Source organism: Acinetobacter sp. AM (assembly GCF_003105055.1).
Classification (GTDB): Bacteria; Pseudomonadota; Gammaproteobacteria; order Pseudomonadales; family Moraxellaceae; genus Acinetobacter; species Acinetobacter tibetensis.
This window is the reverse complement of record NZ_QETG01000001.1, coordinates 172,217-229,887: the sequence shown is the minus strand read 5'-3', so window position 1 is coordinate 229,887 and position 57,671 is coordinate 172,217. Positions and strand designations below refer to the sequence as shown.

The following is a 57,671-nucleotide window of genomic DNA, read 5'->3' as shown; positions in this document are numbered from 1 at the left end:
GCAAGTTTGACCCCGACAGCACGTAAAGTGGCAGCGGGTGGTGCCGAAAAAGTTAAATTTATCCAAGTGACCAATTTGGCACGGACTTTAGCGCAAATTAAAGATGAGTTTAACGTGCGTGTGGTGGGGACCATGCTTGATGAGAAAGCACTTCCATTACAACAGTTCGATTTTACTGGAACCGCGGTATGTGTGGTGATGGGTGCTGAAGATACAGGCCTGCGTCCAATTACCCAGTCTCAATGTGATCAAACCGTTTATATTCCGATGGCGGGCAACTTACAAAGTTTGAATGTGAGTGTAGCAACAGGCATGGCACTCTATGAAGCATGTCGCCAACGTCAAAGCGTTTAATTTACTTTTTATTGCTTAGCATATTGTTGTAAAGATGATTTCACACCGCTCCAAAGGCTATTTGTTTGTTGCCATTACCATGTGCATTTGGGGCGGATTTACTTTGGCTTCTCGCTTAAGTGCACAATGGCATATCAGTGCGTGGGATATCACTGCACTGCGTTTTGCATTGGCGTTTTGCATTTTAATGCCGATTTTAATTTATAAAAAAGACACTGCTTTTTTATGGCATAAACAACCGATCATTTTGGCACTTATCGGGGGTGTGGCGTACTGTTTAACGTCATATAGTGCATTTCATTATGTTCCTGCGGCACATGCAGCCATTTTCTTGAATGGTTGTTTACCACTATGTACTGCAATCGCGGCGTATTTACTGTTTAAACAACCTTTTGATCGTCATACGTGGCTAAGTCTGGCAATTATGCTGACCGCAATTGGCTCAATGTCTTATTTGATGTATCAGGAAACAGGGGTTGCTTTTGGTTTTGGTGACTTACTGTTTCTCTTGAGTGCAATCTGGTGGGGGATTTTTACGGTTCTATTGCGGCAATGGAAACTTTCCGCTTGGCATTCCATGGCGAGTGTTGCGATTTGGTCTGCGATTATCTATTTGCCTATCTATTTGTTATTTTTACCGAAACATCTCGATCAACCAGAACCGATGCATTTGTTGTTGCAAACACTTTTCCATGGCATTTTTGTAGTGATTGTTGCAACGCTGACTTACGTGGAAGCAATCAAGCGACTCGGTGCATTTAAGGCAGGCAGTATTGTGACTTTGGCGCCATTTATTGCCGCGATTCTGGCTGTGCCTTTATTGCATGAACCGTTAAGTTTGGCAATTATGTGCGGTTTGCTGGGGATGGGAATTGGGGCTTTGCAGCCGTGGCGTTGGTTACGTAAAGACACCTTGCAAGCGCAACTCGATCAGCAAAAGAGGTCATCTTAAACTGACTGCTTTTGCTCTGCCATGCTTAAATATTTCTGATGTAAAGGTTCAAGATGTGCATAAAGATGGCTGAGATGACCATCATTGAGCACAATATCATGCGCTAGCTGTTGTTTTTGCATTCGTGGCATTTGTGCTTGAATAATCTGTCGGATCTGCTGAATACTTTGTCGATCTCTTTGGCTGGCGCGTTCAATCTGTAAGTCTTCCGATGCATCAATTAATAAGACACGATCAGTCAACTCGTGTTGATTGGTCTCTAGCAGTAACGGAGAGACCAGAATCACATAAGGACTGGTGGCATCTTGCAGTTGCTGAAGAATCGATTGTCGAATAGCAGGGTGGGTGATGCCTTCTAAAACTTTACGTGCATCGGCATGTTGAAAGATATGTTCACGTAAGGCTTTACGATTGAGTGCACCTGTTTTATCGAGTACCCAGTCGCCAAAGGCTGCTTGAATGGCATGTAAGGCAGGCTGATTCGGTTCGACCACTTCACGTGCGACAATATCGGCATCGACCACTTGAATGCCTTGTGTTTCAAACCAATGGCTGGCAGCAGATTTCCCACTACCAATTCCACCTGTAAGACCGAGAATGAATGGGTCTTGCATACTCATTGTCCTAGATAAACTTTCATAATTTGCTCACCCCATAAAAAGGCAACCCAACCCGCGATGGCAATATAGGGGCCAAAAGCAAAAGGTTGATTTTCTTTACGGATTTTAAGCAGAATAATTCCGATGATCGCACCGACCAGTGAAGACAGTAATATGATCAATGGTAGCAGCAACGGACCCATCCAAGCCCCTAAAGCAGCCAGTAATTTAAAGTCACCATAGCCCATGCCTTCTTTACCTGTAATAATTTTAAACAGGTAATACACAATCCAAAGGCAAAGAAAACCAATGATATAGCCCCAGATGGCAACGCTTGGTGAGGTATAAATAGAATAGCTGTTAATTCCCAGTCCTAATGCTGCCAATGGCAAGGTATAACGATCAGGTAGAAGCTGTGTATCGAAATCAATAAATGTTAGTGCGATTAATGTATAGGTGAGAATCAAACCAAACAACATTTGTAAGGTGGGACCATAGACCGCGACGACTGTCAAAGCACAGATGGCAGTTAGCAATTCAACCAAAGGGTAGCGGATACTGATCGGGTTACTACAGGTTCCACATTTACCACGTAATACTAACCAGCTAATGACAGGGATATTCTGATACCAACGAATAGGTTTCTTACATTTCGGACAGGTTGAAGCTGGCTGGCTGAGACTGAGTTTTTTCTCATCCAAAATGGCTTGTTCAGGATGTAAGAGTAGTTGACAGTCTTGATGCCATTCTTGCTCCATCATTTTGGGAGTGCGATAAATGACAACGTTTAAAAAACTACCAATGCATAAACTAAAAATCCCAACTGCGACATAAAGTGCAGTTGGGTTTTGAATAAAATAATCGAGTAAATCTTGCATTAAACCACAGAACCCATTTGGAAGATTGGAAGATACATGGCAATGACCAGACCGCCGACAAGGACCCCAAGAACCGCCATGATTAAGGGCTCCATCATTGAGGTTAAGCCATCGACGGCATTATCGACTTCATTTTCATAATGTGTCGCGACTTTATCTAACATGGCATCCAGTGCACCTGATTCCTCACCAATGGCAACCATTTGTATTGCCATAGAAGGAAATTTATCCGTGACCCGCATGGCAAATTGCAACTGTTGCCCAGTCGCAACATCATCTCGGATTTTAAGCACCGCTTGCTCATAGACCACGTTATTGGTTGCTCCAGCAGTTGACTCTAAAGCATCAATCAGTGGAACACCGGCAGCAAAGGTCGTGGCTAAAGTACGGCTGTAACGCGCGATAATGGCTTTATAAACCAGATCACCAAAAATAGGAGCCTTTAATGCCGCTTTATCCAAAAAGTCACGGAATTTTTTACTCCGTTTTTTGGCTTCAAGAAATACGGCAATCAACACTCCAATCGCGATAATTAGAATAAACCAGTATTTTTGCATCCACTCTGACATATTCACGACCATTTTGGTAAAGGCTGGAAGATCTGCACCAAATGAGCTAAATAAATCTTGGAATACAGGAACAACCTTCACCATCAAAATGATGGTGACAATAACTGCCACCACAACTACGGAGGCTGGATATTTCATGGCTTTTTTGATTTTTTGTTTCAGGAGTTCGCTTTTTTCTTTATAAATTGCGACACGATCCAACATGGTTTCAAGCGCACCTGATTGTTCGCCAGATTCGACCAAAGAGCAAAATAAATTGTCAAAGTGCTGGGGATATTTTTTTAGCGCGCCAGCAAAAGTGTTGCCACCTTCGACTTCACCTTTAATGCCTAAGACCACTTCCCGCATTGCTGGGTTTTCTAAGCCCTCGGCCACAATTTCAAAGCTTTGTACCAAAGGTACACCCGCTTTCATCATGGTGGCCAATTGGCGTGTGAAAATGGTGATATCTAGTGTGCTGACTTTCTTTTTTAACAAACCTTCAAGAATATTTTTTCGCTTTTCTCGAATGGTCTTAATGGCAACCCCTTGCTTACGTAATGTGACTTTAGCTAAAGCCATATTCCGTGCAGGAAGTTCCCCTTTAATTTTTGCCCCTTTGCGGTCAACTCCTTCATAACTGAAGGTTGGCATCATCTGTGCTTTTTTGACAGCCATGCGTTTATCCTTATTTTAAATACGTACTTTATTCGCTGGTCACACGATTGACTTCTTGTAGTGAAGTTACCCCTTGCATGACCTTCTTTAAACCTGAAAGACGTAGATTATTAAACCCCAATTTTGCCGATGCTTCTGCAATTTGAATTGCATTACCATCTTCCATAATAATCTTGGATATTTCAGATGTAATTTTCATTACTTCATAGATCCCCACACGCCCTTTATAGCCATCTCGACATTCTGAACAACCGACAGGTTGAAAAATTTTGAAATCTGGCTGTTGTATCTCTTGTTCGCTAAAGCCCATTTCTAACAAACTATTTTTGGGTACTTCAGTAGGGACTTTACACTGTGGACAGAGTCGTCGAGCAAGTCGTTGTGCAATCACTAAGTTTACAGAGGTTGCAATATTAAAGGAAGGGACCCCCATATTTCTTAAACGAGTCAGGGTTTCTGGTGCGCTATTGGTATGTAGGGTAGACATCACCATATGACCCGTTTGCGCGGCTTTAATCGCAATTTCAGCAGTTTCTAAGTCTCGGATCTCACCGACCATGACAATGTCTGGATCTTGTCGTAAGAAAGACTTTAAAGCGGCTGAGAAGGTTAGACCAACTTTATTGTTCACGTTAACCTGATTAATACCTTCCAAGTTAATTTCGACAGGATCTTCAGCGGTTGAAATATTGGTATCTTCTTTGTTTAGAATATTCAGACCAGTATAGAGAGAAACCGTTTTACCTGAACCTGTGGGACCTGTGATGAGCAGCATACCTTGTGGTTTTTCCAGAGCTTCCATAAATAAAGCTTTTTGTTCAGGTTCATAACCTAAGGCATCAATACCCAGCATTGCACTCGAAGGATCTAAAATACGCAGCACAATTTTTTCACCAAAAAGTGTCGGCAGTGAGTTGACACGAAAATCGATGGCTTTAGTTTTTGATATTTTAAGTTTAATCCGTCCATCTTGAGGCACACGTTTTTCAGCAATGTCCATTTGAGACATAACCTTTAAGCGTGAAGCAAGGCGGTTGGCTAACTGTAATGGAGGCGTAGCAATCTGGCGTAAAACACCATCCACACGGTAGCGTACACGATACACTTTTTCATACGGTTCAAAATGTAAGTCCGATGCACCCATGCGTATCGCATCAATCAATAATTTATTGATATATTTAACAATCGGGGCTTCATCTTCTTGAGGTTGATCATCGTTGTCTTCTTGATCTGTATGCTCTTCATGGACATGCAATTCAAAGTCATCATCAAACTCAAAGGTACTTTCTGCGGCATAATTTTGTTCAATAATTTTTTCTAATTTGTCATGTTCAACAATAATTGCTTCAATGCTGAGCTTACTGTTGAAACGCATGGCATCCATAGCATCTATATGCGTCGGATTGCTGGTGGCTACAAAGAGTTGATGCCCACGTCGAAAAATGGGCAAAACGCGGAATTTGGTAATCAGTTTGTCTTCAACGACATCTCTTAAAATATGAGCAGAGTCATAAGTCGAAAGATCAAATAACGGCTCACCAAACTCTTCAGAAATTTTTTCGGCAATGACAATGGGTTTGAGTTTTAAATTCTCAATTAAATAAGGGACAATATCTTGGTTTGCTTTCTTTGCACTGCTAACAGCAGTCTGCATGTTTTCAGTAGAAACGATTCCATCTTCGACCAAACGGCGAATAAAACCTGTGAATCGTGGAGAACCTTGTAGTGCTGTCATTCGCTCAATGCCTACTTCAATTAAATTGTTTATAATTGGTATTGTAAAATTATACTTTTGTTGTATAAAAATACCATATCTGAAAGTGTTGTATTTCACTAACTATTAATCAAAAGCATGAACCAGTCTAATGAAACTGATATTTTTTGCCATTTTAATGACTGAAAAAAATATAAAAAAGTGAAGTTAATACTAAACTGTCAAGAAAATTATCTTCTCAATACGGAATTCCGTGTAGAATGTCGCCGTTTAAATCAATTGTTTTGTGAATGGGTTAAGTATGTCGGATTCGACGATCACACCTTGGGTTGTAGGGAATTGGAAAATGAATCCAATGCAGGTGAATGCCAAACAACTTATAAATGAATTTAAAGAATTATTGAATAAGAATGAAATTTCTCCAGCGCAATGTCATTTGGCAGTTGCACCGATTTCAATCGCACTACATCTCGTAAAAGACGAATTAAAACAAGCGAGCTGTGCTGTTCATGTAGTTGCGCAAGATGTTTCTCGTATGCCGGGAACTGGGGCGTATACAGGTGAGGTTAGTGCGACTTTATTAAAAGATAGTGCAATTGAACATGTATTGATTGGTCACTCAGAGCGCCGTGAATTTTTTGGTGATCATCCACAAGTCATTCGCGAAAAAGTAAAGTATGCCTTGGCAGAAGGTTTAACGGTCATTTATTGTGTTGGTGAAAGCCTTGAACAGCGAGAGAATGGTCAAGCTGATCAAGTGGTATTACAACAGATCTGTGATATTGCAAGTTGCGTTACAGCAGAGCAGTGGCAGCAGATTGTGATTGCTTATGAGCCAATTTGGGCCATTGGTACTGGGAAAACCGCATCACCAGAAGATGCACAAAACATGCATGCTAAAATTCGTGAAGGTTTAAAACAGCTCACAACACTAGGTAGCACAATGCCAATTTTATATGGTGGTAGTGTTAAGCCTGAAAATGCAGTAGAGTTAGCGGCCTGCCCAGATATTAATGGCGCCTTAGTGGGTGGAGCATCTTTGAATGCTGCATCTTTTTATCAAATCGCTCAGGCCTTTGCGCATACAAAATAACGAGGAGTTCATCATGCATACTTTTGTGCTGGTGGTGCATATTATTCTTGCCGTGTTAATGATCGGTTTGATTCTTGTACAGCATGGTAAGGGCGCAGATGCAGGTGCCTCTTTTGGTGGCGGTGGCGCTGCAACGGTTTTTGGTGCGTCAGGTTCAGGTAACTTCTTAACACGCCTAACTGCGATTTTGACAGCTTTATTCTTTATTACCAGTTTAACGCTGGCAGTATTCGCAAAACAGCAAACCACAGAAGCGTATAGCTTGAAATCTGTACAGACAACAGCACCAGCAACAACCAATTTGGGTGAAACTTCGCCATCTGCACCTAAAACGAGTGAATAATTAGAATTAATCCTTTCTTTTTTGTGGTGATGCTACTAGAATTCGTCACAGCTGCGGTGGTGGTGGAATTGGTAGACACGCTACCTTGAGGTGGTAGTGCTTTCGGGCGTGGGGGTTCAAGTCCCCCCTTCCGCACCAACTTATGAATCCAGAAGATTAAGTTGGTGTATGTGGCAAATCTGTTGATGCGGGATGGAGCAGTCTGGTAGCTCGTCGGGCTCATAACCCGAAGGTCGTTGGTTCAAATCCAGCTCCCGCTACCAATCAACCTTATTTTAGAAGCAAACTAAAATAAGTAATTTAAGTGATTAAATTAAGAAATTTTGCGTTTTGTTGCGGGATGGAGCAGTCTGGTAGCTCGTCGGGCTCATAACCCGAAGGTCGTTGGTTCAAATCCAGCTCCCGCTACCAATTTGATTTAGGTGCAACTAAATCAGAGCAGGTATGAAGTATTTAGATTTAGATTGAAAAATATTTCATATTTGTATATAATTTTTGCACGTTGATGCGGGATGGAGCAGTCTGGTAGCTCGTCGGGCTCATAACCCGAAGGTCGTTGGTTCAAATCCAGCTCCCGCTACCAAGTTTCTAAAAGAGGCTCACAACAAGGTGGGCCTTTTTGCACAGTGGACATTGGTTTTCTGTGTAATAATTGGGGCGATTGCGCCCTTTTTTATTGGCTATCGTGTAGTGTCGACATCAATTGGTCAAATAGTCATGCTTCACTGTAGTGGGTCTGTTTCATCGGTCAACACGGCCATTAAATCGCACAAAATGACGAGAGTAAATGAAGTTATCAAATAAAACCCAAGCACTCCAAGATTTAATCGCTCCTGCAGTGCAAGCTTGTAATGTAGATCTATGGGGGATTGAATTTGTCCCTCAGGGCAAACGTTCGTTATTGCGTATCTATATTGACAAAGCTGTTGATGAAAATGTAGAACCAATGATTAGTGAAGACGGTGAGCTTGAGCTTGGCCGTGGTATTGGCGTACAAGACTGTGTGCGTGTCACTCAACAAGTGGGTGCTATGCTTGATGTTCATGACCCAATTTCTGGTGAGTATGCACTTGAGGTGTCTTCTCCAGGGTGGGATCGTCCATTTTTCCAATTGGAGCAGATGCCGGCATATATTGGTCAACAAGTTGCTTTACGCCTGATCAGTGCTGTTGAAAATCGTCGCAAATTTCAAGCGAAATTGGTTGCGGTAGATCTGGAAAATGAAGTGATTCAGGTTGAAGTAGAAAAGCAACAAGTGCTTGAAATTGATAGTAACAATATCGACAAAGCAAATCTGGTTTATCAAGATTAATTCAATTTATAAGAATCTGAACAAATAGGTGGCTTATGGCACGCGAAATCCTTACCGTCGTTGAAACGGTTAGTAACGAAAAAGGTGTAGGTCGCGAAGCAATTTTCGAAGCGCTTGAACAAGCTCTCGTTGCAGCGACGAAAAAGAAATTCTATGAAGGCACGAATTCTGAAGAAGCGCGTCTCCGTGTAGAGATTGATCGTAAAACTGGTGACTATAGTACTTTCCGTCAATGGGAAGTGGTTGCAGATGAAGATCATGAAATGCCTGCATGCCAAGATGCTATTTCTGACGTCGATCCTGCGAAATGGTCGATTGGTGACATTCGTGAGCTTGAAGTGCCTTCAATTGACTTCGGTCGTATTGCAGCGCAAATTGCTAAGCAAGTGATCGTACAGAAGATTCGTGAAGCTGAGCGTGCTTTAGTTGCTGATGCTTACGAATCTAAAGTAGGCGAGCTAATTTACGGCGAAGTGAAAAAGCAAACCAAAGATGGTTTCATTATTGACCTTGGTGATAATGCTGAAGCATATCTTGCGCGTGAAGAAATGATCGCAAAAGAAATTTTGCGTCCAAAACAACGCGTAAATGCGATTTTGTTTAACGTGAATCGTGAAGGTCGTGGTGCGCAATTGTTATTGTCACGTGCACGTCCTGAAATGCTTATGGCTTTGATGAAAAAAGAAATTCCTGAAATTTCTGAAGAAATCATTGAGATTAAAGCCGCAGCGCGTCAACCTGGTGTGCGTGCTAAAATTGCAGTGAAAACCAATGATCATCGTATTGACCCTGTAGGTGCTTGTATTGGTATGCGTGGTACGCGTATTCAAGCAGTTCAACAGGAGTTGAATGGTGAGCGTATTGATGTAGTAGTATGGTCTGATGATCCAGCACAATACATTGCAAGCGCATTAGAGCCTGCAGACGTATCTGGTATTGTGATTGATGAAGAAGAGCGTACTGCGGACATTATTTTCGCAACTAGCGATCAACTAGCGCGTGCGATTGGTTCTCAAGGCCAAAACGTACGTTTAGCTTCTGAACTGACTGGTTATAAACTAAACATGATGCTTGAAGAAGAATATCATGCACGTCAGCAAAATGAAGCACAACAATACTTAGACTTATTTGTATCACGTCTAGATATTGAAGAAGATTTGGCAATGGCGTTGGTGGATATGGGCTTTACTTCTCTTGAAGAAATTGCTTATGTTCCAGCTGAAACATTTGATGAAATTGAGTTGGATGCTGAAACTGTTGAATTGTTGCAAAGTCGTGCCAAAGAATTGGCATTGGCAGATGCACTACAACAGCAAGAAAATATCCAAGACCCAAGTGCTGAACTTCTTGCAATGGAAGGAATGACACAAGAAATCGCGTATGCATTGGCTGCACGCGGAGTAGTGACTGTTGATGACTTGGCAGACCAAGCGACTGACGATATCTCAGATATTGAAGGTTTAGGGGCTGAGCAAGCGGGTCAATTAATTATGAAAGCGCGTGAATCATGGTTTAACTAGGAGGTAATAGATGACGGACAAGTCGATTCAAGAGTTAGCACTCAGCGTAGGACGTCCTGTAGACAAGCTCCTAGAGCAGGTTCGCGATGCAGGTTTACCGCAACGTAAAGCTGACGACATTATTTCTACTGAACAACAAGATACCCTCGTTAACCATTTGAAGAAAGTTCATGGTCAGGACGTAGGGCAAGCAGGACAAATCACGTTGAAACGTAAAACTACAGGTACGGCTAAAGTAGCAAGTACCTCAGGTAAGGCAAAAACTATTAATGTAGAAGTTCGCAAGAAGCATACATTTACCAAGCCTGATCCTGAACAAATCAAAGCAGAAGCTTTGGCGAAAGCACAAGCAGAACAACAGACACGTAAGACTGTTGAACCTAAAGCAACGGCTGAAAGTCCAGTGGCAAATAAAGCGGCTGCAAACTTAGAAGCAATGCGTGCTGCAGCTAAGCAAGAAACCACCAAGCAAGAAACAGCAAAAGCAGCTGTTGTGGTGAAGCGTAAATCGACAAACAAGCCAGTAGTTAAAGCACAAATTAAAGTGATTGAAACTCCTGAGCAGAAGAAAGCGCGTGAAGCACAAGCAGCTCAATTAAAAGCAACTGAAGAAGCAGCACGTCGTAAAGCAGCTGAAGAAGCGCAGCAACGTACACTTGAACAAATGCGTCAAATGGCATCTAAGTATTCAAACGAAGATGCAACGGCGACCATTCGTGTAGTGGATGATTCTCCTCTTGCTGCGGGTCTTGTTGGTCAAGCATATGAAGATTCATTTGCGAAAGAAGACCGCGACATCAAACGTGGTGCCAATACACCGGGTGCACGTGCACCGAAGAAAGGTGGTCGTCGTGGCGAAGAGCAATCTTTCCGTGATAACTCACATAAACGTGGTTTGAAAACCAGTACTGCAAATAAACATGGCTTTGAAAAACCTGTTAAAAAGCAAGTTTATGATGTTGAAATTGGTTCAACCATTGTTGTTGCAGATCTTGCAGCAAAAATGGCGATTAAAGTACGTGAAGTAATTAAATCGCTCATGAAAATGGGTGAGTTGGTTACACAAAACCAAGCAATTGATCAAGAAATTGCGGCATTAATCGTAGAAGAAATGGGTCATAACCCTGTTCTTGTATCTGATACGCAAGCGGAAGATAACTTACTTGAAGCTGCTGAAGGCGCGCGTGGTGTTCAATCTACTCGTGCACCAGTGGTGACAATCATGGGTCACGTTGACCATGGTAAAACATCGCTTCTTGACCGTATTCGTCGTGCAAAAGTTGCTCAAGGTGAAGCGGGCGGTATCACACAGCATATCGGTGCTTACCACGTTACAACTGAAAAAGGTATGATCACTTTCCTTGATACTCCTGGACATGCTGCATTTACGGCAATGCGTTCACGTGGTGCGAAAGCGACTGATATCGTGGTTCTTGTTGTAGCAGCAGATGATGGTGTAATGCCACAAACTGCGGAAGCAATTGATCATGCGCGTGCAGCGGGTACACCAATCATTGTTGCAATCAACAAGATGGATAAAGAATCTGCTGATCCAGATCGCGTATTGAACGAATTGACAGTAAAAGAAATCGTGCCTGAACAATGGGGCGGTGATGTACCTGTTGCAATGGTTTCAGCACATTCTGGTCAAGGTATCGATGAGCTTCTAGATCTTATTTCAATCCAAGCTGAATTGCTTGAGTTGAAAGCATCTGAAGAAGGTGCTGCACAAGGTGTGGTGATTGAAGCACGTGTTGACAATAGCCGTGGTGCGGTAACATCTATCCTTGTTCAAAACGGTACACTGAAAGTAGGTGACCTTGTTCTTGCGGGTGCATCTTACGGTCGCGTTCGTGCAATGACGGATGAAAATGGTCAACGTATTCAATCTGCAGGTCCTTCGATTCCAGTGGAAATCTTAGGTCTACCAGAAGCGCCAATGGCGGGTGATGAAGTTCTTGTTGTCAGTGATGAGAAGAAAGCACGTGAAGTTGCTGATGCGCGTATGGATCGTGAGCGTCAAAAGCGTCTTGAGCGTCAAAGTGCAATGCGTCTTGAAAATATCATGGCGTCTATGGGCAAGAAAGATGTGCCTATCGTCAATGTGGTATTGAAAACTGATGTACGTGGTACTTTGGAAGCATTACATGTTGCGCTTGCTGAACTTGCAACAGATGAAGTGAAAGTTCGTATCATTGGTTCAGGCGTAGGTGCAATCACTGAGTCTGACGTAACTTTGGCTGAATCTTCTGAAGCCGTATTACTGGGCTTTAACGTCCGTGCAGACAACACTGCGCGTCAAAAAGCGGATGCAGATGGTATCGATATTCGTTACTACTCAATCATCTATCAATTGATTGATGATGTGAAAGCAGCGATGAGCGGTAAGCTTGCTCCAGAACACCGTGAAACGATTCTGGGTGTGGCTGAAGTACGTGAAGTGTTCCACTCAAGTAAGTTTGGTGCAGCAGCAGGCTGTATGGTACTTGAGGGTATGTTACACCGTAATAAACCGATTCGCGTATTACGTGATGACGTGGTTGTGTTCCAAGGCGAGCTTGAATCTCTTCGTCGTTATAAAGACGTGGTTGAAGAGGTTCGTGCAGGTATGGAATGTGGTCTTGCGGTGAAAGGTTATAAAGACATCAAAGTTAAAGATAAAATCGAAGTCTATGATGTTCAACTGATTAAACGGAGTCTTTAATGGCGGGTAGTCAGCGTCTTAAGCGAATGGCAGATACAGTTCAACGTGAGTTGTCTGAGTTAATCCGCCAAGAGCTGAAAGATCCACGCTTGGGTGGTCTTGTGACCATCTCGGCGGTGAAGGTCAGCCCAGATCTAGGCTATGCAGAAGTCTATGTCACCGTAATGGGGCGTGAGCTTGGCGATGAGCAAAGTGCAGTGGCAAATAAAGAAACTTTGGATGTCTTAAATAAAGCATCAGGTTTCTTACGCCATGAACTGGGTCGTCGTATTAAGACACGTATTACGCCACGTTTACGTTTCCATTATGACAAGACCAATGCTTATGGTAACTATATGTTTGGTCTGATTGCAGAAGCAGTGAAGGATTTACCTGCTGCTGAAGCAAAACAAGATGATGAATAAGCTCAAGGTTAATTGAGTAATAAAAAAGCCACCTTCGGGTGGCTTTTTTATGCTTATGATTTATTCACGACGACGTTGACGTTGCCAAGGTAATGGTCGATTCAATGCTTCGGGTACATCACCACTCATTGAGCGTAAGCGCAGATGAAGGGCCGCTTGCGCCATCAGGTTGGCCGATACAGGTGCGGTAATGAAGGCTAAAAGTGTTAATAAAATTTCTGCGAAACCAATCTTTCCCTGAAAAGCAGAGAAAATCATGGCGGCAATTAGGAAACTACCTAAACCTAAAGTGCTCGATTTGGTAGGCGCATGCAAACGCATAAATAAATCGGGTAGGCGAATCATGCCTATTCCCCCGACCAACATGAAGAATGCACCAATCAGCAAGAAAATAGAAACCAGTATTTCCATGAGTAATTGCATGTGATGTGCTCCTTAATCGATGACATGACCAGAGGTAAAGTAGCGTGCCAAGGCCACAGTAGATACAAATCCAAGCATAGCGACCAGCAGTGCACCTTCAAATAATGAGGTGGTACTCCAATAGATGCCAAGTACGACAATGAGACAGGTTGCATTCAAGAACAAGGTATCTAAAGCCAACAGTCGATCCACAATAGATGGTCCAATAATCAGGCGACCCAAGCACATCATCATCGAAAGTGTGATCGCCACCATACAGATGCCTAAAGCATAGGGCAGAATGGTCATGCGGCATCTCCTGAGTTGACGTGGAAGATTTCCATTAATGGTTTTTCATAACGGGTTTTGATGTCTTGAATATCAATTTCGGTATTATCCGAACTTAATGCATGAACCAAAATATCACCACGATCTTGATCGATGCCAGCTGACACTGTGCCTGGTGTGGTGGTAATGATCATGGCCAGTAAGCTATTGACCTCATCATGTTGGGTGTCTAAAGGTACGCGATACCATTTGGGATGTAATTGATCCATTGGACCTAAAACCAACTTAGCAATCCGAATATTGGAGATCACAATATCCCAAAGCACAACAAAAAATAGCTTAATCGCTGCCTTCCAATGAATATTCGGTGTCTGCTGAATAAATGGCTGTACTAAGCGTGGAATAATCAAGGCAAGTAAACTTGCCATGACTAATGTTGCTGCATCTAAACTATGTGCCAGCATCATCCAAGTGATCGCAACCAAAACCGAAACAAACGGATGAGGGAGCCAGCGATGAAGAAAAGATTTTTTTTGCATCATTACGGCTCCTCAGGTTTAAGTTGAGCATCATCAGGAATCAACCTTTCATGGGTCTGTTGTTCTTGAATCTGACGTAACTTGTACGGTGAAATGTGCTCACCAGACAAAGTAGCTTCACTGATCGTATACGGAATAAGATGTGCATTAGGATCGAGTTCTTCCCCCCCATATTTGGTTTCGGGTAAGTTTTCAGGATCAAATGGCTGCACACTAATGACTTGATTAAGCTCATCCTTTTTCAATATAGCCGCTTCATACAAGGCATTGTTTTGAATTTGTAATGCAGTATTGAGGGTGTATTGCTGTATCGGACCCGCCGCGACCATATAGCCAATCAGGCCTGCCAATAAGATATAGATTGCAGTATCGTTACGTGGTGGTGCTTTTTCGGGTGTGGCTTGATAAGCGGTATAATCCGCTTCAATATGTGCGATTTCTTCGGGTTTACTGGCACGCCAGAACAGAATAAAACCCACACGGGTAAACGCGAGAATACTGAGCAAACTCACAATCAGAATAACTGCGATCACAATGCCTTGATAAGGTTCATTTGCAGTGGCTTGAAGAATAAAGACTTTCCCAAGAAAGCCACTGAAAGGCGGTAATCCCGCCATCATTAAGGCTATCAGGAAGTAGCAAATTGAGAGCACATGATGTTGTTTCATCTGTGGTGCAATTTTCAAATGATCCTTGTAGACACCGCGTTGCGAAGTAATCCAACCACAAAGTAAATAAAAGGCGGCTGCTATTAAGGTACTATGCACCAAATAATACAGCGTTGCTGACCATGCTTGGGTATTAAACATGGCGATAGCGATGAGTAAAGTCCCAATGGAAGACAACACCATAAAACCGACAAAACGACGTAGGCGCTCAGCACCAATGGCACCAATCACACCATAGAGTGAGGTGATTAAACCAATAGGCAGTAACCAGTTTTGTAGAATTGATTGACTTAAAGCATCATCAAATACCGTGCCGTTGACGCGTAAAATTGCATAAATGCCGACTTTGGTCATGATGGTGAAAATGGCAGCAACTGGCGTGGTGGCTACGGCATAGGTTTTAGGTAACCAGAAGCCGACAGGGAGCATTGCGGCTTTAATACCAAAGACCACGAATAACAATAGCCCACCTGTTACAGCCAGTTTATGTTCATCTGGTTGTAAGCTCGGCAGCAAACGTGCAACATCTGCCATATTCAAACTACCGACGCTACCATAAATCATGCCCAGACCAATCAGGAACAGTGCAGATGCCAACAGGTTGATGGTGACGTAATGAATGCCGAGCTGAAAGCGTGCTTTGCCTTGTCCATGCAAGAGCAGGACATAAGAAGCCATCAGTAGAATTTCGAAGAATACAAACAGGTTAAATAAGTCGCCTGTGAGGAACGCACCACATAGTCCCATCAATAAAAAATGGAACATGGCATGAAAATAGCGACCACGGGTATCCCATTCACGGCTCGCAAACCACAAAACGGGTACTGCAAGTGCATAGGTTAACACCAGCATTAAGGCAGAGAGTTGGTCTAAAACCAAAACGATCCCGAAAGGTGCCGTCCATTCACTCAGATTATAACTGCTGATTTGTCCATGACTGGCCACCATTAAATAGCAAATTGCAGTGGCGAGTCCCAGTAAGGCAGAAATGAGACTGATGCCACGACGCCAAGGCTGACGCCAGTCGTAGGCAAGTGAACCTGAACCTGGATTGCCCAGTAAAACCAGAATAAAGCCAGTAAATGCAGGAATGATGATGCTGAAAATTGGTGTATGCTCGGCCCAAAATTGGATGAAGTTATGCATTAAGGCTCATCCTCGCGTGGGTCAACAAGACTAATTTCTTCTTTTGAGTCAACGTGGTCGGTCCCTGATTCATAACGGCTGCGTAAAGCCAGTTGTACAATAAAGGCTGTGGTGGCAAAACCAATCACAATGGCTGTTAGAACCAGCGCTTGTGGCAATGGGTCGGTGGACTTGGAGGCTTCGGTTAATACCGCAGGCGAGTTGATTTGTACTCGACCCATGGCAAACAAGAACACGTTTACCGCATAGCCAATCATGGCTAAGCCAAGTACCACCGGAAAAGTACGCGCGCGCAGAATCAGATAGATACCCGTTGAAACTAATAGTCCAATCGCAGAGGCAATAAGAAATTCTAGACTAATCATATTATTTCCCCTTTGGTAATGGACCAGACATGCTCGAGTGGCGTGAGTCACCCAGAACAGAAATCATCAGCATGGTTGCACCGACCACTGTGACATAGACCCCAACATCAAATGCAGCCGCAGAAGCCAAGTGCATTTCACCTAAAATTGGCGGGGAAACATAGATGTGTGCGCTGGTCAGGAATGGACGTCCCCAGAACCATGCTGCAATTGCGGTTAATCCTGCAATGCTTAAGCCTGCACCAATCCAGATTTCATATAAGCGTCCAGATTTGGCGCGAAGCAATTGTTCGGCTTGGTCTTGACCTAAGGCAATATATTGAATGATCAATGCCAATGAGGTAATTAAGCCTGCAATAAAACCACCGCCAGGTTCATTATGTCCGCGTAGGAAAATATACAGACTGATGACCAATGCCAGCGGTAAAATCCAAGAGGACGCAATACGAAGCATTAAAGGGGAGGGGTTAAAGCGATAGGTTAAACCTTGGGTCGTACTGGTGCCATGTGCACGCATACCATCCATTAGACATAACGCACCAATGCCGGCAATACCCAATACCGTAATTTCACCGAAGGTATCGAAACCACGGAAATCGACCAGAATCACGTTAACAACGTTTGAACCACCACCCAGTGGAATTGACTGTTGTAAGAAGAACCAAGAAATCGAATTATGGTCACGCGTCAGAATCAGCCAAGTGATCCAACCAATGCCAAGTCCACCGATAATCGAAAGAATTGCATCGCGCCAACGACGTGCTTGACTGGATTCATACGGTGTAAGTTGTGGTAAGAGCGATAAACTCATTAACAACAACACAGTGGTCACAACATCTACAGTAATTTGGGTTAAAGCCAAATCTGGTGCTGACAAAGTGACAAACACCATGGTGACAACTAAACCGATGGCACCACTAATCAGCACGGCTTTAATGCGTTCATGGTGGAACCAGAGCATCATCCAGCAGGCAGAGAATAATAACAGCCACAACACAATCGCCAGCATAGGGGCATGAGTCAGTTCACGTGTACCTGTGGTTAGCCCTTGACCCATCAGAGGAACAGCCGCTAAGACAATACTAAACGCTACGATCCAGAGCAGATAAGTTTGCAAGGAGCCTGTTTCTGTTTTGCGTTTAATCTTACGTGATTTAAGGAGCAAGTGTTTGAGGAAAGACTCAAATAAGAGTTTGCCTTGAAAAGGTCCCAAGAAAAGATCTAAATCAATACTGCGAATTTTTCGGTCTTTTGCAAGGACAAAGTAAAAGCTTAAACCGCCAACCAGTGCAATCAAACTCATGACTAACGGTAAATTAAAACCATGCCAGATGGCTAAATGTGTTCCAGAAAAGTCGTGTAACTGCGTACTGGCACGCGCCGTACTATTAACAATTTGCTCAACCGTGAGCGCAGGGAAAATGCCCACCACAATACAGAGAATTGCCAAGAGAATTGCGGGTGCACGCATGCCGATTGGGGGTTCATGTCCATCTTTATTGGGAACTTGCTCACCCAGCGGGCCGTCAAAAAATACGCCGTGGATTAAGCGAGTCGAATAAGCAACTGCGAAAATACCTGCCAAGGTTGCAACGATGGCTGACAATACCAGTGCTGGACCGCTTAAGTTCGCCAATAATTCGGTAAAGAACATTTCTTTAGACAAGAAACCATTGGTCAGCGGAACACCTGCCATAGCCGCTGCGGTGACCATGGTGAGGGTGGCTGAAAACGGTAATAATTGCCATACGCCACTTAATTTGCGTAAGTCGCGTGTTCCTGTTTCATGATCCACAATGCCTGCAATCATAAACAGTGCCGCTTTAAAGGTGGCATGGTTGATGATATGGAAAATGGCAGCAGCGACAGCCAGAGGCGAGCCAATACCCAATAGGCAGACGATTAATCCCAGATGGCTGATGGTCGAGTAGGCCAGAAGCCCTTTCAGATCTTCTTTGAAAATGGCGAAGAATGCCGCCATACACAACGTGAATAAGCCAACAAAGGTCACAATATTGTGATACAGCGCAGCACCAGCAAAAATCGGGAGTAAGCGTGCCAGTAAGAAAATTCCCGCTTTCACCATGGTGGCCGAATGTAAATAGGCAGACACGGGAGTTGGTGCAGCCATGGCATTCGGAAGCCAGAAGTGGAAGGGGAACTGCGCACTTTTGGTAAAGGCACCCAGTAGAATCAGTAATAAGGTTGGGGTAAATAAGGCATGACTTTGAATATGTTCCGACATGGTCAGAATCTGGTCAATTTGATAAGTACCTGTAATTTGCCCCAGTAAAATGAAGCCCCCCAGCATCGCCAAGCCCCCCATCCCGGTAATGGTGAGAGCCATACGTGAGCCACGTTGTGCAACATCATAGTTGCTCCAGTAGCCGACCAAGAGGAAAGAAGAAATACTGGTCAGTTCCCAAAAAATTAACAGCAAGATTAAATTATTGGAAAGAGAGATACCCAACATTGCCGCCATAAACAACATGAGCAACAGATAGAGCTTGCTCAATGAGTTTTTAGGGCTAAGGTAATAATAGGCGTAAATAAAAATGAGCGTGCCGATACCGGTGATCAGCAAAGAGAAAAGTAGACCTAAGGCGTCAAGACGGAAACTGAGATCAATACCCAGTTGTGGTAACCAAGACCAACTTTGAGTAATGACTTCGCCATGAAAGACCTGCTTTGCTTGAGTCAGTAACAGAATTAAACTACTTAGACTGACTCCGATAGCCCCGAAAGCCGTTACCCCGCGCGAAAAATTTTTCAGCCACGAGACAAGGGTTGTGCCCAGTACTAACGGTAACAAGATAATAATTGGTAGCACACTTGTATCCATTGTCGTGATAGGTCGAAACCTATGGGTGAATCTTATCTTTCAAGGATTACAGGACAGCAAGGAGATATCCAAAAAATTCAATCTTGAAAGCCGTAAAGAAAGTAAAAAAAGCGAAAAACAAGCTGTGTTGCGCAACTTGAAAACTATAGCAAAACAAAATTTTACTATAAAAAAGCTGAATAAATCCGATCTTATTACATGAATAAAACAACATCAAACCTTTTTGTGCGCACCTATCGAATTATCTGTTTTGAGGTCAAAATTGAACTTAAAGCAACTGTTTTCTTGCGAGAAAACTAGGAAGATGGATTCTGAAAAGAAGAGTCATGCACTTGTTGCCAAAGTTGCTGAAACTCTGCTTGTGCTTCTGGGGAGAGTTGTTGAATTTGTGCATACAATTGCTGTGCTGCAGAGATGGAGGGTTCGTCTGACAATGGCTCAAGTTCCGTTGTGCCAGAGAGTGAGAGTTGACTCAGTTCGGCGTAAATTTGATCGAATTGTTGTTGGAGGGGTTGCAGTACAATATCGTGTATACCTTGTGCAGAAAGTTGCAGGCATTGATAGGCGGCTGCATTTTCGAGAAGTGCTGTGCGGTTCCCTGTGACAATAATTTGGAGTCGTGGAAAGGCTTGATGTAACTGTTGCAAAATCAGGCTGCAATGTTGCTGATCTAGCTGCTCATCAATCGCATCAATGAGTAAGATGCCATCGCCTTCCAAGCAAGGATAGAGGCTTAAGGGATTGAGTAAGCACATGCGTCGCACAATATCGCCAATCAACGCAATCCAGTTTTTTTGACTGCTAGAAAGCTGTTGGAATTGCATGGTTTTACCTTGATAGCTCACCATCAATTGCAGTTTGGGCTGATATTGCACAAAAATATCATTCAGTTCAGGCAAAACAATGCGCAGACTATCTTTTAGGGCTTTTAAGCATGGCGCATGGAGTTGTGCATGGGCTTGAAATAAGGTGTTCGGGATATTTTCAGGTTGTAAGTGTTGACCTAAATGTAACTTGTCGCGCATCAGTTGCTGAAACAATTGCGCCGTCTGTGCATTTTCCAGATCACTAATTTCACGAAACCATTCAAAGAAACGGCTAAAGGTGGTAAAAGGAATGGCTGCTACGTCATAGGCGTATGCAGCTTGAAATACAATCGGATTGTTCTTGCTAAGTAAATTGATTTCATTGACAAAACGTTCAGCAGGATAATAAGCAATCAGAGGTAAACCTTGCATCGGGTCTTGTTGTAGGGCTTGATGATAAAGCTGTACCAATTGTTCGAGTTGTAAAGTATCTGCTTTGCTCAGTCCAATGCCTTGTTGGCTGAGGGTTTTATAGAGTTGCCAACTACAGCGGTTGGAAATCGCGGGTTGTACTGTTTCAGACTCTGCGAGGGTGCCAATATCGGTAGGAATTTCGACACAAATCTGAACCTTGGACTGTAGGCGACTGTGCAGGATATCTTGATCTAACATGACCACACCTGCACTACGCAGGTCTTTGTAACGGGCAGAAAACCAAGTTAAGGCCTGATAGGCATGCTTGAGGATACTGGTTTTGCCTGTGGCTTGATCGCCTAAAATCAGGGTGATCGGTTGATCATGATAATGAAATTTAAGCTCTATATTGGCAAATAGATTGGTATGTTTGAGCTGTAACGATTCGATTTTCATATAAGCCCCGCATTCGTGCAATGGCTAGCCTGCCGCTTGGCGCAATGAGACAGGCATCCTATTTTTCAGTTGTTGCATCAAGTCGTAAATATGGTGAATATTTAGACTTACTTTAGCACGAGTACAGGCGACGTACAGCAATCTTAACTCTTCGTCACTAATTTTATGGTCTTTTTCCGTCAGCTTAAATTGATAGTCATCTTCGATGTGCACACGGTCCCATTCTAGCCCTTTGGCTTTGTGCGCCGTGGAAATAATATAGTCGGCTTGTTCAATCGGGGTAATTTTGGCTAAAGCGCGTTTAAGTGGATCGGTGCCATGATCATCCACCAATTTCACCAAAGGTTTAATGTCGCTACCTTCATTGGTTTCACAGTATTCATGTACATCATGCCAAGAATTAAACCAAGCCAGTTCAGGCACGTCGGTGACACGTTTGCCTTGTTTCAACATGCTCGCGGCATCGACAAAACGATTCAGTTTGACATGGTCGGCTTGCAGACTGACTTTATCGCCATGCACTAAACCTGAAAGCAACAGTTCCATGGCACGGGCATTGGTTCGACATAAAATCGCATCCCGCATTTTGGTGTGCGGTTTATTCACCACTTTGGAATTCAACAGTGGATTGCCCAACAGAGGCACTTTTTCATTGAGCGCGCCCAAAATGGCATTGGCATTGTGCGCAATGCTTTCACCAAAGCGAAACGAGGTGGTGAGGCGAGATTCAGGTAAAGGCAGTTGCTGCATGGCATTGACGGCACCACGCCAAGCGTAAATCTGTTGATGTGCATCGCCGACATAAATCACTTGCGTATTTTTCTGACGTAATAAGATGCCTAACATTAAAGGGTCGGCGTCTTGTGCTTCGTCAAATAGCACGTAATCGGCAGGAATATTCGGTTCAGACAATGCCCACAGTTTCAGATAAACATCGTGTCCAATCCCTGCCTGATGATTTTGGTCAATTGACTCTAGCCAACGGCGTTCAATAGCAGGATAAAGGTGCTTTTGTAAGGTGTCGATATCGTCGGGATGTAACCAATTGGGTGCTTGCAGATGTCGCGGTGCAGGGTATTGCGAACTGGTTGAGCAAAAATAGCTGACGGCATTGGCCACTAAACTGGCAAGCCGACTCGGCATTAATACATATTTTTCATAACGCCCACCCATCATACGTCTTAAGGTAATCGGTTCTAGCCGATACTCTTTAGCAATAAAGCTGGGGCTGAGTCGGGGTAAACGCAGTTTGTCGGTGATTCCACGTGGAACACTACGAAATGCCAGTGAGTGAAAGGTGCGACAATCCACATTGGAGTGAAACTTTTGCTGCGCTTCGCTGGCGATGGCTTTGTTAAATGCCAGATACATGCCACGTCGTTGTGGCATAGCATCACTGATCATTTGTAAGGTGGTGGTTTTACCTGTGCCCGCATAGGCAATCACTTTAAAGGATTGCCCCAGACGCGCGTTATCAATGGCAGTCGCCTGCTCATAGGTTGCGCTCGGTTTCTGATGTTGATTTGACACAGGCAAAGAGCGCTTTAGTGGCTACGGTTGGCTTTTTCGACCAAACCTGAGAGTCCTTGGCGTCGTGCCAATTCATTCAACACGAGTTGTGGATCTAAGTCAAAATGACCAAGCATCACAATGGTATGGAACCATAAATCTGCCACTTCATAAATCAAATCATTTTTATTGTCTTCATTGGCGACCAATTGAAATTCTTTTGCGGCAAGAATGGTTTCAATGCTTTCTTCACCAATTTTTTCTAAAATTTTGTTCAGACCTTTGTGATAGAGCTTTGCCACATAAGAAGAGTCTGGATCTGCACCTTTACGTTCAGTCATCATTTGACCGAGGTAAGACAGCACTTCGACTTGCTCCGATTGTGCATTAGATGCATTCATGGCAAGGGTATGCGGATTGTTAGATTTTTCAGCCGCATAAATTTGGCTTGGATCTTTCAGTTGTGCATCGACAATTTCCCAACCTTGCGGGGTGAGCTTGCGATAGAAACACGATTCACGACCCGTATGGCAGGCAATACCGCCGTGTTGTTCAATCTGCAAAATAATGACATCGGCATCGCAATCCAGACGAATTTCATGCACGGTTTGAAAATGCCCTGATTCTTCACCTTTGTGCCACAACTTGTTGCGTGAACGGGAAAAATAAACCGCCTGATTTTTTTCAGCGGTGAGTGCCAAAGCTTCGCGGTTCATCCAAGCGACCATCAGCACACGTCCTGTTTGATGATGCTGTGCAATGGCAGGGACTAAACCTTGTTCGTTAAATTTTACTTCATCGAGCCAGCACACGTTGTTCATAGGGACTTCACCAAAAATCAGTTAATCGAAAAGAATATTCAAGTTGATGCGAAAAACATCAGGCTATAGTGTAGGTGATCAGGCTGGATTTGTGTGAATTATCTTTCAGCAATTTAGTCAACGGATGTGCAGCAACATGAACTTGGAAGCTGAGTTCATGCTGCATCGTAAACTGATTAAAGCTCTTGCATCACCTCAGCAAAGCGCTGCTTTTCGACCAGCTCCAAGAACTCATCGCCCAAACGTTGGCTTTCAGCCACACACTGTTTCCAGAGTTGAATGCGACGTTGTGGCTCCATGCCTTTGAGAGTGAAATCTTTGCGATCTGGTAAACGTCCCAGTGGTAAACGTGCCAGATATTCCTGTGAAGGAGAAATCAGCAGGGTGCGTGCTTGATTGCTTGGGTTGGATTTTCTCGATTTAAACATCTTGTCGAACCAACCCGGGGTAATGCTGTCGCTGAAATGTGGATAGAGCACAATGCCTTGGCTTTCAAAGGGTAAATCTATGTGATAGTCGATCAAGCCTCCATCGCGATAAGCACCTTGCGGTGCATCACTGATATTTTTGACCGCAGGCGTAACACCGGGAATTGAACCCGATGCCATGAGCCAGTCTGCAACATTGTCTGGGTTGAAGTTCAGATAGTGGGTTTTAAAACTATCGTCTTTGATTTTAAATTGCGGAAAATTTTTTGGTTGGCAGATGACCCGTTGCATAAAAAGCCTTAAATGCTGACGTGCAATCGCATTGCTGCCCACAATGCCAAGTAATGAACCATACAGCGCCAATCGTTGATCACTTTGGAAGAGGTGTTCGGCTTTGGCCGCAATGATGGTGAGGTGATAATCGGGATGATCGACCAATTTTTGCGTTTGCTGATTTAAAATTCCAGCCAACATCTCGCGTGAAATTTTTTCGATATCGGCAATTTTCATTTTGTGATGAAAAGGCAAATGAATGTAAAGCTCTGCCAATTGCTCAGGCCCAAGCTTTTCACCTTGCGCCAAAATTCCTGCAAAACGCCATGCACCGACTGAAGAGCCGACCAAAAAGCGGCGTTGTTTGGCTTGTGGAAGAAAAGTTCCAAAGATGGCCTGATCAAGTCCTGTTAAACCTATACCTTTGGGACCACCTGCCGCACCCGGTAGAATATCGACCTGTTGGGCATGTAAGCCTTGTTGTTGGATGAGTTGACGAGCAAGATGACCAGCACGAATATTCAGGGCAGGAGAGCGCTTTTCAAGAATTTGAATCATGGTGCAATGATAAATATACAAATGTGTACTTAGTTTAAAAGTTCTGCCTACGGGCTCAATGGCGGGGAGAAACTTTAGGTGACTTTGCAGTCACTTTAGAAGTATGCTTAAAAACATACAAAACTGTGGATAACTCTTGGGCTATCCACAGTATGTTTTATCAACAAAATTATTTAAACAAGCGCCACACAGACAAGATGCTGGCACAGACAATTAAGACAATCGAGATATACCACGGCGCAATAATGGCAATGGAGAGGAGAATGGCCATCAAGCTGCCAAAAATCCAGCTACGTTTTTGTTGATGTTCCATCTGTAGACGCAGGCTTTGCAGTTCATTTAGCTGCTTCGCATTCCAAGCTGACTGATTTTTTAAGCCATTTAAGCTATCGACCAACAGGGTTGGAAAATCTTGTGCACCTAACAGTAAATCAGGAATTTTCTGTCCGAGTTCTTTTAGATTTTTCTGTGGGTTCATTTGGGCTTTGATCCAATCGGTGAGGATTGGTTTTGCCAAACTCCAAATATCTAATTCTGGATACAGGTCAGTACCTAAGCCTTCCACGTGTACCAATGTTTTCAGCAGGAGCATCAGTTGTGGTGGAATTTCCAAATGGAAACGGCGTGCAATATCCATGACTTGAATCAGAATACCGGCAAAGTCCAATTCATGCATTGGTTTCGAGACCATGGGTCCGACCGTTCGGCGCATTTCACGTGCCAAGGCATCTTGGTCGGTGCCTGGTGGAATCCAGCCTGCTTGGTGCACAATCTGAATCAGTTGCATAAAGTCACTGTTCATGACCGCCAGTAACATGCGCGCAACGGTCATTTGATCGTGTTTAGACAATTCACCCATAATCGCACAGTCCAGTGCAATAAAGCGTGGATTACTTGGATTAATGGTCTCGACAAACACGTTGCCTGGATGCATATCCGCATGGAAAAAGTTGTCGCGGAACACTTGGGTAAAGAAGATGGTTAAACCTTTCTCTGACAAATCTTTACGATCCATGCCCATGCGGTCAAAAGTCGCCGTGTCAGAAATCGGCACGCCCGTAATGCGTTCCGCCACCATCACTTCTTTACTGTCCATATAGACTTCAGGCACATACATCATGCTTGAACCAGTAAAGTAGTGACGCATACGACGCGTATTATCTGCTTCTAGGGTTAAATCCAGTTCATTCAAGATAATTTGACGATAATCTTGAATAATTTCAGATAAATGTAGTGCACGTGCGGCTTCAAGGCGTTTTTCTAGAGTTGCACCGAGCCATTCTAAAATTTCAAAATCTTGCAAAATTTGGCTACGGATATCGGGGCGGGTGACTTTTACTACGACCTCGCGCCCATCATGCAGAGCAGCGGTATGGACTTGCGCAATCGAAGCAGCGGCAAGCGGCTGTTCATCAAAACGACTGAATAAAGTCGTAAGATCGGCTTTGAGCGATTGCTGAATGCGTGCTTTCGCGACATCGGTGCTAAAGGGTTTCACGCGATCTTGTAATAACACCAACTGTGCCAAAACTTCAGGTGGAATCAAGTCACGACGCGTCGAGAGTAACTGCCCCAGCTTAATCGCCAAAGGCCCCATGTCTTCGAGCGCTTGCTTCAATTTAAGCGGATTTTTACGTTCTTTACTCGACCATGCTGCAGGGTGCATACGAATAAAGGCTAAGGCATGACGCGCCTTCTCAGGTAATTCTTCCGCAGGAAACAACGTGTCGAGTCTATAGTGCGCAGCAATGCGCCAAAGTTCGAGTAAACGTGAAACGTGCGGAATCATAAAGTGTATTACCTAAATTTAAAGAGAGTCTGGAAGTGCATCGATTTGACGTTGCAGTTGTTGGATTTTGGCTTCTGTACGGTCAATATTTTGATTGAGAAGACGGGTATCTTGTTGTAAGTCATCCATTTGCCAACGTGCAGCAAACAAGCCTGAATCTTCTTTGAGTGCATCTTCGGCAAAGAATAAATGGCTTTGTAAAGAGCGCTTAAGATGCTTGGGTGCAAGTTGAATTTTGCCTAACTCATGTGCCAAGGCGGGTCCAACCCAAGGACTAAGATGCGCCGCTAAATCAGGTTCAGCCTGCTGCATGATTCTTTGGATATCTTGCAGTAAATGATAGTCACCTTGTACAGGAATGGTACCCACATCTTCAGCCAAAAATAATTTTAGCAGTTCCACCACATTTTTAACCTGCAAGGTTGCAGTTGCTGCTGTCGTGGTTTGTTGCGGATCAAACGGGCGTTGTTCAAAAATGGACGGACGTTCAGCTTGACCTGTGACAGTCGGTTCAAGACGAACTTTATCTTGATCAAAGAACACATCGACCGAGAGTTGCGGGGAGTCGAGTACCACACGCAACATTTTGCCTTGCAGTTGATTGAGCTGAATGCGCGTGATGGCATCCAGATCAATCACATGGTGAATCAAGCGTTCAACTGCACCAAGTGCCAGAATTGACCACATAGCTTAACCTTCACCCAGTCTGTTTAGAGTTTGAAACCACGGTGTACCGCGACGATACCACCTGTCAGGTTATGGTAGTCACAGTTCTGGAAGCCTGCCTGTTCCATCATGCCTTTTAGGGTACGTTGGTCTGGGTGCATACGGATGGATTCAGCTAAATATTTATAACTTTCTGAGTCATTGGCAATAATTTTACCCATGATTGGCAATGCAGTGAAAGAATACAAATCATAGAGTTTTGAGAATGGCTCGAACACTGGTTTAGAGAATTCTAAAATCAATAAGCGACCACCTGGCTTAAGTACACGGTACATCGCCGCCAGTGCAGCGTCTTTATCGGTCACGTTACGTAAACCAAAGCTGATGGTGAGTAGGTCAAAGCTGTTATCGGCAAAAGGTTCTAGTGTTTCCGCATTCGCCAAGACGAAGTCGACATTGGTACAGCCTGCATCAATCAAACGGTCACGACCGACGTTCAACATCGATTCATTAATATCTGACAAGACCACATGACCCGTAGGTCCTACTTCACGGCTAAACACTTTAGCCAAGTCACCTGTACCACCAGCAATGTCTAACACGTGTTGACCACGACGTACACCTGACATGTTAATGGCAAAACGCTTCCATAAGCGGTGAATACCAAAGGACATCAGGTCATTCATGATGTCGTATTTGCTGGCCACTGAATGGAATACTTCCGCAACTTTTTGTGCTTTATCTTCACTGCTGACAGTTTGATAACCGAAGTGTGTGGTTGCACCAACGTTGCCTGTGTTGGCACCGCGTGGCAGATTGTATTTTGGTACTGTGCCGCTGACAGGTGTATCCGTTAATTGTTGTTGTAATGATTGTTGCTGTCCTTGAGGGATACCTTCAGGGAGTGGGCTGTTTAGGAATGGGCTGACTTTGTCTGTTTGTTGAGCCGACTCAGGGGTAGGGGTAGGCGTTTGATTTTCATTAGACATTCAAGTCACTCCTAACATAAAAATAGGGTTAATGTTGCAGTGCAAGCATGATGACAGATTCTTGGCCGATGTGCAGCAATCATCATGCAATTGTTATGAATAATATACAGAAAAAAATACGCGTGCTGTATCTACGAGCAAGATTTTATCCTGCTACGAATGCACTGTTATTGGAAAGGATGCAGATCACCTGCGTGCACTTTACCAATAATTTGACGTTCAATGGCGGTAAAATCTTTGACAAACTGCTCCGCCGATTTTAATGGTTTCATCGCCAAAAAACCGTCCTGCATAAACTCATACATCACATCGAAATGGTGTTTGTAAGCCACGCCTTTACACATTTTAAACGCGGTATAGACCATAAATGAGCGCATATATTTGTCGAGGCTGGCACCCAGTTGATCGAGCAGTTCCAGTTGATGTAAACGTGATTGGCCTTGATCCAGTTTTAAATAACTAAGGCGCATCATTTCATCGGTGAGTGGTGTATTCGGAGCATAGTCTTCGAGCAATTGTAGTGCGACATGCTCATCCAACTGTACGGCGAGGATAGCCAATTCGACACCTGCAGTCCCTGTTTTAATCGCATTGTCTGGAATGAGTTTCTCTGCTTTATGCACATATTTCATCATGCGTGCAATTTGTTTGGCCAAAGCATCAAAGTCGGGACCGCCATACAAACGGTTCAAAAAGTACTGCGCCATCAATTGGTTGTTTTTCACCGCGAAGTGCTGTTGATGGGTGCGTTGCATGCGATGTTTTTGCCACATTTGCACATCTTGCAGACGTTGAAATAGCTCAGCATTATTGTGATATTGCAATTGATCGTACTGTTCTAGTAGTTCATCTAGTACCGCAAGTTTAGACATGTGCTATCTCGATTTGAAACATGTGCAAATCTTAGAGCTTGTTGCACGTTCTCGCTATGACAAAATGATCGAATATGGCATGAAAATCAGTCAATTTGTCATGAAATTATACAAAGATCTGTCAAAATGCCTATTCCGCTTGTTTTATACTGAAACAAAATGATGGCTTAAAAAATTGAAAAAATAATTTGAAATTTAGGGCGGAAACTTATGGTAAAAGAACAACTAGAACCAGCCTTGGCTGATGAAGATCAACTGTCGCTTGATTTAATCGATGCACAATATGCATTAAAAGATACCCAAGATCAGCCGAATGCCAAAAGTGTTTTGGTGTTGGTGAGCGGTATTGAACTGGCGGGTAAAGGCGAGGCGGTAAAACAACTCCGCGAATGGATGGATCCGCGTTATTTGCGGGTGAAAGCAGATGCCCCTGAGATGTTTAACAATACCCAACCGTTTTGGCTGCCTTATGCACGCTTTATTCCTGCCGAAGGGCAAATTGCCGTGATGTTCGGAAATTGGTATGGAGATTTACTCACGACGGCTTTGCATGTGTCACAGCCCTTAGATGAAACGCTCTATGATGAATATGTCGACAATATGCGTGCTTATGAACAAGACTTAAAAAACAACCATGTGGATGTGATTAAAATCTGGTTTGATTTGTCTTGGAAGTCTTTGCAAAAGCGTTTGGATAATATGGATGCCAGTGAGTTGCACTGGCATAAATTGCATGGTTTAAACTGGCGTAATAAAAAACAATATGACCGCTTACAAAAATTACGGCAACGCTTTACCGAAGATTGGATCATTATTGATTGTGAAGATGAAAAATCGCGTGATCAACAATTTGCCAAACATGTTTTAAGAGCTTTAAAGCATTGCCCAGAGCATGTGAAATCGGCACAGCATAAATGGAAGCAGACCGATATTCCTGCGGTGCTACAACAGCCGCCTGTGGAAAAAATTGATAAGAATGAATATAAGCTAGAGCTTGATAAGTTGACCCGTAAAGTGGCAGATGCATTACGTTTTGGAGAACGCAATGTGATTATTGCTTTAGAAGGGATGGATGCCGCAGGTAAAGGCGGAGCGATTAAACGGATTGTTAAAAGTTTAGACCCGCGCGAATATGAAATTTATAGTATTGCTGCGCCTGAAAAACATGAATTGCGTCATCCATATTTGTGGCGTTTCTGGAACAAACTACAACCCAATGAACGGATTAGTATTTTTGATCGGACTTGGTATGGGCGGGTTTTGGTGGAGCGGGTTGAAGGCTTTGCCAGTGATGTGGAGTGGCAGCGCGCTTTTGAAGAAATTAACCGTTTTGAAAAGGATTTAAGTGACAGTCAAACTGTGGTGGTCAAAATATGGCTCTCGATTAGTAAAGATGAGCAATATGCGCGCTTTAAGGAGCGTGAAGAAACACCGCATAAGCGCTTTAAAATCACGGCAGATGACTGGCGTAATCGAGAAAAGTGGGATGAATATTTGCATGCGGCGGCGGATATGTTTGAACGCACCAATACCGACTATGCACCGTGGTACATTATTGCCAATGATGACAAATACAGTGCACGACTGGAAATTCTAAGAAGTATTTTGAAGCAACTCAAAGCCGATTAAAAATGGCTTTGAGCAATCTGATTTAGGCGAAACCTATTTTTAAACGAGTGCTTGTAGGTTTTGCTTTTGCTGAATGGATTTAGCCAATTTGTAGCAGTCTTCTACATGTGCCTCAGCCACTTTTTTCATGACAAAATAGCCAAGACTTGCCGCAACCAACTGACCACCCAGAGGGATATACTTACTGACTTGTTTGGTAATCATTTTAGATGCCATGTTGTGCAATGAGTTTTTTACGGCAGTTCTTGCAACAACCAAACCCGAAAATTCAAAACCACGTTTACGCAATTCTTGCCAGTGAATTTGTTTGGTTTCTAAATCAAACACACTGATTTGTTCGGGTGCCAAGCCAAAGCGGGCATTAATTTCGGGAATCAGTTGTGACAAAATTCCGACATCAATCACGACATCAAAAAAAGGGACGGGGATGACGGCTGCACCCGCAGAAACATAGGCACGTTTTTGTACCATTTCTAAGCATTCAGCCCGTATTTGTTCTAGATTTAACGAGGCATCAATTGAATCGGGAATGTTGTCTATTTTCATTGTGTACTCTAAACCTTGTATCCATTTTTATATTGAAGCATCTTTAAGCTTCGATTTTCAAAGTCATTTTTAAATCGAAGTGCGATTATACCGTGACATAGACAGTACATGAAGTATAGTCAATAATCTTTATGCTTTTGTAGATTGCTGTTCATTTATCGTTGGAGAAAAAATATTCATGGCCATTCACGTGATTCAAAGTCAACGGATTGATGTTTTACTTCAGGCCATGTTAAAAACGGTAAAATCACAGAGCAGTAATGCTTTACAGGTGTTAAAAACCCAGCATTTTATTGTGCCATCGCCCGCGGTTGAAGTTTGGCTGACCCAGCAATTGGCCGAGCAAAAAGGCATTAGTGCCAATACTCAGTTTCATCATCGCATTCGTGGTTTTCAATGGTCAGCTTATCAGTGGGTGCTGGATCAAGACAAAGAGCAGGTACGTAAAGCCAATATTCCGCGCATGATTATTAAATGGCGGGTTTATCAAGCCTTGCTGGCTTATATTCAGCCAGAGCACTCTCCTTTGGATGCAGCACATCCGCTTGCTCCGATTGTGCAACGCATTTATGCCAGTGCAGACCAGCTTGAACAGGGCATCGAAAAACAACTGAAAAAGCAGCGCATGTTGTATTGGGTTGCCGAGCAGGTGTCTAAGTTATTTAGCCATTACATGGAATACCGAGGACATTGCCAGAAAAACTGTCCAAGCAACCAATGTTCCTGTCCGACCAACTGGTTACAACGTTGGGGCAATAATCAGGCGTTGCCGATTGAGCAGATGTTCTTTCAAACCCATACTGAAATCTCGGTATTTACGCTGAATCAAGCGTACGAATTGGAAGCATGGCAGCGTTGGCTGTGGCAGGTGGTGTTTCATCAGGATTTTATGGACATGCAGCAGATTGATGCTGCATTTTGGCAGACGCTGGGCAATGTCGAGGCACCGAATGCAGCGGCACTGAAAAAGCTGCCACAGCCCTTGGTCGTGTTTACCTTACTGGACTTGCCACCGAGTCAGTTACAGTTTTTACAGCGCTTAGGGCAATATATTGATGTGTATCTGCTGCACTATAACCCGTCTCAGGAATACTGGGCAGACAGTGTCGATCCGAACTGGAAAGCACGTTATGACTTGCGGGTGAAAGAGCGTTTTATTGCGAAAAATCCACAGGCAAGTGATGCCGAAATTCAACAATTCTTTCAGGATTTTACCCTGCATTTTAATGCCGAAATTCGTGAGTCACGCCATCCCTTATTAACCCGTTTTGGTAAGCAAGCGCGAGATCATTTTTCGTTGTTATCTGGACTTTCTTCGGGGGAAGATGGGGTTTGGGCAGATGTATTTGTTGATGAATATCCAGCTACTTTATTGGGCAAAGTCCAATCCGATATTTTGTATTTGGTTGAGCCAGAACAACATCAATTTGTGTTGGATGCACAAGATGATTCAATTCAGGTGCATGTCTGTCATTCCACTTTGCGTCAACTGGAAGTGCTAAAAGAACAATTGATTGCATGGTTGGCACAAGGGAGCAAGGAGCAACCACGTCGTCCCAGCGACATTTTGGTGCTCAGTCCCAATTTAAAAGACATTGAACCGCATATTCGGAGCATTTTTGCACCGCCTGCACGGGAGCGTGAGGCCGAGCGCATAATGCCGAATGCACAAACACGGATTAGCCAAGACAGTATTTATCTGCCTGTGAAAATTGCAGGTGTGACTCAATTGGATGCTACTAATGCATGGCGTGCGGTATTAGGACGTATACAACTGACGCAAGGACGCTTTCGCTTAGATGATTTTGCCGACTGGCTGAGCTTGGCGGCCACGCAGCAATGCTATGGCTTAGACATGAATCGTGTAGAACGCATGCTGGAACTGCTTGAGCAAGCAGGCTTTAAGCGCGGCTTGGATGCGCAACATTTGGCATTGAGTCTGACCAAAGGTGATCAGGACTATCGCTTTAGCTTTAAATTTGCCTTAGACCGTTTGGCCATTGGTATTGCGATTCCTGAACATACGCTGTTTGAAGAAACACTCAGTTTTGCCGAGGTCATGCCAAGTGATTTTGAACTGATTGCCAAATTGATTCAGATTTATCAGGATTTGGATGCACGTCGGGACTGGTTGTTGGCACATGAACAGCAGCAGCCAAAGTCTGTAGAACAGTGGCTCAAAATTTTAATGCAGGAAGTGGCAGAATTTGAACAGGCTGGTGTAGAGGCATTGGCAAGCGTTGCACAAATTATTAAAAAACAAGAGCGTATGCTGACCCTCTCTAATTTCTATGAGGGGCAAGAGCAGTATGGGTTAGATCAATTAAGCTTGCCCTTGAACTATTTACTCGATGAAATTCAAACTACGCTGGATGCACAGCTCGATCAGGCTGAACCGACTGGACAGATCACTTTTAGTCAGTTGGGGCAGATTCGTCCGATTCCCTATCGTCTGATTGTGATGTTGAATTTGGACAGTGGAAAATTCCCGAGTCGCAATCAGCATTTACCATTTGATTTGATGGACATCCTTAAACCACAATTGGGCGATCGTTCTCGTTTAGAGGATGATCAGGGGGCTTTCTTGGATGCCTTGTTGTTGGCACAGCAGAGTTTGTGGTTGTTTTATAAAGGTTTTGATGTCAACGATGGCGAAATGCGTGAACCTTCTACCGCTGTACAAGAATTGGTTCAATATTTGGCTTTGATTACCCAAAAAGTAGATGGGGGAGAAGCGACCCGTCCAGATTTGCAGGGCTTAGAGATACCTGCACAATTGCACTCCTTGTATCAGGTTCATCCTTTACAACCTTTTGATGTTTCAGGTTTTACTCAGCCAAAACCAATGCGCTTTCAAGATCATTGGTATCGGGTGGCACAGCAGATTGCAGCTCCCACGGGACAGCGTCAGGCTTGGCAAGATACGCTTTATATGGCTGCATCCAATGATTTTGTGAGTATTCAAAGTCGACAATGGATTCAGGATGTCTGTTTCCCTGCACGTTTATATTTAAAAACCCTTGGGGTGGAAAACTTAAAACCTGAAAACCTGCCCGATGAAGTTGAACCCTTGGTTTTAGACGGTTTGGGGCGTTATGCAGTCCGAAATTTCTTACAACAGCAAGGGCAAACGACCCAGCCTGAACTGTTATTGGATCAGTTGCCTGTCGGGAAAATGCAGCAAGCTGCATGGCAAATCAGTGTGATTGAACAGCAGCAATTACAAGCACGTTTGCAGCGTTATGCAGAAACAGTCACAGCCGTCACACAACAGCTTTGGAATATGAGTGCAAATATCCAGTTCCAAATCACTGTTCCATCTCAGTCCACGCAGCAATGGGTCAGTTTAGAAGCATCGAGTGCGCGTGCCAAACGACGGGTTCAGCTCTGGTTGGAATATCTGTTTTGGTTAGCACATGAAAATTTAGGTGATGCAGGGCAAGACTTGACGCGCTTGGTCGTATTCAGTGATCAGACTGTGCTGTGTCATGGAGTATCTTCTCATCAAGCACAGCAATATTTGGCAGCGTGGTTTGAGATGTGGCAACACGGGCAGATGCAGCCTGTGGTTTTACCCGCAGCTTTATTATTTAAAGTCGCAGAAAAAGGCAAACAACTGGAATGGCAACCTGATGAGCAGGGTAAACCTCAGATCAAAGACTGGGACAGCGTGGTTAAAGATTGGCAGGACGATGGGCGTTTTGCTGGTTTTTCTGTTTTAGAAAATGAAGCCAGTGCTCAACATCGTGATTGGCAGTTTATTTTGCAACAGCAAGATAGCACGGCTTTGTTAGCACAAGCCTGTCAGCAGTATGCCTATGCGTTGTATGCCCCAATTTTTCAATATCAACAGTTGATTAAGGAATAATGCAGATGATGAATTTAACTCCCCCTGCTGCAATTTCTTATCATCCGATTGTGGATATGCAGTTTAAAGGGCTGCACTGGATTGAGGCTTCGGCAGGCACAGGCAAAACCTTTACTTTGTCTAGTTTAATGGTACGAATTTTCTTAGGTGATTATCTCCCGAATCAGGTAATTGCCACCACGTTTACCCGTGCAGCAGCGGCAGAGTTAAAGGGACGGATTCGCAGTCGTTTGCTAGATACCTTACGTTACTTTGAGACGTGCCAAAGCCTGACGCAATTGGAGTTGCAACAGAAAATCACGACAGAATCTGATCCTTTATATCAAAAAGTTTTACAGGATTATGCTCCACGGGTGGACTATGCGCGTGAACGGCTTAAATTGGTGATTGACCAACTGGATGAACTCTTTGTTGGAACCTTGGACAGTTTTAGCCAGAAGTTGCTACGTGAATTTGCCTTTGAAAGTGGCAAAATTGAGCGGGTAGAAATTACCGATGACGCCAAACAATATACCCAGCAATTGATTCACGACGTACTGCGTGAATGGATTCAGCAGCAACCGCAAAATATTTTGGATTATCTGCTGCTGAATAAAAAATTAAAGTCGCAACAGGCTTATGTGGCGGTGGTGGAAAACAGTCTAAATTTTGCTTCTGCACATTTTCAGGCGGTGGCTGCCCCAGAAGTTGATGTGGAGGGCTTTAGTCGTCAAGTCGAACATTTATTGGGGCTGGATTGGAGTCGTATATCTGAATTGGCAGACTATTATTCTGCCGAAGGAGCCCATTTTAAGTTACTGGCCAAGAAATGGCGTGATGACAACAAATTACAGCAACTGTTGACGGTTAAGTTGCCTGAATTGTTGGAGGTGTTAAAGCAGCAAGGGACTTATGCCTTATTTGCACCCTTATATGCCGAAACTCTGAAAAATCTTAGCGATGCCACCCAAAAAGTCTTGAACAAATGCCCAGATGAGGTTTTACAGGGATTTCAACAGCATCCCTTGATTCGTGAACTGACGGCTTTTATGCACAGTCTAGATCAACTCAGTTTTGATCTAGAAACACTGGACAGTTATTTACAGTTCTATCTGGCCTCGGAAGTGAAAAAACGCTTGCCGCAAATCTTGCAGCAAAAGGGCGAAACCACCTTTGCGCAGCAAATTCGTACTTTGGCCGATGCTTTACAAGATGCGCAAGGCGCGCGCTTTGCCCGTTTTGTCCAAGCCCGTTATCCCTTAATTTTGGTGGATGAATTTCAAGACACCAATCAAGATCAGGACAATATGCTGGCACGTATCTGGCGTGATGCAGGACATTCTGCCAAAGGTTGCATGATAATGGTGGGTGATCCGAAACAGGCGATTTACGGCTTCCGTGGCGGAGACATGCTGACCTATAACAAAGCGCGTGCCGATGTACTGAGTAAGCAAGGGCGACTGTACAGTTTGAAATACAATCATCGTTCTGTACCTGAATTGGTCACGGTGGTCGATGCTTTATTCCAACGTCAAATCCAATTGGGAGAAGAGGTTGAATATAGCGCCGTTGAGGCAGGACCACGACCACATCCAGTTCTGGTCGATGCACAAGGCAACAATCATCAGCCTTTGCGCTGGTTGATGTTACAAGACAAGAAAGATGAATTTATTCAAGTGGCGTGGAAAATCCGTGATTTGCTGAATCAAGGTATTCAGCAGCAGTTGTATTTGGCAGAAGCCACAGGCAACCGTGGCATTGATGAAAATGATATTGCGATTTTATCCAAAAGCCATGATGGGCTAGATAAGGTGCAATATGAATTAGAACGTTTGGGGATTCGGGTTAATCGTCCTTCCAAACGCAGCGTATTTGATAGCGCGATTGCACAGGATGTGGCGGCCATTTTGACCGCAATCATGCATCCTTATGATGAAGCCAAGGTCAAGCGGGCATTACTCACACGGTTATTGAACTTCCAACTCAGTCAATTGATAGAACTGGAACAACGCCCCGAAGGATTGAGTCAGTTTATTGAAGATTTTGATTACATTCGGGAAATGTGGTTTAACACAGGCTTTTTAAGCGCTTGGCAATATGCTTTAAACCTATTTAAGGCATGGTCAAATCTGGTGGCAAGCCAAAGCCGCGACAATGAACGCTGTGTGGTGAACTTACGCCATTTAACCGAATTGCTCAGTCAACACAGTGAGCAATTTCAGGGGCCACAGGCGCTATATCACTGGTATCTCAGGCAGATTCAAGCACCGAGTGAGCGTGAATGGGAACTGGAACGAAAACTGTCGAATGAGGCGGGCGTGCAGTTGATGACCATTCACCAATCCAAAGGCTTAGAGTTTAAGCTGGTGTTTTTGTTAGGCGCTGATAAAGATTTTCGGGAAATGAACAAAACCCTGAATTTCTCTACGCAACAATTACCCGATCCCGCTACAGGGCAGCCCGAAATGCAGCGTGTGATTGCGGTGAATGACAAGCATCTTTTGGATGAACTGGCCATTCAGCAGCATAATGCACGCGCAGAAGCGGAGCAGCATCGTTTATGGTATGTGGCACTGACTCGTGCCAGTCATCGGGTTTATGCCATATTACAAGATCAGGCCGGTAAATCGACCACGGGCTTGGCATTTTGGCGTGGACATGCTGCGCAGGTTTTTCAGCATCCATATAGTGGCGATGAAGCGGTGTTAACCGAATGTCCTACAGTATTGAAACGTACACAAGATCAGCGCATTCCTGAACTGTATGCCGCCGAATTTCCAACGCAACGTTTTTATCCGCGTGCAAAAACCAGTTTTAGTGCATTGGCACAGCATTTGAGTCGGCAGCAAGCATTGGATGCATTGGCTGTGCAGCGTGAACAGCGACAAAGTGCTGCGGATGAAATGAATCTCGAAGTTGTTGAATCGTCTGAGGAGGTTGCTCAACCGATCCATTGGATTCAGCGTCAATTTCCGATGGGGACTTTGGCGGGTAATTTTTTGCATGAAATTTTTGAACACATTGATTTTCAACAGCAACAGGACTGGAAAATCGAAATCCGTCGTCGTTTTAAAAATGATTATCCAAGTTTATGGCAGGCGTTGTGTGAAAAATATCAGCAAGACTTTCAGCAGGTGGATGAAGAACAATTACTGATGTGGATGGCTGAATGGTTGGCACAGGTGTTGTCCACACCCTTACATCAGCAGTTCTGCCTCAACCAGTTGGATGCAGACTCATATCTGGCAGAGTTTCCATTTTATTTGGCCTTGTCCAATCACGTTTTGGCCATTAAACGCATACAGGACTTATATGCTGAATATGGCATTTATATGCCAGAACTCAATCCTGCAAATTCGGCACGTTATTTAACGGGCTCTATCGACTTGGTTTATTTCGATGGGCAGCGTTACCAAATTGCCGATTATAAGAGTAATTTTTTGGGTGTAAATATTATGGATTACACGCCAACAAAGTTACAAGAAAGCATGTCCCATGCCAGTTACTGGTTGCAGGCGGGGCTGTATTTGGTGGCGTTACATCGTTATTTACAAGTGCAGTTGCAAGATTATGACATTCAAAAACATTTAGGCGGTGCAAGTTATCTGTATTTACGGGGCATGCATGGAGATGCCGAGTACGGGGTCAACTATTGGTGCCCTGATGCAGAGTTTATACTGCGTTTAGATGCATTATTGGGCTACTTTGCTGAAGAGCATGTTCATAAAAGTGCATCAACACCTTTGGCTATTGTGTAAAAACAATGAATTAAGTTGTGGATAACTTTGAGGATAACTGTGTGGAAAACAAGCAGGAACAGCAATTGAATGCTGAATGGATTAAATCGTGGAGTCAATATCTTCAGCAGCCTCCTTTTAGTGCAACGCCAAACCCACAAGCAGATGCCGTTATACAGTCCGTATTGGAAGCGATGTTACAGGGCAACAGTTGTGTGTTGTTTGAACCTGATGCCGTGCAAACTTTGGGGCATTTAGCCATCGGTGAAAATGAAGTCGCACATCGGGTTGCACCTTTCGTTTATGACACACAATATTTATACCTGTATCGTTATTGGAAACAGGAAGATACTTTGGCACGGCACGTGGCGAGGTTAAAACAACAAACGGTTCCTGTTGTTGATCATCAAGTTTACTCAAGTTTGCTGAGTGATGAACATCAACAGCAGGCATTAAGCATGGTGTGTCAGCAAGCTTTCAATATTATTACGGGCGGACCGGGTACAGGTAAAACCTACACTTTGGCACGTATTATTGCGGCATTAAACCAGTCTTTACCGCATTTACGCATTGCGATGGCAGCACCAACAGGCAAGGCCGCGCAACGCATGAAAGAAGCCCTGCAAAATGCCTTGAATGATGAGATATTGCAGCCTTTAGTTACTCCTGCTTTAAAACAATTAAATCCCGTCACACTGCATCGCTTGTTGGGTTTAGGGCATTCTGCTCGTCCACGTTATGATGCCGAACAACCATTACCCTATGATGTGATTGTGGTGGATGAAGCTTCGATGTTGGATTTGAATCTGGCCAGTATGTTACTTGCTGCCGTGCCCAATCAAGCTCGACTGATTTTATTGGGAGATGCCAATCAATTGGCCTCGGTTGATGTTGGGGCAGTATTGGCAGATTTACAGCAGGCGCAAGCGTTGCAAGATAATCGGGTACATTTAAAGACCAGCCGACGCTTTGATGGTGAAGCCTTAATTGGACAAATGGCAGCATTTATTCAGCAGCCGCCAGCAGACATATCCCCCCAAGCCTTGCTGGAACAATTTCACCAACAGGTGGTAGCACCGACTGAAATCCAAGCTGTGCCCCTTTTAGCCAAGATGCCGAATGTATTGCAACTGGAGTACTTTGCTCAAGCGCATCCAACATCAGAGCAATATTACGATCAACTGATGTTGGGCTATCAGCATTATATTGAAGTATTGAAAACACATTTGACTGCGGAAGATCCAGATGCTTCTCTTCAGCATGTGATTCAGGTTTTTGATGATTACCGTATTCTCACGGCCATTCGACATGGTGCATTTGGCTTGAAACAGCTTAATCAACAGATGGAACAGCGCTTACTGAATGAACTCAGTCGCTACACGACCAAACAAGGGGACTGGTATGTCGGGCGCCCTGTGATGATGACTTATAATGACTATCAATTAGGATTATCTAATGGGGATATTGGCATCTGTTTTAAAAGGCAACGTCAAGGACAGTCTCAGTTTGAAGTCTATTTCCCAAGTTTAGAAAAATGGGTTCTGGCAACACGCCTACCCAAAAGTATAGAAACTGCATTTGCATTGACCATTCATAAATCACAAGGTTCAGAGTTCACGCATACGGCAGTGGTTTTGGATGCACAAGCGCAAAATTTGTTGAGTCAGGAATTGCTTTATACCGCAATTACGCGTGCTAAAACGGTGGTGAGTTTATTGGCAGATCCTCAGGCTTTGGCACAAGCGTTGTCTAAAAGGACGACTCGGATGAGTGGAGTTTTAGAAAAAATAAAAGGTATCTTGGATTATTAACTTGTACTACATAATGGGATGCTTTGTACGAAAAAGCTTACATTGATTCAAGATATTTGCGCATAGAGCTTTCATACGGTTTCTGAGAAGATGAGTTCACATAAAGAGCACAACACGGAATGTTGAGCCATAATCGCAAAAGGATAAGAACAAAGTCGGAATATGACAGCGAACTTACAGTGAAGTAGGTGAAAGAGGAAACTTACAGCCGCTAAGCCTTGTAGTTTTGGGAGAGACTACAGGGCTTTTTTATTGACTTGAATTTTGTTTTCAGCAATACATTTTTTCTCATAGACTTCATTTTTTGCTGATGTAAACCCATGTACGCAAAAACGTACACTGAGTTTGGAAAAACACCTCTAGTCTTCTGATTTCATTGTGGCAAAATATTACACATAAGGACATAAAGTGGAAACAAGGATTGTTTGTCACAATAAGCGCATTATGCGCAATAATAAAAACAAGTATAACAATAAATATAAGAACTACAGCGCAATGAAAAAAGCTCAAGCTTTGCTTGGGCTTTTTTCATTCTGTATGAATATATTTTAGGATTTGCAAAAAGTATCAAAATTTTGAATGTTTGAAATAGGATTAAACTTGTATTAAATCGTTTTTAGTGAGAAATAAAGCACATTATTTTGGGGGTTGAAGCCCGATGTGCTGTTTGTTGTATACAACATGACCAGTCATTCTCTGGCATTTTATTATTTGAATAGATTTTGGATAATTGCATTGGTAGAGAGTTGTGTATTGTGGCTTAAAAAGGGCATTGCTTAGATTTGGTATTTTACTCAGTCAGAAAATGTATCTTTCACAGTTAAATTTTATTGAAAATGTGATCCAATGTTCATTTTTTAAATTTTAACTTTGGATGGAATGACATTTCATCCCAGATTGAATACTTGAAGTCCAAAATCAGGTTCTTTTTTTGTTTAGTAAATTTAAATAGTGCGCATATTTTGCAATCAGCACCATTTTCCCTTAAAATATCGGACTTGCTGTAGTGATGCACGGCAGTCAAATTGGTTTTGAAGAATCAATTTGATTTGTATCAAATGTAACTTAATTAAGCATCTCGGAGAAATCGAATGGCTTTAACAAACACAGATCGCGCAGAAATTATCGCTAAATTTGCTCGTGCTGAAAACGACACTGGTTCACCAGAAGTTCAAGTAGCGCTTTTAACTGCTCAAATTAATGACTTACAAGGTCACTTTAAAGAGCACAAGCACGATCACCATAGCCGTCGCGGTCTTATCCGTATGGTTAACCAACGTCGTAAGTTACTTGACTACCTAAATGGTAAAGATCATGGCCGTTATGTTGCTTTGATCGGTGCTTTAGGTTTACGTCGTTAATTCGATTGAAACTTTTATTTTCGGATTATTGCATGTCAAATGCTGTATTACTGAAAACTGAAGTATATCTAGCTATGTCTAGATAATGGGGAAGGGGCGAATGTTTCGCTCCTTCTTTGTGTTTGAAAATAGTGTGTCTAGTGAGGTCGGCTTCTAAGCTTTGTCATTTGCGCAAGCTTTTGGTTGCGAATGCCAAACCTTAGGGGTCTCCACTAGAATAGCTGTTCACAAGAACTAGGAAAAAAATACATGTCTATGTTTAATATTATTCGTAAAGAATTCCAATACGGTCAGTACAATGTCGTACTTGAAACAGGTCGTGTTGCACGTCAAGCAAACACGGTTGTGGTTACAATGGGTGGCGTGACTGTTTTAGTTGCAGTTGTTGCACAGCCTAAAGCAAAAGCGGGTCAAGACTTCTTTCCATTGACTGTTAACTACCAAGAAAAACAATATGCTGCGGGTCGTATCCCAGGTGGTTATGGCAAGCGTGAAGGTCGTGCATCTGAAGCTGAAACTTTAATTTCACGCCTTATTGACCGTCCAATTCGTCCGTTGTTCCCAGAAGGTTATTTCAACGAAATTCAAGTAACTGCAACGGTTATTTCTTCTGATAAAACTATGGAAGCTGATATTGCAGCAATGTTAGGTACATCTGCAGCGATGTCGATTGCAGGTACACCGTTCCGTGGTCCAATTGGTGGCGCACGTGTTGGTTTAATCAACGGTGAATACATTCTTAACCCAAACAACGAACAGTTGAAAGAAAGTGATCTTGACCTTGTGGTTGCAGGTACAGAATCAGCAGTTCTTATGGTTGAATCTGAAGCGAAAGAACTTTCAGAAGACCAAATGTTGGGCGCCGTGCTTTTCGGTCATGACGAAATGCAAATCGCGATTCAAGCAATTAAAGAATTTGCAGCCGCTGCGGGTGCAGTTGAGTCAACTTGGGTTGCTCCAACTAAAAATGAAGTCCTTCTTGAGCAATTAAAAGCTGCTTTCGAAGCGAAAATCTCTGAAGCCTATACGATTGCGGTTAAACAAGACCGTTATGCGGCACTTGATGCACTTTATGCAGAAGCAGTTGCACAGTTTGTTCCTGAAAATGATGAAACTGGTATTGCTGACGAAGTAAACGAACTCTTTGAAGATTTGAAATACCGTACCGTACGTGACAACATCTTGTCTGGTAAACCACGTATTGATGGTCGTGACACGAAAACTGTTCGTGCGATTGACGTTCAAGTGGGCGTATTAGGTCGTGCGCATGGTTCTGCATTATTCACACGTGGTGAAACTCAGGCGTTGGTCACCACCACTTTGGGTAATACACGTGATGCATTGATGGTTGATACCCTTGCAGGTACTAAAACTGACAACTTCATGTTGCACTACAACTTCCCTGCATACTCTGTTGGTGAAACAGGCCGTGAATCTGGTCCTAAGCGTCGTGAAATTGGTCACGGTCGTTTGGCGCGTCGTGGTGTACAAGCTGTTCTTCCTGCGGCTGACCGCTTCCCGTACGTCATTCGTATCGTATCGGATATTACTGAATCGAACGGTTCATCTTCAATGGCTTCTGTATGTGGTGCTTCTTTATCCCTTATGGATGCAGGTGTTCCATTGAAAGCACCAGTTGCGGGTATCGCAATGGGTCTAGTGAAAGAAGGCGAGCGTTTCGCAGTACTTTCTGACATCTTGGGTGACGAAGATCACTTAGGTGATATGGACTTTAAAGTAGCAGGTTCTGCAAACGGTATTACTGCACTTCAAATGGACATCAAGATTGAAGGCATCACTGAAGAGATCATGGAATCTGCATTAAACCAAGCTTATGCTGGTCGTATGCACATTTTGAACGAAATGAATCAAGTGATTTCTCGTGCACGTTCTGAAATTTCAATGCATGCACCAACGTTCCAAGTAATCAACATCAACCCAGACAAGATTCGTGACGTGATTGGTAAAGGTGGTGCGACCATCCGTGCCATTACGGAAGAAACGAAAGCTGCAATTGATATTGAAGACAACGGTACAGTTCGTGTATTTGGTGAAACTAAAGCTGCTGCTGCTGCTGCTGTTGCAAAAATCCAAGCGCTTACTGCTGAAATTGAGCCAGGCACAATTTACACAGGTAAAGTGATTCGTATTGTTGAATTCGGTGCGTTCGTAAATATTTTACCGGGCACTGACGGCTTACTTCACATTTCACAAATTTCGAACGAACGTATTGCCAATGTTGCAGACGTGTTGGCTGAAGGTCAGGAAGTGAGAGTACAAGTTGCTGATGTCGACAACCGTGGTCGTATCAAGTTAACCATGAAAGATGTTGAACAAGTTTAATGCTTTGATCATCTTTTAATAAAAAGCCTGCTCTACTGAGCGGGCTTTTTTATGCTTAATTTTTTTATTTCAGTGCGGTGTAAAACGATAAAGTTTGTGGTGAAATTGCGATAAAAATGAATATCCTAAGCATAATGCATTACACTCAATCGCATGAATTAAACAACAAGATTGACGGAATAGAGTGACAGAATAGATGCAAAGCTACTATTTTTATCAACATCCTACGGATGCTTATATTTACGTACAACAACAGGCATTGGATGATGTGGAGCCTGAATTTATCTGGATTGATAGTACCCGCGAAGATGTCGTAAATCATGCCGAAGACTGGCAAAGTCAAATGTTTGAAATGACCGGGGTGAGTCTGAACGAGTTTCACTTAAGAGATATTTTAAATCTGGAGCATCCGTGTGCTTTCGATGCGATGGAAGATTATGACTTGCTCATTTTCCGAAAACTCATTACGCCAGATGACAAAATTAAGACAGGTGAACAAGCATTAGAACAGCATGAGCGGTTTTTTGGGCTGTCCACTACACCGATTAGTTTTATCCTGACGTCACAAGTGTTGATTACGGTACGGGAGCAGGGCAATCAAATTATTGAGCAATATATTGAACGGGTAAAATCAATTGCGGCACGCACTCTGAGTGAGCAAAACAAACCCCGTAAGCTGTCGCATAGCCCTTTAGATTTGGCTTTACGTTTACTCAATGCCATGGTTGATGGTTACTTGGATTTGAGAGTTCCGTTGACACGACGCGTAGAATATTGGCAACAAGAGTTATTGCAAGGCCATCGACGTTTTACCAAGTGGAATCAGTTGTTACAAGAAAACATGGCATTTCAGCAAATTGAAAATTTGTGTGAAGAGCAAATAGAGGTCTTGCAAGAATTACGCGATGAAATTGTTGAAAACTATCCACACTTGAAATCCAAAAAGCGCTCCGAAAAACGCGATATTGTGTTGGTACGTACCGACGATTTGGTCAGTCATGTGGAGCGGATTCAAAAGCATACGACGCGTTTACGCAGTGCAGTACAGGCCGCAATCGAATTACATTTTTCAGCGATTGCTAACCAAACCAATGAAAATATGAGGATTTTGGCAATTATTACCGCCATTTTCGCACCATTAACTTTACTGACAGGGATATATGGTATGAATTTTGAATTTATACCAGGATTAAAATCTCCCATTGGATTTTGGTTAATGTTGATGGTGATGTTGATCACGACCGTTTGGCTCCTATTGTATTTTTATCGTCGGCACTTGGTGGGTCGTGGAGAAAAAAGCGTCATTGATATGTTGGCACAGCAGCACCAAGATCAGCATGTGGGCTTGCTCTGGTTTCTCGATTATGAACCTATCAAGCAAGGGGTTAAAGTGACCTTGAAAGAAGTAGAAAAACTGACAAAATTAAAATAATCACGAGACAATACAAGAAGATGTCACGAAACTGACATCTTCATTTTATATGCTCTATATAGCCTAAAAAGTACGATCTGATTTTATTTTAATGGCATCATGCACAACTTAGGCTTGTGAATTTACATGATGTTGCAGTAAGCGATAAATCTCATCCTTGAGACGCAGTTTTTTACGCTTTAACGCTTCAATATCATCATTGATACGAAACACTGGATTCAACTCACGTTGGTAAATTTCCTGATCCAACTCTGCGTGTTCTTCGAAAATTTTCGCAAAATGCGGATTATCCTGACGCAATTGTGGAATAATTTCACGATGCTCAGGAAACATCAGTTTAACTTTCTTATTACATTCTTTTGTCTTCATAGTAACCGTATTTCTCTCAAGTAAATGATAAAAGAACAACAACCCATTCAATGATGTTTTAATCTCAAGGAACGGGCTGTATCAAGGGTTTATGATTCTTGTATGTGAGCATGTCGAACTTGGCGACGTAATTGTTGTACTTCATCAATAAGATCCAACATCATAGCGACTGCTGAAAAACTGGCATCAAAGTCACGTTGTAAACGATAGGCTTTACGCGCACGTGTGACATCTTCACCAAAGAATTGATGAATCCGCTCTTCTGGGCGTGTGGCTAAAATATCGTATTCCAGTAGTTGTAAAACCCATTCTGGGCTTTGACCACAGGCTTCGGCAAAATGTTTTAAATCGAAACTACGATGTTCATCGACGATCTCTGCGCTGCTATAACCGTCGCAAATAATTTCTCGATAATGAATAGTTGTCATAGCGTTCTCCTTAAAGTTGTCGAGGCTTAAACTGCTTAAAGGCTTCAGCAAAAGCGCGGTAAGCTTGTTCTTGCTCAGCGTTTTGTGCAGGTGGATTCACAATATTTAGAATCAAGAATAAATGTCCTGCTGTTTTATTGGGAATCCCTTGATTTTTTAAACGTAATTGTTGTCCTGTTTTGGCATTTTTGGGGAGGTTCACCTGAACTTTAGTGCCTGCTGGCGTGAGTAATTCAATTTGTTGTCCTAACGCGGCTTCCCATGGGGTCACAGGCAGCGTGTAATAAATATCTGCACCTTCAACGCGGTATTGCGCGGTATCTTTGTAGTAAATTTCGATATACAAATCACCATTTTCACCTCCACGGATACCTGTTTGTCCTTGACCTGCCAAGCGAATTTGTTGTCCTTCTTTCATTCCTTTCGGAATTTTGACTTCTAGAGTTTTACGTTGGACTTCTGGTTCACCATAAGCATTAATGCTTGGAATTTGCAGCGTAATTTGTTGAGAAGTGCCATGAAAGGCAACGTCTAAGTCAATCTCTAGCTTGGCATGTTGATCTTCACCCCGAAAAGATGACTGTTTTTGTTTATATTGATAACTCCCTCCTCCAAAACCAGTTCCAAAGCGACCAAATAAGTCTTCAAAGCCTGAAAAATCTGAAGAATTACCTTGGTTAAATCCTTGTCGATAAAATTGAGCATCATCAAACCCAGATGCACCTGCCTGTCCCCCAAATCCTGAAAAACCTTCAGGATGATCTAGGATGAAGTCATATTCTTTTTTCTTTTCTTCGTTACTCAGCGTGTCGTATGCGATGTTAAGTTCTTGCATACGGGCTTCAGCATCACTTTCTTTACTAATATCAGGGTGGTACTTTCGCGCTAGCTTCCGATAGGCTTTTTTAATTTGGTCGGGAGGAGCATTGCGTGGTACTCCTAGAATTTCATAATAATTTTTAGACATACGTGTTTAATAAAATCGATGATAATTTAATCAATATTATTATGTCTTTCTGAAAGTGGGAAGTAGTGTAGAACTGTTCGTATTTGTTTCAAATCATGACAATCAAAAAAAGCCCACGGAGGGCTTTTTTGTTGGCATAGCTGGGTTTGAATTTTACTGGACTTTAACCCATGTCATCTGGCGAACATGCGAAGAACCAGCCTCTTGAGCGCGAATTTGCAAATATTTGGCGTGCTGAACTAAATGTGCTTCCGAAACATAATGATGTCCTGAAAGCGGATCAAGAAATTTGCCTTCAATATATTGGTTGTGTTTTTCAGGATTTTTCTTTAAACCCGATAAAATGGTTAAGCCAATCATCGGTTGATTTTTTAAATGGCCTGTACATTTGTGGCAAGTGGTCAGTTTATCCTTGCCTGATAATGAGCGTATTTCGATCACTTGTGCACTGTAGATATTATGCTGGTTTTTACTGATGATGACATCTGCCAGTGAGTGACCTGTACGATCATCCATGGTTTTCCATCTGCCAATCAGGGGATCAGTGGCTGCCATGCTGTAGGTGCTGCACAGCAAAGTTGTAATGAAAACCGTACGGGAAAGAAAGCGAGTTCCCATGAAATATTACCTCAGTGTATATCCGTTAAGTTTGAATGAATCACATATTGAAATGATGATTTTTTTATCATGTAGAGACGCAGTTCAACAAAAAAATTGTTATCTTCGTCACGCTATTTTAGCGTATCTTTTTATACGTTGAATATATCATCTTGTTCCAAGCGCACAGAAATCAGGGCTGTGGTGTAGCAAGTGGACATGGAATGTTCTTATTAATTTAGCAGAGGATAAACTGCCTGTTGACCCGCAATGAAATGCATAACAACAGGCAGATAGACGGTTGATGAGTGCTTAACTTAAATGTTCGCCAAATAAACCGAGGGCTTCTTCGGCCGTGAACTGATATTGGGTATTACAGAATTGGCAATCCATAGCAATCGGATTTTGATGCTCTAGTGTTTCACGTACAGCTTCTACGCCAATTTGTTGTAAAGCATTGGCGCAACGTTCTTTAGAACAGGTACAGCCAAACTTGAGTTGTTCAATTTCAGGTAGGCGAACGTCTTCTTCATTATATAAACGATACAGAATTTCATTGGCATCTAAGTCTGTCAGCTCATCGATTTTTAATGTTTCAGTCAGCATAGTCAGACGTGGCCATAAATCTTCATCGATCCGTTGCTGTTCTTCTTCACTGATGCGCGGTAACAACTGAATGAGTAAACCACCTGAACGTTGCGCTGTACTTGCCAATACAATACGGGTAGGAATTTGCGCTGAAAGATCATAATACTGCATTAAGCAGCCCGCTAAGGTAGGTTGATCTAAAGGTACAATCCCTTGATAACGCTCACCAAATTCAGGTTCAATGTTAATAAAAAGAATGGGATTACTGAGCGCTTTTAGCACCGTACTGCTGTCAGTTGCGGCGTGGAAACGCAGATCTTCTTCATAGTCGGCTAAGGCACGAACTTCACCTAAATGGTTGCATTCCGCCATGGCCCATTTAAATGTTCCAGAGGCTTGAATTTGTAAGCTGATACGCCCTTTAATTTTCAGCGTGCTGGCAAGCAAGGCGGTTGCACTGAGCATTTCACCCAGTAAAATTTGTACGGCTTGAGCATAGTCACGTTGGGCAAGAATCGTTTGTAAGGTTTCTTCCAAATGAACGACTTCACCACGAACAGGGCAATCTTCAATATAAAAGCGTTGACGTATATCAGACATAATTTTCTCCAAAACCCTGCTTTAATGGTGGCGATATTGTAAAACACAAGTCAATTTGCTTCATCTCGTGTCACATCTATTCGGGTAGAATCTAAACCACGTTGTAAATTTACACCTGTTTCTACCATTCGAATTTCTGTATCACGCTCAAACAAATGTTCCAGCTCAGCAAGGGCGTTTCGGTGCGATTCATATACCTTTTGTTCGTCGGTATAAACGCGTTGTTGCTGTGCCAAGAGTTGTTCATCATAATCGCGAAATAACTCAATACTTTTTTGGGCATCGGTTTCGCTAATGCCTAAGTCACACAAGGCTTTATATGCCATGCCAAGTGAAGATAAATAGGTTTCTCGCCAAATGTGCTGGACACCCAAGTCACGTAATAAGTGTACATGATGTCGATCTCGTGCTCTGACTAATAACTGTAACTCGGGGTAATTGAGGCGGATATGCCGTGCCACATTCATCGAGTCTTCAATATCATCAATGGCTAAAATAAACACCTTGGCCTGTTCAATACCTGCGGCTCTTAAAATATCAGGATGGGTGGCATCGCCATAATATAAATGACCACCATAGTTACGGACAAAATCGACCTTTTCTAAATTACTGTCGATGGCGGTAAATTTTTGATGCTGTAAATGCGCGACACGGGCAATGATTTGTCCAAACCGACCAAAGCCCGCAATAATCATGGCGGAGTGTTGTTCAGGAATATCATCATATTCAGGGACGGTAACAGGCGTAAGACGCGGCACTACACCTTGACGAATCACCCAATACAAAATCGGGGTCAACATCATGGAGATAATCACGATGAGGGTGATGGGTGCAATGCTGGCAGCAGAGATGAGTTGTTCATCTTGTGCCACGCTGAACACCACGAAGGCAAACTCTCCACCCTGTGCCAAACAACTGGCAAGCAGCAAGCTGTTGGGCCAAGAGACCTGATAATAGCGAGCAATCGCCGTGAGTGTCGTAAACTTAACCAGCAAGAGGAGTACTGCGCCTGCCAGAATAAACACAGGTTGTTGCCATAAAATATGAATGGGGGTCAGCATGCCCACCGTCATAAAAAACAGACCCAGTAACAGTCCTTTAAACGGTGCAATACTGGCTTCCAGTTCATGTCGGAACTCGGAATCTGCCAATAATACTCCCGTTAAGAATGCACCCAGTGTGGTGCTGATATTGAGCAGATCCATCAGCATCACCACGGCTAAAACAATAAATAGCCCAACCGCCGTAATCAGTTCATGCGCGCCCGTTTTGGTTACAAAGCGGAAAAAAGGACGAATCAGATAGCGACTGAATAAAAACAGCCCTGTAAATGCCGCCACAATCGCAGCAAAATAAGCAATGCCATAATGCGTTGATTCTACGCCTGCCAGAAGAGGAATCACGGCAATCAGAGGAATCGCTGCGATATCTTGAAACAGTAAAATCGAGAAAGATTGCTGTCCATAACTGGTATTGAGTTGCTGCTTTTCTGTGAGCAGTTGTAATACGAAGGCGGTGGATGACAACGCCAGTGCACTACCAATGACCAAACTGGCAGCCATGCCTTGTTGCAATACCAATAAGAGGATGCATCCAATAACCACAGCAGTGATAACCACCTGTGCACTGCCCATGACAAAAATAGATTGACGTAAATTCCAGAGTCGTTGTGGTCTTAGTTCTAAACCAATTAAAAACATCAAAAGAATGACGCCAAATTCAGCGAGTTTCTGAATAGCTTCGGGATCATTGGCAATGTTCAGGACGTGAGGTCCCAAGAGAATCCCTGTGATTAAATATCCCAAGACTGTAGCAATGCCGAATCGTTTTAGTAGTGGCACCACCATCAGCGCGGCACCTAAAAAAAGCGTGATTTGCAACAATAACGACATGCATCTATCCTGAAATTAAAAGTTGTGATGACTTGCTGAAGTGCTGACTTAGACTCAACTCAACTCCTGTGGGTCTATATCCAGACTCAGTTTCATGTTGGCAGGTTTGTGCTGCAACATGTTTTGCCACCATGCTCTCAAATAATAATGTAAACGTGCCCGATCTTGAGACAATAGCACCATATGCGCTTGATAACGACCCGCTTTACGCTCCATTGGGGCAGGAATGGGTCCCCAGATATCGATATTAAGTTCTGAAATCTGACGCAGTTGTTGTGCGTGTTCGGTAAGATACTGTTGATTTTGTTCCTGACTTTTTGATTCACAGCGAATCAGCGCAGCATAACGAAACGGTGGAAATAACGCCTGTTGTCGTTCTTTCAACGTCTGGCGAGCAAATTGTCGATAATCACCATCCACTAAAGTGTGCAATAACGGGTGTTCTGGGCGTAAGGTCTGTAAATAGACATCGCCTTTTTTCTCACCACGACCTGCGCGGCCCGCCACTTGAACAATGAGTTGGGCAGTGCGTTCTGGTGCACGGAAATCGACACTGAGTAAGCCTGAATCAATGTCCAAAATTGCCACCAAAGACACATAGGGAAAATGATGCCCTTTGGCGAGCATTTGCGTGCCGAGTAAAATAATCGGCTCGCTTTTTTGAATGCGATCATAAATTTTTTGCCAGCTACCAACACGACTGGTGGAATCTCGATCGACCCGAATGACTTCAAATTCTGGAAAGAGTTCTTTTAAACTTTCTTCAACTTTGACGGTGCCCATGCCAATCGGTTTGAGCTCAGTGTGATGACATTGCGGGCAATGATCAGGCATGCGATGAATGGTGCCGCAATGATGACAATGCAAATGCTGATAAGGTTGGGTATGTAAAGTAAAGTTGGCATCGCAATGCGGACATTTCGCTTGCCAAGCACAACTTTCACAAATCAGTACAGGGGCATAGCCCCGTCGATTGAGAAAAATCAGTACCTGTTCTTTGCGCGCCAGACGCTTGTGCATTTCATCCAGTAAAAACTGACTAAAACCATGCTGTTTGCGCCCGACTTTTAAATCCAAGATATGTAATTTGGGCAACAGCGCCGTGCCTGCACGTTCATTTAATTCCAGTCGAGTTAGTTTACCTTGATCGGCCAGTGCATAACTTTCCATGCTCGGCGTTGCTGAACCTAAAATAATTGGACAGTTTTCCAAATGCGCCCGATACAGTGCCACATCACGGGCATGATAGCGAAAACCTTCTTGCTGTTTAAAAGACAGATCATGCTCTTCATCTAAAATGATCAAACCTAAATTGTGCAATGGGGTATAAATGGCGGAACGTGTGCCTAAAATAATCGAGGCTTTGCCCATTTGTGCACTTTGCCATGCTTGTAAACGTTTAGCATCCGTCAGTCCTGAGTGCAGCAGGGCAATATGGCAGTGAAAACGCGATTGAAATCGGCTAATCGTTTGGGGTGTCAAACCAATTTCAGGTACCAACACCAACACTTGTTTGCCTTGCTTCAGGACTTCGTACATGATTTGCAAGTAAACTTCAGTTTTACCGCTACCTGTTAAACCATCCAGTAAATAGGCATGATAAGACGAGAGTGATTTCAGTACCTGCTGAATGGCATGCTTTTGATCGGGGTTGGCGGTCAGAGGCATTTGCGCCAAACTCAGGGCTTGTGGGCTAAAATCTTTTTGTTCTAAATAGGCTTCACAGATGCCTTTCTTTTCCAGTGCTTTTAAAGTCGCGGTTTCAATGCCCGCCAAATTCAGAATGTTTTCTGCCGTACCTGCGGGATGGAGTTTTAAAATTTTATAAGCATGTTGCTGCTTCTCTGAGCGCTTAACTTTTTCATCTGCATGTGGGTCAAGCAGCCGCCACATGTGGGCCAACAGATCATACGGTTTGCCTTGACGTAATAAGCTTGGCAAGGCGCTTTGCACCACTTCGCCAATTGGAAATTGATAATATTGCGCTGCCCATGTCAACAAAGTTAAAACTTTACTGTCTAGAATGGCATCGTCATCTAGCAAAGCTTGAATGGGTTTTAGCTTAAACTTGGGGTTCTCTGGAGTGTCAGGTGTGAGTTTTTGCATAATCACACCAATTAAATTTCGAGATCCAAAGGGCACAGCAACACGCGCTCCAACCTTCGCCTGCGCATAATCATCTGCGGAAATTTGATAGTCGAAACAGTCATAAACATGGGCTGGAACGGCTACGCGAATCCGATAAGGCACGAGAGGGGGCGATACTGTATTTGGCATAAAAGGGTCAAAGGTTCCGGCTGAATGTTCGTCGTGTGAAGTCTTGAGTTATGTTAGAGTGTGCAAATAAAATTTATATTGAAGAATATGAATGATTTTAGGGGTCAGACGCAACAGCGCTGAAGGAAATTTCGGAAAATTAGAGCATTACAATGCCTGCATATCAATTTACCGCCATTGATGCTTTAGGGAAGCAGCAAAAAGGCGTGCTAGAAGGTGATTCGGCACGACAAATACGTCAGCAATTACGTGAGAAATCGCTCATCCCGATTAGTGTCGATCCTGTAGAACACAAAACCAAACAGCAAGGATCGCGCTGGTTTCAAAAAAAGATTACCGCCTATGATTTAGCTCTTTTTACGCGTCAATTGTCGGTGTTGGTGGCTGCGGCAATTCCATTAGAAGAAGCTTTACGAGCGGTTGCCAAGCAAAGTGAAAAAGCCCATGTGCAACAATTAATTGTGTCGGTTCGTTCCAAAGTTTTGGAAGGACACTCCTTAGCCAATGCCTTGCAGCAATCTGGGCGTTTTCCTGAACTTTACCGTGCAACAATTGCGGCGGGCGAGCGTTCAGGTCATCTGGATTTGATTCTGGAGCAATTGGCAGATTACACCGAGAATCGCTTTGCCATGCAAAAGAAAATTCAAGGTGCCATGATTTACCCAATTATTTTAATGCTGATGTCTTTTGCGATTGTGATGGGGCTGATGACCTACGTGGTTCCCGATATTGTCAAAACTTTCGATCAGAATAAAGATGCTTTGCCTTGGATTACAGTTGCGCTGATGAAAGCCAGTGCTTTTATTCGCGTAGCTTGGCCATTTTTAATCATTGCAACGGTGTTGGGGATCGTGTTTCTTTTACGGTTTTTAAAGAGCACCGCAGGACATTATGCTTTTGATCGTTTAACGCTCAAATTGCCATTATTTGGTAAATTATCACGTGGTATTAATGCAGCACGGTTTGCCAGTACCTTGTCTATTCTAACCAAGTCAGGTGTACCGCTAGTAGATGCATTACGCATTGGTGCTGCGGTCAGCAATAACTGGGTGATTCGGGATTCGGTCGATTTGGCGGCTGAAAAAGTCACAGAAGGGGGCAACTTGGCAACCCAACTGGAGCGCAGTGGTTATTTCCCCCCGATGATGGTACAAATGATCAAGAGTGGCGAAGCCTCAGGTGAATTAGATCGCATGTTGGAGCGTGCTGCGACCATGCAAGATCGAGAAGTCACGACCCTAATTTCGACTTTATTGGCGTTACTTGAACCGCTAATGTTGGTGCTTATGGCCAGTATTGTATTGGTGATTGTGATTGCAGTGATGCTGCCGATCGTTAATATGAACAATATGATTTAAAGAATATAAAGATTGAAGAGTGAGTGGTTGAATGCAAGTGAATAAATATCAAACCAAACAATCGGGTTTTACTTTAATTGAAGTGATGGTGGTGATTGTTATTTTAGGGGTGTTGGCTGCGCTGATTGTACCGAATGTCATGGGGCGTGGTGAAAAAGCCAAAGTCGATACCACGGTGATCACCTTAAAAGGGGTTGCAGGTGCGCTGGATCAATATAAATTAGATAATGGTAAATACCCATCGATGCAAGATGGTGGTTTAGATGCCTTGGTGAATCAGCCCGCGTCGGCAAAAAATTGGATGCAGGGTGGTTATGTCAAAGGTGGTTATCCAAAAGACAGTTGGGAAAATGATATTCAATACATTAACCCGGGTGCTGAAGGTCGTGCTTTCGATTTATATTCGTTTGGTGCCGATGGTAAAGAAGGTGGCGAAGGGACTGATGCCGATATTTATTATCAACCTTAATCAATATCGCCTGAGTTAATGGATGGAAATTATCACTTTATTTTATTGAGTGATTCAATTATAAATAAAGTGATAATCTTTCTTATTTATTAATGTTAATATAAGTGTTTGAACTTAAATAAATAAAAATAATAAATAGTTTTTGAGAGTTATAATAAGAATTATTCCTAGCCGTAATGTTTACAAAAATTGTCAAGTATATGGATAAATAGACTTTTTATTTGAAAAAAACCTAGCATAATAAATTTAAGAACAAAAATGTGATGGGGAGAATAGAATGAAAGCATTCGTTTTATCAGATGAAATCACCCAATTTCATTGGGCGATGCTGAAATCTGTTCTATTGATTTTAACTGTCTTGCCGATGATGAATGGGGCCATGAGTTTATGGCAACATACCGAAGGCAGCAGCCAGATTATGATTGGTTTTTTGACCTTAAGTGTCATGAGTGCATGGGTCACGGTGTGTTTTATGAGTGCGCTTAAAGCAACCGTTTGGCAATCGCAAAGTCTGAATTCTGTCATTGAGCAAACAATCTTTTCTGCCTATCGTTATGTACCGATGCTGTTTTTATCTAGCTTGGTCGCTTATTTTGCGAGTCAGTTTGCTTCAATGTTTTAATTGATTCTAGATTTCTGAAGTTTTATTCAACATCAGAATAAAAAAAGGGAGATTTCAAAATCTCCCTTTTTTATTAGCGTCTGCTTTTAAATGAAATATCAACTTTTCGTGGGCGGAAGAACCAACCCATAATCAAAAGTAGCGCTGAAAATCCGAGGATTGGCCAGTCACTTAGACGATTGTAGAGTGTCTGACCTTGCATTGCAGGTAAATCACCCCGTAGTACTGCTTTTTGATCAATCGGCGCTTGGCGCACAATATGCCCTTGATGATCAATAAAGGCAGTTACACCAGTATTGGTGGCACGAATAAACCAACGCCCATTCTCTTTAGCACGCATTTGTACCATTTGTAAATGTTGCCAAGGGCCTGCTGTACCTGTAAACCACGCATCATTAGAAACGGTCACAAGGAAGTCACTATTGCTGGCATTCCGTCGTGTTAGATTCGGATAAGCCACTTCATAGCAAATTGCAGCGGCTAAATTATGCTGTTTGATATGTAAGGGTTGCTGATCGGATGCACCACGTGAAAAACCACTCATAGTCGGGTCATTTTGTAAGGCGGGCAATACCCAACTCAGCATACCTGATAGGGGAATGTATTCACCAAAGGGCACCAGACGTTGTTTTTTATACAGTCCTTCGGATTGACTGCCCAAAGCCATGATGCTGTTATAGAACATTGGGGAGCCTTGTTGCTGAGATGCTTTTAAATCCCAATAAGGAATTCCTGTAACCCATCCCGTATCCGTTTTTTGCGCTTGAACTTTCATGGCATTTAAAAATGGCTGAATGTCGGTTTGGAACATTGGAATGGAAGATTCAGGCCAAACGATTAAATCACGTCCCCATTCACTACGACTGAGTTCAGCATAGATCATTAAGGTTTGGGTTTGGTATTCGGTCAGCCATTTTAAGTCTTGCGGAATATTGCCTTGAATCAGAGAAACTGAAAGTGGTTTTTCATTCTTAGGTTGAACAAACTGTAGTTGTGCAGCCCCCCAAGCCCCGAGCAGTAAAATCAGCGAAGGAACCAACCAGAATAGACGTTTGTTGAGGATTTCCACAATCGCGCAGGCCAAGAGGATGACGACGAAAGACACCCCGAATACGCCAAACAGCGGGGCATAGCCATCGAGGAAGCGTTCGGTAAACGCATAGCCGACAAACAGCCATGGAAAACCAGTAAAGACCCAGGTTTTCGCCCATTCAAAAAACACCCAAAGCGGAGCAAAGGTGAGGGGTGTTTCTGGGAAAAATCTGCGATATATCCAAGTTTGTAGTGCGGTGAAGAGTCCCATTGCCAGTGCCATAATGGCAATCATGAGCACACTGAGCACGGCACTGGTATCGCCGTAGACATGAATGGAGGTGTAGAGCCAAAAAGCACCAACAAACCACAGCCCAAAGCCATAACTCCAGCCAATGAAGAATGCGTGTTTGGCTGAACGTTGGCGCAAGCAGGCATAGAGTAAGGCAGGGGAAAGTAGGGCAATCCACCAGTAATAGTAAGGCGCCAATGCAAAACTCAACATGGCACCCGAACAAAGGGAAATAATCAAAGGGAAAATCATGGGGAGCTGTTTTTGTTGTTGTGAAGACGTTAACAGCGCATGAAAGTATGTTCTCATTTAAGGACAGCTCGAATCAGATGAATAGTACGTGCATCTGCTTCTACAATGGTAAATTCCCAATCGCCAATTTCAATCACTTGACCTTGTAAATCGCTCACTAAACCAATTTCTTGAAGCAACAAACCGCCCATAGTTTCTACTTCATCATCAGGAAAATCAGCATCTAAAAGATTGTTAAAGTGTTCGATTGGTGTAAGTGCCTGCACCAACCAAGTATTGGCAGTTTTGGGAT

46 protein-coding genes and 4 tRNA genes (2 of these 50 running past the window's edge) are annotated in these 57,671 nt (G+C 43.2%); 22 read left to right on the top strand and 28 right to left on the bottom strand.

The features are described from left to right. Positions 1 to 354 carry the 3' portion of a 23S rRNA (guanosine(2251)-2'-O)-methyltransferase RlmB gene (gene rlmB / locus DCO44_RS01085; RefSeq protein WP_116758778.1) on the top strand. 399 nt of this gene lie to the left of the window's left edge, so 354 of the gene's 753 nt are visible here — the last part of the coding sequence; the start codon falls outside the window, past its left edge; its stop codon occupies positions 352 to 354. A gap of 34 nt (positions 355 to 388) precedes the next feature. Then, a complete protein-coding gene (locus DCO44_RS01080; RefSeq protein WP_116758777.1) occupies positions 389 to 1,306 on the top strand; it encodes a DMT family transporter in 918 nt (305 codons plus the stop codon). On the opposite strand, the gene coaE is transcribed toward DCO44_RS01080, so the two are convergent. The 4 genes from coaE to pilB are packed head-to-tail and all read right to left on the bottom strand — an operon-like array spanning position 1,303 to position 5,744. Further along, on the bottom strand, positions 1,303 to 1,920 hold the full coding sequence (gene coaE, locus DCO44_RS01075; protein ID WP_116758776.1) for a dephospho-CoA kinase: 618 nt from the start codon (positions 1,918 to 1,920) through the stop codon (positions 1,303 to 1,305). The genes DCO44_RS01080 and coaE overlap by 4 nt on opposite strands. 2 nt (positions 1,921 to 1,922) lie before the next feature. Then, complete coding sequence (locus tag DCO44_RS01070; RefSeq protein ID WP_116758775.1) at positions 1,923 to 2,783, bottom strand: prepilin peptidase; 861 nt, start codon at positions 2,781 to 2,783, stop codon at positions 1,923 to 1,925. Further along, the gene (locus DCO44_RS01065; protein WP_116758774.1) at positions 2,783 to 4,009 is read right to left on the bottom strand and encodes a type II secretion system F family protein; all 1,227 of its coding nucleotides are present in this window, start codon (positions 4,007 to 4,009) and stop codon (positions 2,783 to 2,785) included. Before DCO44_RS01065 ends, DCO44_RS01070 begins: the two co-directional genes overlap by 1 nt. Positions 4,010 to 4,037: 28 nt before the next feature. Then, the gene (gene pilB, locus DCO44_RS01060) at positions 4,038 to 5,744 is read right to left on the bottom strand and encodes a type IV-A pilus assembly ATPase PilB (protein WP_116758773.1); all 1,707 of its coding nucleotides are present in this window, start codon (positions 5,742 to 5,744) and stop codon (positions 4,038 to 4,040) included. A 280-nt stretch (positions 5,745 to 6,024) separates the two neighbouring features. On the opposite strand from pilB, the gene tpiA reads away from it, so the two are divergent. From tpiA to DCO44_RS01010, 10 genes are all read left to right on the top strand, one after another. Continuing rightward, the gene (gene tpiA / locus DCO44_RS01055) at positions 6,025 to 6,816 is read left to right on the top strand and encodes a triose-phosphate isomerase (RefSeq protein WP_116758772.1); all 792 of its coding nucleotides are present in this window, start codon (positions 6,025 to 6,027) and stop codon (positions 6,814 to 6,816) included. Between the two features lie 13 nt (positions 6,817 to 6,829). Next, positions 6,830 to 7,159 (top strand): preprotein translocase subunit SecG, encoded by a 330-nt coding sequence (secG, locus tag DCO44_RS01050; RefSeq protein WP_116758771.1) that lies wholly within the window; start codon positions 6,830 to 6,832, stop codon positions 7,157 to 7,159. A 53-nt stretch (positions 7,160 to 7,212) separates the two neighbouring features. Then, positions 7,213 to 7,297, top strand: a tRNA-Leu gene (locus tag DCO44_RS01045). A gap of 48 nt (positions 7,298 to 7,345) precedes the next feature. Beyond that, positions 7,346 to 7,422: transfer RNA gene (locus DCO44_RS01040), tRNA-Met, on the top strand. Between the two features lie 71 nt (positions 7,423 to 7,493). Then, a tRNA-Met gene (locus DCO44_RS01035) sits at positions 7,494 to 7,570 on the top strand. 95 nt (positions 7,571 to 7,665) lie between these two features. Beyond that, positions 7,666 to 7,742 (top strand) — tRNA-Met (locus tag DCO44_RS01030). A gap of 204 nt (positions 7,743 to 7,946) precedes the next feature. Beyond that, positions 7,947 to 8,471 (top strand): ribosome maturation factor RimP, encoded by a 525-nt coding sequence (rimP, locus tag DCO44_RS01025; protein WP_116758770.1) that lies wholly within the window; start codon positions 7,947 to 7,949, stop codon positions 8,469 to 8,471. A gap of 35 nt (positions 8,472 to 8,506) precedes the next feature. Then, positions 8,507 to 9,991, top strand: a complete 1,485-nt coding sequence (nusA, locus tag DCO44_RS01020) for a transcription termination factor NusA (protein ID WP_116758769.1) — start codon at positions 8,507 to 8,509, stop codon at positions 9,989 to 9,991. Positions 9,992 to 10,001: 10 nt separating this feature from the next. Further along, complete coding sequence (gene infB, locus DCO44_RS01015; RefSeq protein WP_116758768.1) at positions 10,002 to 12,695, top strand: translation initiation factor IF-2; 2,694 nt, start codon at positions 10,002 to 10,004, stop codon at positions 12,693 to 12,695. Further along, the gene (locus DCO44_RS01010) at positions 12,695 to 13,099 is read left to right on the top strand and encodes a ribosome-binding factor A (RefSeq protein WP_116758767.1); all 405 of its coding nucleotides are present in this window, start codon (positions 12,695 to 12,697) and stop codon (positions 13,097 to 13,099) included. Before infB ends, DCO44_RS01010 begins: the two co-directional genes overlap by 1 nt. A 60-nt stretch (positions 13,100 to 13,159) precedes the next feature. Here DCO44_RS01010 and DCO44_RS01005 read toward each other — a convergent pair whose 3' ends face one another. The 14 genes from DCO44_RS01005 to DCO44_RS00935 all read right to left on the bottom strand — a co-directional run bounded on the left by DCO44_RS01005 (position 13,160) and on the right by DCO44_RS00935 (position 28,930). Then, a complete protein-coding gene (locus DCO44_RS01005) occupies positions 13,160 to 13,522 on the bottom strand; it encodes a Na+/H+ antiporter subunit G (RefSeq protein WP_116758766.1) in 363 nt (120 codons plus the stop codon). A gap of 12 nt (positions 13,523 to 13,534) precedes the next feature. Next, complete coding sequence (locus DCO44_RS01000) at positions 13,535 to 13,810, bottom strand: monovalent cation/H+ antiporter subunit F (protein WP_116758765.1); 276 nt, start codon at positions 13,808 to 13,810, stop codon at positions 13,535 to 13,537. Continuing rightward, on the bottom strand, positions 13,807 to 14,328 hold the full coding sequence (locus DCO44_RS00995) for a Na+/H+ antiporter subunit E (protein WP_116758827.1): 522 nt from the start codon (positions 14,326 to 14,328) through the stop codon (positions 13,807 to 13,809). The genes DCO44_RS01000 and DCO44_RS00995 overlap by 4 nt, the downstream gene beginning before the upstream one ends. Before the next feature lie 2 nt (positions 14,329 to 14,330). After that, positions 14,331 to 16,142: a monovalent cation/H+ antiporter subunit D gene (locus tag DCO44_RS00990; RefSeq protein ID WP_116758764.1), complete on the bottom strand. Its 1,812-nt coding sequence runs from the start codon at positions 16,140 to 16,142 to the stop codon at positions 14,331 to 14,333. After that, a complete protein-coding gene (locus DCO44_RS00985; RefSeq protein ID WP_016168388.1) occupies positions 16,142 to 16,507 on the bottom strand; it encodes a Na+/H+ antiporter subunit C in 366 nt (121 codons plus the stop codon). The genes DCO44_RS00990 and DCO44_RS00985 overlap by 1 nt, the downstream gene beginning before the upstream one ends. 1 nt (position 16,508) lies before the next feature. Beyond that, the gene (locus tag DCO44_RS00980; protein WP_116758763.1) at positions 16,509 to 19,349 is read right to left on the bottom strand and encodes a monovalent cation/H+ antiporter subunit A; all 2,841 of its coding nucleotides are present in this window, start codon (positions 19,347 to 19,349) and stop codon (positions 16,509 to 16,511) included. Between the two features lie 296 nt (positions 19,350 to 19,645). Further along, complete coding sequence (locus tag DCO44_RS00970; RefSeq protein WP_116758761.1) at positions 19,646 to 21,025, bottom strand: AAA family ATPase; 1,380 nt, start codon at positions 21,023 to 21,025, stop codon at positions 19,646 to 19,648. 24 nt (positions 21,026 to 21,049) lie between these two features. Further along, positions 21,050 to 22,555, bottom strand: a complete 1,506-nt coding sequence (locus DCO44_RS00965; protein ID WP_165815666.1) for a UvrD-helicase domain-containing protein — start codon at positions 22,553 to 22,555, stop codon at positions 21,050 to 21,052. Positions 22,556 to 22,569: 14 nt separating this feature from the next. Continuing rightward, positions 22,570 to 23,355 (bottom strand): bifunctional phosphoribosyl-AMP cyclohydrolase/phosphoribosyl-ATP diphosphatase HisIE, encoded by a 786-nt coding sequence (gene hisIE / locus DCO44_RS00960; protein WP_116758759.1) that lies wholly within the window; start codon positions 23,353 to 23,355, stop codon positions 22,570 to 22,572. 176 nt (positions 23,356 to 23,531) lie between these two features. Beyond that, a complete protein-coding gene (locus tag DCO44_RS00955; protein WP_116758758.1) occupies positions 23,532 to 24,614 on the bottom strand; it encodes a patatin-like phospholipase family protein in 1,083 nt (360 codons plus the stop codon). 169 nt (positions 24,615 to 24,783) lie between these two features. Then, on the bottom strand, positions 24,784 to 26,403 hold the full coding sequence (locus tag DCO44_RS00950) for an ABC1 kinase family protein (protein WP_116758757.1): 1,620 nt from the start codon (positions 26,401 to 26,403) through the stop codon (positions 24,784 to 24,786). 18 nt (positions 26,404 to 26,421) lie between these two features. Further along, positions 26,422 to 27,090: a ubiquinone biosynthesis accessory factor UbiJ gene (locus DCO44_RS00945; RefSeq protein ID WP_116758756.1), complete on the bottom strand. Its 669-nt coding sequence runs from the start codon at positions 27,088 to 27,090 to the stop codon at positions 26,422 to 26,424. A 23-nt stretch (positions 27,091 to 27,113) separates the two neighbouring features. Next, positions 27,114 to 28,058 (bottom strand): bifunctional demethylmenaquinone methyltransferase/2-methoxy-6-polyprenyl-1,4-benzoquinol methylase UbiE, encoded by a 945-nt coding sequence (gene ubiE, locus DCO44_RS00940; RefSeq protein ID WP_116758755.1) that lies wholly within the window; start codon positions 28,056 to 28,058, stop codon positions 27,114 to 27,116. Positions 28,059 to 28,225: 167 nt separating this feature from the next. Next, positions 28,226 to 28,930, bottom strand: a complete 705-nt coding sequence (locus tag DCO44_RS00935; RefSeq protein WP_116758754.1) for an FFLEELY motif protein — start codon at positions 28,928 to 28,930, stop codon at positions 28,226 to 28,228. 210 nt (positions 28,931 to 29,140) lie between these two features. Here DCO44_RS00935 and DCO44_RS00930 point away from each other — a divergent pair, with 210 nt between their 5' ends. Next, complete coding sequence (locus DCO44_RS00930) at positions 29,141 to 30,559, top strand: phosphate--AMP phosphotransferase (RefSeq protein ID WP_116758753.1); 1,419 nt, start codon at positions 29,141 to 29,143, stop codon at positions 30,557 to 30,559. Positions 30,560 to 30,598: 39 nt separating this feature from the next. Here DCO44_RS00930 and DCO44_RS00925 read toward each other — a convergent pair whose 3' ends face one another. Continuing rightward, the gene (locus DCO44_RS00925) at positions 30,599 to 31,105 is read right to left on the bottom strand and encodes a hypothetical protein (protein WP_116758752.1); all 507 of its coding nucleotides are present in this window, start codon (positions 31,103 to 31,105) and stop codon (positions 30,599 to 30,601) included. Between the two features lie 178 nt (positions 31,106 to 31,283). Between DCO44_RS00925 and DCO44_RS00920 the strand changes: the two genes are divergently transcribed. From DCO44_RS00920 to DCO44_RS00895, 6 genes are all read left to right on the top strand, one after another. After that, positions 31,284 to 34,973 carry an exodeoxyribonuclease V subunit gamma gene (locus DCO44_RS00920; RefSeq protein WP_116758751.1) on the top strand — a complete coding sequence of 1,230 codons (3,690 nt, stop codon included), beginning with the start codon at positions 31,284 to 31,286 and terminating at the stop codon, positions 34,971 to 34,973. Next, positions 34,973 to 38,710 (top strand): UvrD-helicase domain-containing protein, encoded by a 3,738-nt coding sequence (locus DCO44_RS00915; protein ID WP_416224506.1) that lies wholly within the window; start codon positions 34,973 to 34,975, stop codon positions 38,708 to 38,710. Before DCO44_RS00920 ends, DCO44_RS00915 begins: the two co-directional genes overlap by 1 nt. 41 nt (positions 38,711 to 38,751) lie before the next feature. After that, entirely contained in the window at positions 38,752 to 40,500 is a 1,749-nt protein-coding gene (gene recD / locus DCO44_RS00910) for an exodeoxyribonuclease V subunit alpha (protein ID WP_213066302.1), read from the top strand. 1,091 nt (positions 40,501 to 41,591) lie between these two features. Beyond that, entirely contained in the window at positions 41,592 to 41,861 is a 270-nt protein-coding gene (rpsO, locus tag DCO44_RS00905; RefSeq protein WP_004656162.1) for a 30S ribosomal protein S15, read from the top strand. 255 nt (positions 41,862 to 42,116) lie between these two features. Beyond that, on the top strand, positions 42,117 to 44,204 hold the full coding sequence (gene pnp, locus DCO44_RS00900) for a polyribonucleotide nucleotidyltransferase (RefSeq protein ID WP_171304924.1): 2,088 nt from the start codon (positions 42,117 to 42,119) through the stop codon (positions 44,202 to 44,204). 196 nt (positions 44,205 to 44,400) lie between these two features. Continuing rightward, the gene (locus DCO44_RS00895; protein ID WP_116758748.1) at positions 44,401 to 45,636 is read left to right on the top strand and encodes a magnesium transporter CorA family protein; all 1,236 of its coding nucleotides are present in this window, start codon (positions 44,401 to 44,403) and stop codon (positions 45,634 to 45,636) included. A gap of 108 nt (positions 45,637 to 45,744) precedes the next feature. Here DCO44_RS00895 and DCO44_RS00890 read toward each other — a convergent pair whose 3' ends face one another. The 7 genes from DCO44_RS00890 to DCO44_RS00860 all read right to left on the bottom strand — a co-directional run bounded on the left by DCO44_RS00890 (position 45,745) and on the right by DCO44_RS00860 (position 53,354). Further along, positions 45,745 to 46,005, bottom strand: a complete 261-nt coding sequence (locus DCO44_RS00890; protein ID WP_116758747.1) for a YdcH family protein — start codon at positions 46,003 to 46,005, stop codon at positions 45,745 to 45,747. 89 nt (positions 46,006 to 46,094) lie between these two features. Then, positions 46,095 to 46,433 carry a chaperone modulator CbpM gene (locus tag DCO44_RS00885; protein ID WP_116758746.1) on the bottom strand — a complete coding sequence of 113 codons (339 nt, stop codon included), beginning with the start codon at positions 46,431 to 46,433 and terminating at the stop codon, positions 46,095 to 46,097. Positions 46,434 to 46,443: 10 nt separating this feature from the next. After that, positions 46,444 to 47,400, bottom strand: coding sequence for a DnaJ C-terminal domain-containing protein (locus DCO44_RS00880; protein WP_116758745.1), 957 nt, complete (start codon positions 47,398 to 47,400; stop codon positions 46,444 to 46,446). 153 nt (positions 47,401 to 47,553) lie between these two features. Beyond that, positions 47,554 to 48,018, bottom strand: a complete 465-nt coding sequence (locus tag DCO44_RS00875) for a DUF2147 domain-containing protein (protein ID WP_116758744.1) — start codon at positions 48,016 to 48,018, stop codon at positions 47,554 to 47,556. Between the two features lie 291 nt (positions 48,019 to 48,309). Then, entirely contained in the window at positions 48,310 to 49,185 is an 876-nt protein-coding gene (gene hslO / locus DCO44_RS00870) for an Hsp33 family molecular chaperone HslO (RefSeq protein WP_116758743.1), read from the bottom strand. 50 nt (positions 49,186 to 49,235) lie between these two features. Then, on the bottom strand, positions 49,236 to 51,077 hold the full coding sequence (locus tag DCO44_RS00865) for a monovalent cation:proton antiporter-2 (CPA2) family protein (RefSeq protein WP_116758742.1): 1,842 nt from the start codon (positions 51,075 to 51,077) through the stop codon (positions 49,236 to 49,238). A 54-nt stretch (positions 51,078 to 51,131) separates the two neighbouring features. Further along, positions 51,132 to 53,354: a primosomal protein N' gene (locus DCO44_RS00860; RefSeq protein ID WP_116758741.1), complete on the bottom strand. Its 2,223-nt coding sequence runs from the start codon at positions 53,352 to 53,354 to the stop codon at positions 51,132 to 51,134. A 152-nt stretch (positions 53,355 to 53,506) separates the two neighbouring features. Between DCO44_RS00860 and gspF the strand changes: the two genes are divergently transcribed. The 3 genes from gspF to DCO44_RS00845 all read left to right on the top strand — a co-directional run bounded on the left by gspF (position 53,507) and on the right by DCO44_RS00845 (position 55,803). After that, a complete protein-coding gene (gene gspF, locus DCO44_RS00855) occupies positions 53,507 to 54,712 on the top strand; it encodes a type II secretion system inner membrane protein GspF (protein WP_116758740.1) in 1,206 nt (401 codons plus the stop codon). A gap of 31 nt (positions 54,713 to 54,743) precedes the next feature. Beyond that, positions 54,744 to 55,181 (top strand): type II secretion system major pseudopilin GspG, encoded by a 438-nt coding sequence (gene gspG / locus DCO44_RS00850; RefSeq protein ID WP_116758739.1) that lies wholly within the window; start codon positions 54,744 to 54,746, stop codon positions 55,179 to 55,181. A 277-nt stretch (positions 55,182 to 55,458) separates the two neighbouring features. Beyond that, positions 55,459 to 55,803: a hypothetical protein gene (locus DCO44_RS00845; protein WP_116758738.1), complete on the top strand. Its 345-nt coding sequence runs from the start codon at positions 55,459 to 55,461 to the stop codon at positions 55,801 to 55,803. 73 nt (positions 55,804 to 55,876) lie between these two features. Here DCO44_RS00845 and lnt read toward each other — a convergent pair whose 3' ends face one another. Both lnt and DCO44_RS00835 read right to left on the bottom strand, forming a co-directional pair. Continuing rightward, positions 55,877 to 57,436 (bottom strand): apolipoprotein N-acyltransferase, encoded by a 1,560-nt coding sequence (lnt, locus tag DCO44_RS00840; RefSeq protein WP_116758737.1) that lies wholly within the window; start codon positions 57,434 to 57,436, stop codon positions 55,877 to 55,879. Next, positions 57,433 to 57,671 carry the 3' end of an HlyC/CorC family transporter gene (locus DCO44_RS00835; protein ID WP_116758736.1) on the bottom strand. It continues 601 nt past the right edge of the window, so 239 of the gene's 840 nt are visible here — the last part of the coding sequence; its start codon lies beyond the right edge, outside the window — the gene reads right to left on this strand; its stop codon occupies positions 57,433 to 57,435. The genes lnt and DCO44_RS00835 overlap by 4 nt, the downstream gene beginning before the upstream one ends.

Coding starts and splice junctions, on each gene's coding strand:
- DCO44_RS01080 (WP_116758777.1), top strand. CDS start 389: ATGATTTCACACCGCTCCAAAGGCTATTTGTTTGTTGCCATTACCATG.
- coaE (WP_116758776.1), bottom strand. CDS start 1,920: ATGCAAGACCCATTCATTCTCGGTCTTACAGGTGGAATTGGTAGTGGG.
- DCO44_RS01070 (WP_116758775.1), bottom strand. CDS start 2,783: ATGCAAGATTTACTCGATTATTTTATTCAAAACCCAACTGCACTTTAT.
- DCO44_RS01065 (WP_116758774.1), bottom strand. CDS start 4,009: ATGGCTGTCAAAAAAGCACAGATGATGCCAACCTTCAGTTATGAAGGA.
- pilB (WP_116758773.1), bottom strand. CDS start 5,744: ATGACAGCACTACAAGGTTCTCCACGATTCACAGGTTTTATTCGCCGT.
- tpiA (WP_116758772.1), top strand. CDS start 6,025: ATGTCGGATTCGACGATCACACCTTGGGTTGTAGGGAATTGGAAAATG.
- secG (WP_116758771.1), top strand. CDS start 6,830: ATGCATACTTTTGTGCTGGTGGTGCATATTATTCTTGCCGTGTTAATG.
- rimP (WP_116758770.1), top strand. CDS start 7,947: ATGAAGTTATCAAATAAAACCCAAGCACTCCAAGATTTAATCGCTCCT.
- nusA (WP_116758769.1), top strand. CDS start 8,507: ATGGCACGCGAAATCCTTACCGTCGTTGAAACGGTTAGTAACGAAAAA.
- infB (WP_116758768.1), top strand. CDS start 10,002: ATGACGGACAAGTCGATTCAAGAGTTAGCACTCAGCGTAGGACGTCCT.
- DCO44_RS01010 (WP_116758767.1), top strand. CDS start 12,695: ATGGCGGGTAGTCAGCGTCTTAAGCGAATGGCAGATACAGTTCAACGT.
- DCO44_RS01005 (WP_116758766.1), bottom strand. CDS start 13,522: ATGCAATTACTCATGGAAATACTGGTTTCTATTTTCTTGCTGATTGGT.
- DCO44_RS01000 (WP_116758765.1), bottom strand. CDS start 13,810: ATGACCATTCTGCCCTATGCTTTAGGCATCTGTATGGTGGCGATCACA.
- DCO44_RS00995 (WP_116758827.1), bottom strand. CDS start 14,328: ATGCAAAAAAAATCTTTTCTTCATCGCTGGCTCCCTCATCCGTTTGTT.
- DCO44_RS00990 (WP_116758764.1), bottom strand. CDS start 16,142: ATGCATAACTTCATCCAATTTTGGGCCGAGCATACACCAATTTTCAGC.
- DCO44_RS00985 (WP_016168388.1), bottom strand. CDS start 16,507: ATGATTAGTCTAGAATTTCTTATTGCCTCTGCGATTGGACTATTAGTT.
- DCO44_RS00980 (WP_116758763.1), bottom strand. CDS start 19,349: ATGGATACAAGTGTGCTACCAATTATTATCTTGTTACCGTTAGTACTG.
- DCO44_RS00970 (WP_116758761.1), bottom strand. CDS start 21,025: ATGAAAATCGAATCGTTACAGCTCAAACATACCAATCTATTTGCCAAT.
- hisIE (WP_116758759.1), bottom strand. CDS start 23,355: ATGAACAACGTGTGCTGGCTCGATGAAGTAAAATTTAACGAACAAGGT.
- DCO44_RS00955 (WP_116758758.1), bottom strand. CDS start 24,614: ATGATTCAAATTCTTGAAAAGCGCTCTCCTGCCCTGAATATTCGTGCT.
- DCO44_RS00950 (WP_116758757.1), bottom strand. CDS start 26,403: ATGATTCCGCACGTTTCACGTTTACTCGAACTTTGGCGCATTGCTGCG.
- DCO44_RS00945 (WP_116758756.1), bottom strand. CDS start 27,090: ATGTGGTCAATTCTGGCACTTGGTGCAGTTGAACGCTTGATTCACCAT.
- ubiE (WP_116758755.1), bottom strand. CDS start 28,058: ATGTCTAATGAAAATCAAACGCCTACCCCTACCCCTGAGTCGGCTCAA.
- DCO44_RS00935 (WP_116758754.1), bottom strand. CDS start 28,930: ATGTCTAAACTTGCGGTACTAGATGAACTACTAGAACAGTACGATCAA.
- DCO44_RS00930 (WP_116758753.1), top strand. CDS start 29,141: ATGGTAAAAGAACAACTAGAACCAGCCTTGGCTGATGAAGATCAACTG.
- DCO44_RS00925 (WP_116758752.1), bottom strand. CDS start 31,105: ATGAAAATAGACAACATTCCCGATTCAATTGATGCCTCGTTAAATCTA.
- DCO44_RS00920 (WP_116758751.1), top strand. CDS start 31,284: ATGGCCATTCACGTGATTCAAAGTCAACGGATTGATGTTTTACTTCAG.
- DCO44_RS00915 (WP_416224506.1), top strand. CDS start 34,973: ATGCAGATGATGAATTTAACTCCCCCTGCTGCAATTTCTTATCATCCG.
- rpsO (WP_004656162.1), top strand. CDS start 41,592: ATGGCTTTAACAAACACAGATCGCGCAGAAATTATCGCTAAATTTGCT.
- pnp (WP_171304924.1), top strand. CDS start 42,117: ATGTTTAATATTATTCGTAAAGAATTCCAATACGGTCAGTACAATGTC.
- DCO44_RS00895 (WP_116758748.1), top strand. CDS start 44,401: ATGCAAAGCTACTATTTTTATCAACATCCTACGGATGCTTATATTTAC.
- DCO44_RS00890 (WP_116758747.1), bottom strand. CDS start 46,005: ATGAAGACAAAAGAATGTAATAAGAAAGTTAAACTGATGTTTCCTGAG.
- DCO44_RS00885 (WP_116758746.1), bottom strand. CDS start 46,433: ATGACAACTATTCATTATCGAGAAATTATTTGCGACGGTTATAGCAGC.
- DCO44_RS00880 (WP_116758745.1), bottom strand. CDS start 47,400: ATGTCTAAAAATTATTATGAAATTCTAGGAGTACCACGCAATGCTCCT.
- DCO44_RS00875 (WP_116758744.1), bottom strand. CDS start 48,018: ATGGGAACTCGCTTTCTTTCCCGTACGGTTTTCATTACAACTTTGCTG.
- hslO (WP_116758743.1), bottom strand. CDS start 49,185: ATGTCTGATATACGTCAACGCTTTTATATTGAAGATTGCCCTGTTCGT.
- DCO44_RS00865 (WP_116758742.1), bottom strand. CDS start 51,077: ATGTCGTTATTGTTGCAAATCACGCTTTTTTTAGGTGCCGCGCTGATG.
- DCO44_RS00860 (WP_116758741.1), bottom strand. CDS start 53,354: ATGCCAAATACAGTATCGCCCCCTCTCGTGCCTTATCGGATTCGCGTA.
- gspF (WP_116758740.1), top strand. CDS start 53,507: ATGCCTGCATATCAATTTACCGCCATTGATGCTTTAGGGAAGCAGCAA.
- gspG (WP_116758739.1), top strand. CDS start 54,744: ATGCAAGTGAATAAATATCAAACCAAACAATCGGGTTTTACTTTAATT.
- DCO44_RS00845 (WP_116758738.1), top strand. CDS start 55,459: ATGAAAGCATTCGTTTTATCAGATGAAATCACCCAATTTCATTGGGCG.
- lnt (WP_116758737.1), bottom strand. CDS start 57,436: ATGAGAACATACTTTCATGCGCTGTTAACGTCTTCACAACAACAAAAA.